The organism is Yersinia rohdei ATCC 43380 (genome assembly GCF_000173775.1).
Classification (GTDB): Bacteria; Pseudomonadota; Gammaproteobacteria; order Enterobacterales; family Enterobacteriaceae; genus Yersinia; species Yersinia rohdei.
Map to the genome: position 1 here is coordinate 57,672 of NZ_ACCD01000013.1, position 57,549 is coordinate 115,220.

Consider the following 57,549-nt stretch of genomic DNA (forward strand, 5'->3'; position numbering starts at 1 on the left):
GATATTTTGGTTGATAAACTGGCACGCCAGTTGAACAAACATAAAGATAAATTGAAACAACATTAAGAATCCTTGTATACCCAAAGGTTCAATACTCGCTACATAACCTGTACCCGCGGTGGAGTGAAAACTCCCTGCGGGTATCGGGTTTAAAACAGCGCTTAAGTGAAAGATGAGATGATCAACGATCCAGCATTGCAATTAAGCTCGGTATTAAATATCGAGTGCACCAAAAGTTCCGTACATTGCTCAAGTAAAAAACGGGCTTTGGAAATTATCAGCGAGTTAGCTGCCAAGCAGCTTAACCTATCCTCACAGATCGTTTTCGATGCTGTTTTAACCCGCGAACGTATGGGCAGCACCGGTATTGGTAGTGGTATCGCGATACCTCATGGCAAGTTGGAAGAAGATACACTGCGCGCTGTCGGCGTGTTTCTCCGCCTGGAACAGCCTATTGCCTTCGATGCCATTGATAATCAACCGGTTGACCTTTTATTTGCCTTGTTGGTTCCAGCAGATCAATGTAAAACTCACTTACACACTTTATCTTTAGTGGCCAAGCGATTAGCTGATAAAACAGTATGTCGTCGTCTACGTGCGGCACAAAGTGATGAAGAGCTTTATCAGATAATGACTGAATTACCGCCTGAAACGGCGTAATCGGGCGAAAGAACGTAGCTAACGCCCCTGCGGCTTCCAGTTACAAGGGCTACCCAAAGTCATTGGAGTTGCAGGTAGGCAGCAAGTGAATGAGTTCCAATGAGCTTACTCAAGTAAGTGATTTGGGCAAAAGAACGTAGCTAACACCCCTGCGGCTTCAAGGACGTAGGGTAAAATACAATAGGGGAGTCACTCACATGGTGCTGATGATTGTCAGCGGCCGTTCCGGTTCAGGGAAGTCTGTTGCTTTGCGCGCATTGGAAGATATGGGCTTTTATTGTGTTGATAACTTGCCTGTAGTTCTGTTGCCACAATTGGCGAGTACACTTGCTGATAGGAATATCTCTGCCGCGGTGAGTATTGACGTGCGCAATATGCCTGAATCTCCTGAGGTATTTGAACATGCCATGACTCAACTGCCGGACAGCTTTTCGCCGCAGTTGCTGTTTTTGGATGCTGATCGCAATACCCTGATTCGACGCTATAGTGATACCCGTCGTCTGCACCCGCTGTCGACCAAGAATCTGTCATTAGAGAGTGCTATTGATGAAGAGAGCATCCTGCTGGAGCCTTTGCGCTCACGGGCTGATCTGATTATCGATACCTCGGAAATGTCAGTGCATGAATTAGCTGAAATGCTGCGTACCCGTCTGTTGGGTAAACGTGAGCGCGAGCTGACAATGGTGTTTGAATCCTTCGGCTTTAAGCACGGCATTCCCATTGATGCAGATTATGTCTTCGACGTACGTTTCTTACCAAACCCACACTGGGATCCGAAATTACGCCCAATGACAGGTTTGGATAAGCCGGTTATCTCCTTCTTGGATCGCCACACTGAAGTACATAACTTTATTTATCAAACACGTAGCTATCTAGAACTGTGGCTGCCAATGCTGGAAACCAATAACCGCAGTTATCTTACTGTTGCCATTGGTTGCACCGGTGGTAAGCATCGTTCCGTCTATGTTGCCGAACAATTGGCCGATTATTTCCGCGCGCGCGGCAAAAATGTCCAATCACGTCATCGCACTCTGGAAAAGCGTAAATAATGACTGTCAAACAGACCGTTGAGATCAAAAACAAGTTGGGGATGCACGCCAGACCCGCCATGAAATTGTTCGAGCTGGTTCAGAGTTTTGATGCTGAAGTCATGTTACGTAATGACAGTGGTACTGAAGCCGAAGCCAGCAGTGTTATTGCACTGCTGATGCTCGATTCTGCCAAAGGCCGTCAAATTGAGGTCGAAGCCACCGGGCCTGATGAGATAAAAGCCCTGGCGGCAGTAATTGAGTTATTTAATTCAGGGTTTGATGAGGACTGAGGTTCACAGTTCATGATTGGATCTGGTAACTGCGAACACCAAAAAACATAACCAAAACTTACCCTAATTAAAGAGATTTAAAATCAAAACACACCAAGTAATCGTTTGCTAATGATAAAAAATGCAGCTTTCCCCCCTTGCAGAGAAATTACACACGCGTATAATTCGCCACAATTTGCCGGGAGAAATGATGAAAAGCCAAGTGCGTTTTGTTGAAAATGACCCTATTTATGGTCGACAAAATAACCTGCCAGTTGGCAGCCGGTTGCCATTCTTTCTCCCGTTGCTAAACCGATCCGGTAAAGCCCCTCATTGAGGGGCTTTTTTTTGTCCGCGGATCGGAGCCAAATTCAACATCATGACAACTGATTAAAAATGAAGGTAACCCGGGACCACGGGCAACCACAGAGGAGAGCGAAAATGGCCAACCCGTTGTATCACAAACATATAATCTCAATTAACGACTTATGTCGCGAAGAGCTGGAACTGGTACTGAGCACCGCCGCCAGTCTAAAAAGTCATCCGCAACCTGAGCTGTTAAAACATAAAGTGATCGCCAGTTGCTTTTTCGAAGCCTCCACCCGCACCCGTTTGTCATTTGAAACCTCGATTCACCGCTTAGGTGCCTCCGTCGTCGGTTTCTCTGACAGTAGCAACACCTCTTTGGGGAAAAAAGGGGAAACGCTGGCCGATACCATGTCAGTCATCAGCACCTATGTTGATGCCATTGTCATGCGCCACCCACAAGAAGGTGCTGCCCGCCTTGCTTCCCAGTTCTCCGGTAATGTACCCGTGGTCAATGCCGGTGACGGCGCAAATCAGCATCCAACCCAAACGCTGCTCGATTTATTCACGATTCAGGAAACACAAGGGCGGCTGGATAACATCAATATCGCCATGGTGGGTGACCTAAAATATGGCCGCACTGTGCATTCCCTGACCCAGGCGCTGGCAAAATTCAGCGGAAACCGCTTCTTCTTTATCGCCCCAGAGGCACTGGCAATGCCGGCGTATATCCTGCAAATGCTGGAAGAAAAAGGCATTGAATACAGCTTGCATGAAAGCATTGAGGAAGTGGTACCGGAGCTAGATATTCTGTATATGACTCGCGTACAAAAAGAGCGCCTTGACCCGTCAGAATATGCCAATGTCAAAGCACAATTTGTCTTACGTGCTGCTGATTTGGAAGGGGCTCGAGATAATCTTAAAGTGCTGCATCCACTGCCGCGTATTGATGAAATTACCACTGATGTCGACAAAACCCCTTACGCCTACTATTTCCAACAAGCAGGTAATGGGATTTTTGCACGTCAGGCGCTGCTGGCACTGGTCTTAAACCAAGAATTGGCTTTTTAAGGGGATTGAACATGACTCAGGATTACAAACTACAGGTTGAAGCGATTAAATGCGGTACCGTGATTGACCATATTCCGGCGCAAATCGGGTTCAAATTGTTATCATTGTTCAAACTGACCGCGACTGACCAACGCATTACTATCGGGCTGAATCTGCCATCGAAGCGCTCTGGCCGTAAAGATTTGATTAAAATAGAAAATACTTTCCTGACAGAGCAGCAGGCTAACCAACTGGCGATGTATGCGCCGGATGCAACCGTCAACCGCATTGATAACTACGAAGTGGTGAAGAAGCTCACCCTTAGCCTGCCAGAACATATCGACGCCGTCCTTACCTGCCCTAACAGCAACTGTATTAGTCATAATGAGCCGGTAGACTCCAGCTTCAAAGTGACCGCTAAACAAGGTGATATCTACCTTAAATGCAAATATTGTGAGAAAGAGTTCGAAAGTCAGGTGGTATTACAAATGGATTAAGTGCCGCTCCCGCCGGGCTAAAGCAAACTTAGTTCGAGCGGGTTGCTGTAATCTCCCCCATCTTTATAATGATGGTGATAATTACAATACTGCTTTCCACCGAACCTAAACCTAAATAAATTGGAGTCAACATGTCACGTATTATCAGCACTGAGCTTGCCCCTGCCGCCATTGGCCCTTATGTTCAAGGTGTTGATCTGGGCAATATGATCATGACTTCCGGCCAGATCCCGGTTGATCCAAAAACAGGTCTGGTTGCTGATGATGTTGCCGCTCAGGCGCGTCAGTCACTGGAAAATGTGAAAGCCATTGTCGAAGCTGCAGGTCTAAAAGTGGGCGATATCGTGAAAACCACGGTATTTGTGAAAGATCTGAATGATTTCAGTACCGTTAATGCCGCCTATGAAGCTTTCTTCACCGAACACAATGCGCCCTTCCCAGCGCGCTCATGTGTTGAAGTTGCCCGTCTGCCAAAAGATGTCAAAATTGAAATTGAAGCTATCGCGGTACGTCGTTAATTCTGATGTGATTGCGCCATACCCTAGCTATCGGTGTTGCAGCCACGCGACAATACCGAGTTAGCTGGGTAACAACGGCTGGTACTTACCAGCCGTCTGCTGCAACACTGAGGGCCAAACCAGTAACTCACTTAATTTCGCACCCAATAAATTCCCTCATATGGCCGTAATACCATCTCTTGTGGCTGGAAAGCGCTTTCGCCATAACTGCTCATCAGCAATTGCCACTGTCCATCTAGCTCAACGCCCTCCGGTAACCATTGCTGTGATTGATGGCTCAGATTGGCGGCCACCAGCAATTGTTTGCCTTGCCAATTGCGAAGATAACACCATAAATCAGGATGTTGTGGACAAAGGTCTTGATAGTCACCCAAAGTGAAGACTTCATGCTGCTTGCGCAGCGCTATCAAATATTGATAGGCATAAAACACTGAATCGGCATCTGCCAGCGCCGCATCGACGTTAATCTCACCATAATTACGGCAAGGCTCAATCCAGGGCGTTCCCTGGCTGAAACCTGCATTGCGGCGACTATCCCATTGCATTGGGGTGCGGCCATTATCACGGGATTTTGTCGCCAAAATCGCCAATAACACCTCAGGATCGCGCCCTTTAGCACTCAATTCAGCAAACATATTCAAACTTTCAACATCACGATATTGTGCAATAGAGCTGAAATTCGGATTGGTCATCCCAATCTCTTCACCTTGATAAATATAAGGCGTGCCCTGCATCCCGTGCAGCACCATCGCCAGCACCTTCGCCGCAGGCAGGCGCAGCTCGCCCTCATCACCAAAACGCGACACAATGCGCGGCTGGTCATGATTACACCAGAACAGCGCATTCCATGCCCGGTTATGCATACCTTGCTGCCACTGATTAAAAATCTGTTTTAATGCAATGCGATCCGGTGGCATCAATGACCATTTTTCACCATTGAGATAATCCACTTTCAGATGATGAAAATTAAACGTCATCGATAACTCATCCCCACCCAATGCAGCATAACGCTGGCAATGCTCAAGGCGGGTGGAAGACATTTCGCCGACCGTCATCAAGCCGCGCGGCTGAAACACATCGCGGCTCATTTCTTGTAAAAATTCATGGATTCGTGGGCCATCGGTATAGAAACGGCGGCCATCACCGTCAGCGTCATCCGGGAAATCCTGCTGTTTGGAGACTAAGTTGATCACATCCAACCGCAATCCATCCACACCTATATCCGCCCAGAACTCACAGACTTTTTTCAGTTCTTCGCGCACCGGCGGATGTTCCCAGTTTAGGTCAGCCTGCTCTGTAGCGAATAAATGCAGATAATACTGGCCACTGGCTGCATGCCATTGCCAGGCATTACCGCCAAATTTTGAGCGCCAATTATTGGGTAAATTATCCCCCTGACCATCACGCCAAATATAAAACTGGCGATAGGGGCTGCTGCGGTCTTGCGATGCTTTAAACCAGGCATGTTCAGTGGATGTATGGTTGAACACCATATCCATCACAATACGAATACCACGCAGATGGGCTTGTGCTACCAGATGTTTAAAATCATCCAATGTGCCATAAGCCGGATCAATGGCGCAGTAATCTGCAACGTCATAGCCGTTATCCACTTGCGGCGAGACATAAACCGGTGTCAGCCAAATTGCATCGACACCCAGTTTTTGCAGATAATCCAAACGTTGCGTCACCCCCGCCAGATCACCATAACCATTGCCGGTGCTGTCTTGAAAACTCTTCGGGTAAATCTGATAAATGACGCCGTTTTGCCACCAAGGGATAGGATTATTCATAACAGACTCTTTTTTGTAGAGAAAACCGAGAGAATTGAAAAATAACTCCGCCAGATAATAGCCACTGGCGGAGGTCGGTGACTCAGACCGGCAATTCGCCGCGACTGTCTTTGCGTTTATACACCAGGATGGTCAGCACCAAGGGCACTACAATAGCCACTAACATGGCCACCGCATAAATCGCCCAAAATTGCGGTTTAATGGACAAAATACCGGGCAAACCGCCGACACCAATGCCATTCGCCATGACGCCGGTTAGCCCGCAAATCAGCCCAGCCAGTGCCGAACCAATCATGGCGCACAGCATCGGGAAGCGGTATTTCAGATTAATACCGTACATCGCCGGCTCCGTCACACCGAGATAAGCTGAAATTGCCGCCGGGACAGAGATTTCGCGCTCATTAACTTTACGGCTGATAATGATAATGCCCAGCACCGCAGAGGCCTGCGCGATATTAGACAACGCAATCAATGGCCACACCGGTGTGCCACCCATGCTCTGAATCATCTGCATATCAATGGCCAACGTGGTCTGATGCACCCCGGTAATCACCAATGGCGCATACAGGAAACCAAACAGTGCGGCCCCAATTGGCGCAAAACTGCCCGTCATCACCGCTTTCACACCCCATGCCACCCCATCACCGACCATCCGGCCGAATGGCCCAATCAGAGTATGGGCCAGGAACACCGCCAGCAGCAGTGAAACCACCGGCACCACCACCAAATAAAGGTAAGCAGGAATAATTTTTTCAGATTGGTTTCAATCCAACCCAAAGCTAAACCGGCCAATATGGAGGGGATAACCTGCGCCTGATAACCCACTTTCTCAATGGTGAACCAACCAAAATTCCATACATCCGGAATTTGCTGCCCCAACAGGTAAGAATTCATTAATTGTGGTGATACCAAGGTAATCCCCAGCACAATCCCCAATACTGGGGTGCCGCCCATTTTCTTCACCGTTGACCAACAGATAGCTACCGGCAGGTAGAAGAAGATGGCTTCGCCCAGTAACCACAGGAAGTCGTAAATGGTTTTCCATGCCGGATACAGCTGCGCCAATGTTTTACCATCAGACATTGGAATATCGCCGATCACATTGCGGAAACCGAGGATCAAGCCCCCGCTGATCAGTGCTGGCAATAAGGGGAAAAAGATCTCGGCAAAGTGTGAAATACCGCGTTCAAACCAGGTCATATTCTGCCGTGCGGCCAATTTGGTTTGCTCTTTATCCACTTCATTCAGACCAATTTTGGCAATCAATGCTTGATAGTAATCATCCACTTCTGGCCCGATAACCACTTGAAATTGCCCGGCATTAGTAAAGCAGCCTTTGACCATCGACAGGTTTTCTATCTCTTTCGGCGAGGCTTTTGACGGGTCATTTAACACGAAACGTAGCCGGGTAATGCAGTGGCTGACGGTGGCAATATTGTCTCTGCCTCCCACCAGTACGATCAATTGATCGATATCTTGTTGTTTTACTTTGCTCATTTCAACGTACCTTTCGTAAAGGTGGAGTGGCGTGCTGAGTAATAAGAGGTTTAAACCGGTTCTATCTTGCTAAATAAAAAAAAGTAAAAACAATAGCCGATTAAATAAGCAGCTAATTAAAGATTAGCTAGGTATTCATTTTTATGAAATGGGAACGTTCCCAACTTGAGTGGAAGATCACAATTTGATAATTTTTTGTTCTTTTGGGTGTGGTTAATAAAGCGCGATAACCAGCATGCAGTGCTACCCGGCGCCCCACCACTCAGGATGGGTTACCATGCATCACCAGAGTGAATAAAGAAGACTTAAACCAGCTGGCCGGGGATAATAATTTGCTGAATTTCTTTATTATTATTAAGTTGTTCAAGCAGTTGCTGCGCAGCTTTAACCCCTGCACTGCCATAACCCAGCTCGACTGACAGGCTATTAGGGAACAAGAAATGCAACAGAGGAGTATTGCCGATACCACACACCTGGATGTGTTGTTGCCCCTGCTGCTGTAAGTACTTACTTACCCCAAGAGCTATGGTATCAGAGGCACAGACCAGCGCCGAGGTGTCTGGTTTTATCACTTGTGCCGCTAATTGGAAGCCACTCTGATAACTCAACTCGCCCAATGCCACTGTGGGGCTCAGGCCGTGCTGTTGGCTGTAATCGAGATAAGATTGGTGACGGCGCAAGCCGGTGGTGGCGTCCGTGGGCTGCACACCGATATAGCTAATATGGCGATGCCCGGCCTGACGGAGTTTGTCCATCAACAGCCGCACCGCCCCTTCATCGTCATAACAAACAGAAGAAAAACCAGTATATTCCCGCGCCATCACCACCATTTTGTCCTGCCACGGCGTGAGCATTTCTGTGGTTAACCCAGTGAAACCAAACAAAATTACACCATCAACATGGCGCTGCCGCAAAATATGCAAGTGCTCACTTACTAACGCCGGGTCAAACTGGCTCTCCATCAAAATAGGGTCATACCCTTGCTGATAGAACAGCGGCAGCATGGTGCGCACCGCCTGATTTTCAGACGGCGAATCCAGTCGCGAAACAATAATCCCCACCACTTTATCACTCTGCCCGCGCATCGCCCGGGCGGATTTTGAGGGGGTAAAGCCCTGCTGGCGAATAACAGCCTCAACCCGCTCACGGGTCTGCGGGCTGACACTGCCTTCATTATTCAATACCCGCGAAACCGTGGATTTTCCAACTCCACTCATGCGGGCAATATCCTTAATGGTCAAACGGTTTTGCATGGTTTACCTAATGTTTAGGTTTGAATATATATAATAAACTGATTATTTATATTTACCGAAGTCGTGGGAAGTCACATTTGCCGAGAACTAGACTCAGCGCATGATATCCCAATGACCTATAACATATTGTTGCCCTAACGGAATCTTTGTCCGTCAGGGGAATTTTTGTCGTGGTCACCCGAGCCAGGCCATTTACTCTTTGTATAGCGACTTGGCCAGCCAGGCAAAGTATTTTTCACTTACCGGAGGTTAATTACCCAGTGGATCCTGTTCCCACAACCTGCACCCTTTGGGTGTACCGGTAAGGTAATCCCCTCTCATTTGGCGGCCTTACCGGATAAATAATCTGGTAGGCAGTCACAGCGCACCTCTCCTGCGCGGTTTTCTGCTGATAATGTTTTTGCCCCCTCTACGGCAAATTTGCCGTGGGCGTAACCTGGCTACCGTCCAATAAACTGTGTCAGGGCATGACAGTAAGGTCTGAACCATGCACGTTAAAAATTTCACCCGGCAATTGTTCAAAGTATTGAGCCGTAACCTGCCGCGCCGCCTGATCCGCCGCGAAACCATGCTCGAAGGGGTTTCTGCGGGAAGTGCGGCTAAAGATATCCCCGCCTCTCTGACCCAACAGCGTTTACAGTGTGCTAATGAAACGCCGCCGCAACTTTACTCACGTTTTCAAAGCCATCCGGAAGGATTGACCGAACAAGAAGCCGAGGTAATCCGTCTCAGCAGTGGCAGTAATGTGATTGAAAATCAGCAAGATATCAGTTGGTGGGTGCACCTATGGCATTGCTACCGCAATCCATTTAACTTACTGCTGACCATTCTGGCCCTGATTTCCTATGCCACGGAAGACCTCACCGCCGCACTGGTGATTGGGGCGATGGTATTTATCTCCACCCTGATGCATTTTATTCAGGAAGCCCGCTCTAACCGCGCCGCCGATGCATTAAAAGCGATGGTCAGTAACACCGCCACAGTGTTGCGCAGCGATCCCCACAGCGGGAAAAGTGAGCATCACGAGTTGCCGATTTCCCAGTTGGTGCCCGGCGATATCATCAAGCTCTCCGCCGGCGACATGATCCCGGCAGATTTACGTATTTTAGCGGCAAAAGACTTGTTTATCAGCCAGGCCGCCTTGACCGGTGAATCACTGCCAGTAGAGAAAGTGGCGCAATGCCGTGAATGTGATGAACAGAACCCACTGGAGCGAGATACCCTGTGTTTTATGGGCACCAATGTGGTGAGTGGTTCGGCACTGGCCATGGTCATTGGCACCGGTAACCAAACCTATTTTGGTCTGCTGGCAGAGCGCGTCACTCATCAAGATGAGCAGCCCAATGCTTTCCAGAGCGGCATCAGTAAAGTCAGCTGGTTATTGATCCGCTTTATGCTGGTAATGACGCCAATTGTTTTGCTTATCAATGGCTTTACTAAAGGCGACTGGTGGGAAGCGGCGCTGTTTGCGCTCTCCGTCGCGGTGGGTTTGACCCCAGAAATGCTGCCAATGATTGTCACCTCGACCTTGGCCAAAGGGGCGGTGAAACTGTCAAAACAGCAAGTCATTGTCAAACGCCTTGATGCTATCCAGAACTTTGGCGCGATGGATATTCTGTGCACCGACAAGACCGGCACTCTGACACAAGACAAAATTGTGCTGGAAAGCCATACCGATGTGTTTGGCGCTAATTGCGAGCGCGTGCTGCGCTATGCCTGGCTCAATAGTTATTACCAAACCGGGCTAAAGAATTTGCTGGATGTGGCAGTGCTGGCGTCGATGACGGATTCCGCCACCGCCGAATCTCAATCTGCCGACACACTGGCGGGCTACCGAAAAATTGATGAAATTCCCTTTGATTTTGAGCGCCGCCGCATGTCTGTGGTGGTTAGCAGTCAATCGGATTATCACGAGCTTATCTGCAAAGGTGCGCTGGAAGAGATGCTCTCTATCTGCCGCCATGTCCGACAAGGGGATGACGTTATCCCAATGACGGATACATTGATGGCACGTATCCGTCGGGTGACGGATGAGCAAAACCAGCAAGGGTTAAGAGTGGTGGCGGTCGCCACGCGAATTTTACCTGCTTATCAGCGAAATTATGCTGTTATCGACGAATATGACCTTATTCTTGAAGGATATATCGCCTTCCTCGACCCACCGAAAGAGAGCACTGCGCCCGCGCTTTTGGCACTCAAAAAGAGCGGTGTGACCGTCAAAATTCTTACCGGTGACAATGAGTTAGTCGCACGAAAAGTCTGTAAAGATGTCGGGTTATCTGTCGAGCGCGTATTGCGTGGCAGTGATATCGAGCAGATGACTGCAGCACAACTGACTGCGGCCACCCGCAGCACCACCTTGTTCGCCAAGTTAACGCCAATGCACAAAGAGCGCATCGTGCAAAACCTGCGGGAAGCGGGCCATGTGGTTGGTTTTATGGGGGATGGCATTAATGATGCTCCAGCACTGCGGGCCGCAGATATTGGCATTTCAGTGGATTCAGCTGTAGATATTGCCAAAGAAGCGGCTGACATCATTTTGCTGGAAAAAAGCCTAATGGTGCTGGAGCAGGGTGTCATTGAAGGCCGCCGCACCTTTGCCAACATGTTGAAATACATAAAAATGACCGCCAGTTCCAACTTTGGTAACGTGTTCAGTGTGCTGATTGCCAGTGCATTTTTGCCCTTCCTACCCATGTTGCCACTGCATCTGTTAATCCAGAACCTGCTGTACGATATTTCACAGATTGCGATCCCATTTGATAATGTCGACGAAGAACAACTGCTGCAACCGCAGCGCTGGAACGCCGGCGATCTTGGGCGATTTATGGTGTACTTTGGCCCGATAAGTTCAATTTTCGACATTCTGACCTTCAGCCTGATGTGGTGGGTATTCCAGGCCAATACCCCAGAGATGCAAACACTGTTCCAGTCTGGCTGGTTCGTCGAAGGGCTACTGTCTCAGACATTAATTGTGCATATGATTCGTACCCGTAAGATTCCATTTATCCAGAGCCGCGCCTCATGGCCACTGTGTTTAATGACATTGGCAGTGGTGGCTATTGGTATCGGGTTGACCTTCTCACCACTGGCTGGATTCCTGCAATTACAAGCACTTCCGCTCTCCTACTTCCCGTGGCTGATTGTGATTCTGATTGGCTATATGGTCACAACTCAATTAGTGAAAGGATGGTTTGTGAAGAGATATGGGTGGCAGTGATTTGAGTTTTATTTCAAATTTAAAGGGGAGAAATCCGGTCTAGTGATTGGCGTTTTAGATAACGTTAAAAATAGATCGGATCAACCGAACCAGATAATGAATATCACAATAAAAGCTAAATTCGACTCAAACAATCAATCGCAATTGCCTTAAAACTATCAAAATTTTCGCTACTCAATAAACGGCTCATCGAGCGCTCGCGCACAAAGGTCACGAACAGATCGTAAATCGCCATGGCTTCTTCATAATCCGTTTTACTGATAGCCAGTAGGAAAATAACATGGGCCACTTCACCCTCACCCCAAGAAATACCATTAGGTGCCAATAAGGTGACCACCACGGTTTTCTTGGCAACCAGGCCCAGTGAATGGGGCAGCGCAATCCCCTCGCCCAGCATGGTGGAAACGATTGCCTCCCGCTCAACGACTGAGGGATAAAAATCAGCGTCGACAAAGCCCTCGTCTTCCAACTGGCTACAGACTTTTTTGAATAACTGCTCTTGGGTCATCGGCTGGTCGATAATCATAAAATGGTGACTATCAAAAAACTTTTCCAGCATGTAAGGCCGAGTACGATCAACTAACACCAACTTACCCAATTGCTCCAGTTGATATTCCGTCGGGAATGGCGACATCACCACCACCGGCTTATTCTTTTCCACTAACCGCGAATTGGAAATAATGAAATCTTCGTCGATATGCTCAAGATTTTCGTAATCACGCAGGGAAATAGTCTGTGTCATGACAATTTGCGGATATTTGCGGGAAATCTGCGCCTGAATCATTCGGGTGGTGGAGTTGCCGGTATCACACACCAGCATCACCTGCGGATGGCGCTGGTAACCAATATTATAATGGCGTTCCAGCCCGACCCCGATATGCAGTACCAGATAGCCGATTTCATTTTCACTCAAGCTGTAAGGGGTATATTTTCCCCAACTGGAAACCGCCGCCAGAGTGACATCATAGGCCATCGGATAATGCTGTTTAATATTGGATAACAGTGGGTTAGGAATAGTAATCTGATATTTTACCCGGGTTATCATGGTCTTGATATGAGTGAGTAAATCAACCCTTAGCTGCTTATCATTCTGCAAATTATAGTTATAGTGAGCATTGATATACGAGAGAATGTAATCCACTAACGTCTCTTCGTCATCGGCATTTATTTCACTCGGCCGATTGGTGCTGGGCTGGCTTTCCTGCACCCGACGGGCGGCAATATTCACCCGCAGATAAGCCTCTTCTGCCGCAGAAATATCTTTACCCGACAAGATGTTAAGCTCTCGCGCCACTCGGGCCGAAGCTAACTTCACCGCCTCATCCACATCTTCGGCATCAAAATCAGAGAGTGGATAACCGTCGGTGATCCGTTTTATCGCCACCGCACAATAGAAAATCAGGTATTGCTCACCTTCATCGGTTAAGCGCACCGCATATTGTGCCAATAATTCATGCAGTAGTCCGGTCAATTCCGGAATGGTTTGAATACTAAGAAACTCGTTTTTTAATAATGGGTTATCGGCATCTTGCAGTTGCAACTGGAACAATAAATCTGTCAGACAAGTGCGGATGGCCAATTCACTACCAAACAATTTCATGCCATAGCGGGGCTTGGTTTCAATCGTCAGATGGTAGCGGTTTAACCTTTCTCTCACCTCAGCCATATCATTTTGCAATGTGCCACGGCTGACAAACCATTCATCGGCTAAATCTTCCAGCTTCAATGAAAAGGCAGAGGTCAGAAAACGGATTAGCAGATAATGCACCCGCTCACTGGCGGTGCGTGGGGTCAGATGCATTTTACGATTTTGTTGCTGGAGGGCACGAAAGCGGTCGGCGTCATCAACTTTTAGCAGATAACCAGAGCCGCGATTATGTACAAAATGAGCACCATAATGCTCGAGGATCTCATTCAACGCCGTAATATCTGCCCGCACAGTTCGAGTCGAGACCGCAAAACGTTTCGCTAACTCCTCTTGGGGTAACGTTTCCGATTGCAGCGCATCGAACATATAGGCCAGACGTTGATAGGGAAATCTCACTGCTCCACTCCATAATCCAGTGCATTATTTTCAGAATATAACCACATCTCCGCCAGCCTGGCCGCAGAGGACGAGTTACCTTACATCATTTTTCTGTCGTAGTGGCGCGAACACATTTTGCTATAGGTCGCCAATATCATCTGCAACCTCTCCTCAGAGCGCCCAATTGGACACCCTGTGGAGGCTGACTTCCTGTCACATTTAAAACTAATAAATAATAATGCTACTGATACATAACAAGACGGCTATTAGAAAACAATATTACTGTACAACTTTCTTCACAATATTTAATAAGGTTTTCACATCATCCGGGCGGGTATTACCTGTTTTGCTATCAATAATCGAGCTATAAATATGTGGGATAACTTTTGTAACGCCAGCATCTAACGCGATTTGCAAAATTTGTTCGAAATTATCCAGATCAATGCCACCGGTAGGCTCAAGCCAGAAGCCGGTAGCCGCGCAAGCCTCGGCAACAAAACGGTATTCTTCGATAGAATCCAACCCATTCATTGGGAAAAATTTCACCGAGCTGCCGCCCATATCTTTCAACAGGGCAATGGCCGTGGTCACAGGAACAATAGCATCTGTCTGTTGCGAACTGAGCGGGCCGGTGGAAATCTTCACATAACCCACTTTACCGGTCGGTGAAATTAGGCCGTTAACCACAGTCTCATGCTGGCCTAGCAAGGCGCGGCTGGCACCCACGCCGGTAAACACCTGATTGACATGCTGCGGCTGCACCTGTTGTGAAATCTGGCTGACCATGACGGATTGCTTCGGATCACCGGCACCCAGCCCGACCGACAGCGCATTATCAATCAGTGCCGCATATTCCCGCATGTCTTTGACTGCGCTGTCGACATCCGGATAGTTTTTCGATAACACGCCCACCAGAACATGACCTTCAGCAGCTTGGTAAATCTCGCGCGCATTGTCTTTTGAACCAGCCAGCACATTCAGGCATACCCGGTCACGGTAAAAATTCGGGGTCAATTTCATGGTTTAGGCTCCCTTAACCAAGCGGTTAATACAGGTATAAATCGTGTCAAGCTGCGGTGGCGTTACACTGCGCACATCCACTTCAATTTTGCCTTCGTTGGCCTTATAGGCGCGGAAGTAAATGGCGATATCGCCATTTTTGAGCGCTTCGACTAAATCAGGGGTCGAACGCCCTATTTTTGCTTCATCAAAACTGATTTCAGTGCGGGCGATATCACGTCCAGCTGCATCCCAAACCACTTTGGCCGAGATACCATCAATAGTATTTAACTGACTGATAAACGGAGTCATTTTCGAAACCATCTGCTGACCGGTTTCTTTCTCCAGTGTCATGTAACTTTCAATGGCACGAGTCAGGCCCAGTATGCCCTCTTTACCCACTTTCATCGCCCGGCCAATACCACTTGATTGCAATTTCACCCACTCAACATAGGTTTTCTTGCCCAGCACCAGTCCGCTGGTTGGCCCTTCAATGGCTTTGGCACCACTGTAAATCACCAAATCGGCACCCATTTGGTAGTAACACTGCAAATCTTCTTCCGCTGCGGCATCAACAATTAATGGCAATTGATGCTTACGTGCAATCACTACCGCCTGTTCAACAGATAAAATGCTTTTTTGGACACAATGATGGGATTTTATATACAAGATCGCCGCAGTATTTGGCGTGATCGCGGCTTCCAGCTGTTCTGGCAAGCATTCATTGGCATAGCCCGCTTCCACCACTTTGCCGCCCCCCAGTGTCACCATTGTATCCACTGGCGCACCAAAGTTAACATTGTGGCCTTTTGGTAACACAATTTCATGCGGCACTGTGCGGGGCGCGGCGTGGAGGTTAACCAACAAATTCGCATTGTCTTTAACAATGACTGCCGCAACAGACTGAGCAATCCCGGCAGAGGCGCAGGAAACCACCACCGCGTCTTCAACATTCAGTAAGCTGGCAATGTAAGCACCGGTTTTATTCACCAAGTCTTTCATTTCAAAGTAATGATTCAGACCCAGCTCTACCGCCTCAACCACATCTTGCCGTGGCGTTGAAACCCCCAGCATCGTCATGCGGCCAGAAGCATTAATGACTTGTTTTAACTGGTATTTTTCATAGACTGAAGACATTTTTCAACTTCCCTTCGTCAGTTAACACTACGTCACCGGCAACAATTGCAGCCAGTGGCACCAGATATTTCTCACCGGTAACCGATTTACCTTCTGAATCATTGAAGACCTGAGGCTGTTGTTTCAGCTCAAATATTGTCAGGTCGGCGTCATAGCCCACATCCAGCACCCCTTTATGAGTGAGACGCAGCGCCTGCGCGGCATTTTCGGTAACACAGCGAATGATTTGCTCAAGACTCAAGCCGATGGTGAAAAACTTGGACATCACGGTCGCCAGGCTATGCACTGGCCCGTTAAGGCGGTTGCGGCAATAAATGTCAGAACTGATGGTGTCCGGGTAAATACCTTGCTTGATGGCAATTTCTGCAACATCAAAACTGAAACTGGCACTACCGTGGCCGACATCCAGCAATACGCCGCGTTTAATCGCCCGCTGGACAGACTCACGCAACGTACCGGCGGGGGTCAAAATTCGGTTCGGTTTGCCATTGTAGCAGTGGGTAATAATATCGCCACTGGTCAATAAATCGGCAATCTCATCCAGATCTGGCGGATTGTTGCCGATGTGCACCATAAGCGGCAATTGATTGTTTTCTTTCTGAATTTCTTTCGCGCGCACCAATGGCTTAATGCCATTTTTGCCCACTACACTGCTGCTCATGCGCGCTTTAATCCCAATGATAAAACCGGGATTGCGGGCAATAGCCTGGCTAACACTTTGCTTATCAATCTGCGCCATATCGGACAATTCGTTTTGCGTCAAAATGCCGGTTTTAGCAATATTCAAGAAAGCATAAACGTGGGTTTTGGCTGCTCGAGTTAAGCGGTAAAAATCATCTACATCATTGGCACCGGTACTGCCAGCATCAACGACCGTGGTGACGCCACTGGCTACGCCAACTAAATCAGCTTCATCATGATAAATAGGTGATGCGGGATAACAGTGAACATGGGAGTCAATCCAGCCCGCACTGAGGTAATATTTTCCGGCCAAATCCAACACCTTTTTGGCCGAATAAACCGGAGATTTTGTTTGATTTTCTATATCCGCAGAAATAGCTGCATTTACTGCTACTATTTTTCCGTCATTAATTGCGATATCAACCTGACGACCGTCAACTAATACTGCCCCTGTGATAATAAAGTCATACATTATCTTATACCTTCTTACTTAACGTCGCGTCGGGGTAAATATCCAGTTAGTTGAATATTCACCCCGTAGTTCAAGAGATAGCGACCGGAAAAATAGAGCCTAAAATCATGGCGCCCAAGATTGCACCGCCGGTAATAGGTTTGTTCCAGAGATAAAATAATAATGCGCCAGCTAAAGAACCAATCCCAATAGGAATTGAGGCCGTAATGGCTGACAAAATGATCAATGGCCCCAAGAAACGGCCAGAGGAATTACCTGCGCCCATCATTACGTCGGCACCGTAAGTTGAGTCACTCTGGTTAATCGTGAATTTTCGCGCCAAAATAATCAGGTAGCCGATGGCCACACCAATAATCAGGCCCGTGGCCAAAGCCGCACCAAAATTAGCGACTGGGTACACAAAGCCAGCACCTAGTAATAATGCGGGCACGCCCAGACCAACGCCAGTTTGAATTGCACCGCCGATATCTAAAATACCAACTAGTGAGCCTTCAATAATACGTGCAAATAAGAAGCTGGCACCAAATGCGGCTACTGCGCCATAAACACCCGTATCCATTCCTGCACGTAGCATTGAAACAAATGCTACTTCGTTAAATGCGCCGATCCCATAAAGATAATACATATGAGTACCAGCAAATACGCCGGAGGATAATAATCCTACAAAGATCGGAAATGACCAGTCGGCATACCAGAAATTATTCTTGGTTTGTTCATCCATCATCAAGCTCCTCTCGCTGTGTTATTTTCCGCTCAATGCGTTATGAATATTTTCGAGCCATATCGGCGCGCCCATACTGAATGACTCCAAGAATTTCATGTCGAATCCGCGGAAGAAACCACTGAGTACGAATAACAAGACAATGACGGTCATCATGACTTTAGTGACTCTATTCCAGCCACTTTCTTCAACACCTTTACCGATTAAAATACCTAAAACCAGACCAGGTACTGCGTTACCCATAATTAACTGCGCCAAACCACCGAAAATAGTGGCCCAGAAACCAGAGCGACGCCCTGCATCAATTGCAGCTAACCAGAAAATAACGGGCATCACGGTATTAACCAGAATATTAGCCGCTGGGACTAATACTTTAATTGCCGTGACCTGTAATGCCGCCGGAACAGCTGATGCGGTGGTGTTTAAGAAGCTGACAACAATTACCCCAATAATCCCGCAGGCAATTGCCATCTTTTTCGGGTTATGCATGGTTTCCGCAACATTACGATTTTTAATCATCAATGCTGCAGCACCCCAGTTAGGAATAATGCGGTGGTCGACATCTTGAGTAAATGCACCTGCGGCAACAGAGGAAGCCCAGGCGTTGAAGAAAAATCCTAACCCAAAGGAGAAATGCGAAGCCGGATCGCCCTCACACGAGTTCAACTCGCCCAAGGTACGAAACGCCCCCATTCCCTGTATGGTGGGTGCATGGAACATACGGGCGGCCCCAACACCGACCCCCACACCAACCAGACCGCCGATAATAATCGACTTAAAAAGAATGATTAGAAACATCAGTATATCCTTTTCGCTAATCGCAATAGCCAAAGGTATTGGAATTGCGGCTTCAAGAATGAAGATTGTTATGGTTTTATTTAGAAACGAAAACAACCTTATCGGTATTAATAATTGTTACGTTCACAGTAATATCTAATTCAACACTGTACGTTTTTCGTTCCCTGGCTAAAAAAAAGAATAAAAATTTTTCATTTTTTACTGATAACTCTGCTTTTAATACTTTTACGTCTTGTGGTTCGATTCGCAGTAAAATATTTTGTGTCGACTTCAACACGGTATTCTGAACATTACCAAGTGCATTAGCGAAAGCTTTAGCTTTAGTGTCGCCTTTGCCTTTTACCTGCACTTGGGTGGTATATTGCTCTTTCATTATGGCTGGCCATATTTCTTGATATAGGCTTCCACTAACTTCTGCCCTAATTCTTCTTTATCCATAAATCCGAAGCCTAATACTTTGCAGCCTTCATTTATTGCCGTCACGCCTTCTTCTACTGAACGCATGCCATACTTTGCTTTGTAGCCATATTTATTTTGTGCCGTAATAGCACCTGCGCCGCCACTGCCACAAAATGAAATACCGAAATCTGCTTTTTCGCTATTCATCACGTCGCCAAGTTTCATATCTGCGGCAACACCTGGAATAACAACTACTCGGCCACCCGCCAATTCAACACCTTGTCCAACTTTCTGACCTTTCCCTAAACGGTCACCAATCACAACGGTAATTTGACTCATAGTTTTCTCTCCAGAAAATATTTTATGGGTTATTATCTTTTGCTACTTCAAAATGCACTGACAACAGATAAGCTTCTTCAATAGGTAAATTGGCAAATTTATCCACCACCCGTTGAGACATTTCCATTGAATGTTCTGAAATCTCATCAAATAATGATTTATCTACTTCAGGTAATGGCTCGCCAGTGATTGAACGCAATACCATTGCCCGAATATGTGAAGTCAACATTTGCTGCTGAACAGCATTGGTAAAAATATTCTCAGCATTTAACATCGCGGTAATTTCAGTTAATACTCGCTCGGTGACGATAATTGCCTCTTCCATTCCAGGATCCTCGGCTGCATTCAATGCGGCTACATCATTCACGCTGGCAATCCTCTATTCCTTGTTACTACCATTTGCTGATTGCAAAGATAAATTCAGTTATTTTCTCTCTGCGCGATAACTTCACCCTACCTGCAAGCGGAATAGGTGTGTAGCGGCATTTTTTCCAGTTCAAAGTGGAAATGTAATGTACCGGGGGGATCACTTTCGCAAAATACACCGGTTAGAGAGCTAACCTAGTCATTAACAACAAAATAACTTTTATATAAATACGCCGTGAAAGCCCGCAGCGGAAAAAAGTTCGTGATCTGGATCTCTTTCTTTTCTCGTCGGAAGCGCCTAATATCAGATTAATATTAAGCTTTTTTCTAACACCCCCTCTCCTATGGCGTGGGGGTGTTGTTTTTATGTTTTGCTGAAATTGAATTGGAGAGTGGTATGACCAAGCCAACCATCACGATTAACGAGCTAGATGCTGAACGTTTGGATGCGTTACTGGCGCAACCGGCCTTTGCCGGTTCTGTGGTCGCAACAGCGCTCAATGAAGAACTGGATCGCGCAGAAATCTTGCCACCTCACGCCATTCCGGCGGATGTGGTGACCATGAACAGCCGTGTGCGTTTTCGCGATTTGAAAAGCCAGGAAGAACATATTCGCACATTGGTTTACCCAGCGTCGCTGAAAGACAGCAATGAGCAACTCTCCGTAATGGCCCCATTAGGCGCGGCATTACTGGGATTGCACATCAATGACGAAATCAATTGGACATTACCGAGTGGGGATGAAGCCCGCATTATCGTGCTGGAATTACTGTATCAGCCGGAAGCCGCTGGTGAGTATCACCGCTAAGAATTTGTGCAGATAGGTGCCGATTGAAAATCGACTCCAAATGCAATAAGGGTAACAGCCCAAGGCCATTACCCTGTTTCCTGGCGATATGCTCAAATAATTCGAGTGTAGATAGGCGGTAGGAAAGTGCGCCCCCAGTGACAAGCAAAGTCACTGGGATGAGAGAGAATTGCTAATGCCCTCCAGCTTGAAAAATCGCGCGTATAAGGGAATTAACGGTACTTCTTATGATAAGCATCGCGCGTTGGTTTAAAGTCTTGCGCGGCCTTTTTGGCTTCATCTAGCTTGCCTTGGTTCGCAAATTCCAGTGCGCCATCAATTTTTCCAATCAATATATCCAAGCCGTGGCGGAAATCTTTCACCTCCGGGCTGTCTTCACCCAACTTCTTCAACTTGGTAGGAATACCCTTTTGCGCATCTTTTGCCGCCACTCGCATGGCCTGTAAGCTTTGTTTCATCACATCGGTGGAATCTGCTTTCAACACTTTGCCATAATTATCAGCAATGGTGTCCATGTCATCGGCCACATTGGCCGCCATCGCTAAACTGCTGGCGCTGAGTAACGCCGCAGCAATCAATGCCATCATTGTCTTGCCCATTATCATTCCTTCTGTCCCTTTCTTATCTGGCATTAGGGCTGACAAGCTGCCCACGACGCTCTGATTTTGGGGGGTTATTGTTATCGGATTATTAGTACATTGCTCATACTTAACATAGGCAATAGAGCGCCAAACTGACAATGATTTTTTATCAAAATATCGGAAACCGGCGGAAGTTGGGTATTGTGAGGGCAAAAAAAGCTGACACCAAGGCCAGCTTTATTCTTCAAGAATCAAATAATTATTCGCCAGCAATCTTCATGGCAGGTAATAAAACTGAACCGCACTGAATGTTACTGCGGGTTTCAATATCACTGCCAACACTGACAATATTGCGCAGCATGTCTTTCAGGTTACCGGCGATGGTTATCTCACTGACCGGATACTGAATTTCGCCATTTTCAACCCAGAAGCCTGCCGCACCACGGGAATAATCACCCGTGACGGTACTGACACCCTGCCCCATTAGCTCGGTCACTACCAAGCCTTTATCGAGTTGCTTAAGCATCCCCGCGAAATCCTGCCCTTGACCAGCAATGCGCCAGTTATGGATGCCACCCGCATGCCCGGTAGTTTGTAGCCCTAATTTACGGGCAGAATAACTGGTCAACAGATAGGTTTGCAGCACCCCATCTTTGACAATTTCCCGTTGCAGAGTTCTCACACCTTCACTGTCAAATGGCGTCGAAGCCAAACCACGCAGTAAATGTGGATGTTCTTCGATAGTTAACCACTCAGGTAAGATTTGCTTACCCAGGTGGTCGAGCAGGAAAGTGGATTTGCGGTAGATATTGCCGCCGCTGATAGCCGAGACCAAGTGACCAAACAGGCCAGTTGCGACTTCGGCAGCAAACAGCACCGGCGATTGCATGGTAGGCAGCTTGCGCGGAGATAAACGGGATAAAGTGCGGCGGGCGCACTCTTCACCGACCCATTCCGGGCTGGCTAAGTCCTCCATGCGCCGACCAATGGTATAGGCGTAATCTCGCTCCATATCACCATTGTGCTCTGCTATGACACTGCTAGAGAGCGAATGACGGCTCGAGCAATAGCTTTGCAGCATGCCGTGGCTATTACCAAAGACTTTAATGCCATAGTGGCTGTTGAAACTGCCGCCTTCAGTATTGGTGATCCGCTTATCGGCCTGCAATGCGGCCTGCTCTGCTCGAGCCGCCAGCAAGATACCTTGTTCCGCATCCAAATCACTCGGATGGAACAAATCTAAATCTGGCGCTTCAAAGGCCAGCAAAGATTTTTCAGCCGGGCCGGCGTAAGGGTCAGGTGAGGTATAGCGGGCAATATCCAAGGCCGCCTGAACCGTGCGCGCAACGGCATCCGGATTTAAATCAGTGGTGGACGCGCTGCCTTTACGCTGTTGATGATAAACGGTAATCCCCAGCGCGCCATCGCTGTTGAATTCCACATTTTCTACTTCACCAAAGCGTGTGCTAACACTGATCCCGGTGGTTTTGCTCACGGCAACTTCGGCCGCATCAGAACCCGCGCGGGCCAATTCCAAAGCCTGTGCAACTGCTTGTTCCAGCGTTTTACGCTGTTGTGCAACTTGAGTGACTACTTTCATCAGTCTGCCATAATTAATGAGATAATCGTTCAGGAAAGTGTCGTAATACGACGACTTACACGGATAAAATAGAGAACTTCATGCTTCTGAGTCTATCAGAGATCTCGGTACAATTTCGCAGAAAGCCAACAACCTGCTAGGATTAACCTCTTTTTAAGGAATTTGACCATGAACAAACAGCCCGAAGACTGGCTAGATGAAACCCCAGAAGATAAAAACGACGAAGACAATGAGATTATCTGGGTCAGTAAAAGTGAAATTAAACGTGATGCCGAAGCGCTGAAAGACCTCGGTACCGAGCTCGTTGAGCTGGGTAAAAATGCGCTAGAAAAGATCCCATTGGATGAGGATCTGCTGGCCGCCATTGAGCTGGCACAAAAAATCAAGAAAGAAGGCCGCCGCCGCCAAATTCAGTTAATTGGTAAAATGTTGCGCGCCCGCGATGTTGAACCCATTCAAACCGCATTGGATAAACTGAAAAACCGCCATAACCAACAAGTTTCGCTGTTCCATAAACTGGAAACACTGCGCGACCGCTTGGTTGCAGAAGGTGACGAAGCCATTCCCACTGTATTGGAATTGTATCCAGATGCTGACCGCCAGCAACTGCGCAGCTTGGTGCGTAATGCTCAGAAAGAGCAAGCCGCGAACAAGCCGCCGAAATCATTCCGTCAAATCTTCCAGTATCTGCGCGAGTTAGCAGAGAAAAAGCAGTAATCGGGCGGGGCCGGGTCTAACTCGGCTCCCGACTCATACCGGTTATCATTTAAACTATATTGAAGCGCAAACTCCCGGCGAGCTCCTCTTCGGCCTCTTCAAATAACAACACGATGGCCCCAAAACGGCGTTTCCGGCGGTGATTGAAATGAATAAATTCAATCTCTACCGGTAAAGCTATCTCGCCGGTGACCACATCCCACAGGGCATCCAGATTGGCACCAAAACCCTCATTTAGCGCGAATTTTTGCGAAAACTCACGATAAAATGCAGGGAAATCAGGTATATGGTCAAAATCGAATACCACTTTCACCATCTTCTCACTCCATCCGAATGAAATGCTTGTAGTGATCCTGAGTTAGGTAAATCAGGCCATCATTGGAGTAAAGCAGGCGATCAGACCCACGATGCCCGCAACGATAATTCACATCGGCCTCATGCCAATTGCGGCCCTTGGCATCTGGCAGTTGGCGCTCACGGTTAGAGAAACGATCACCGCCAATAGCTTTTCCCGGCAGAACTTTGCATAAATTACCGTCTTTTGGGTTCCAGCCCTGCTCACGTGCCTGCTGCTTGGTTATGTAAAAATCAGGTAGCCGATGATGAGCTTGCAAGTATTTGATAACCTGCTGATGCTGGGTGAGCTGCTCAATAGAAACGGACGCCGATGACCTTGGGCTCTCCACATCTGGCGACTGACCTACATCACGCGCCGTGACACCGTCCATTTTTTGAAACACGGCAAAAACCAACAGCAATACAGCGCCCAAAATAGCAATTAGTCTTTTATTCATGGTTCTCCTTAACCCACAGGCGGCGGCTCATTACCCATAATCTACACCCAGCCATCTGGTTTATAAATTGCCCAAATGCAGCGTTTTAACTTCCATAAACTCATCCAGCCCCAGCACTGAGCCTTCGCGGCCAAGTCCTGATTCTTTCACCCCACCGAAAGGCGCTAATTCAGTGGAAACCGAGCTCTCATTGACACCAATCATTCCGCTTTCCAGCGCCTCTGACACCCGGAATACCCGCTGCAAGTTTTGAGTATAGAAGTAAGCCGCCAACCCGAATGGGGTATTATTCGCCCGCTGAATGACTTCTTCTTCCGTTTTGAAGCGGAAACAGGCCGCCAGTGGGCCAAAGGTTTCTTCAGCAGCCACTTTCATTTGTTCATTGGCATCTGCAATTACCGTCGGCTGAAAGAAATTGCCGCCCAGCTCATGGCGATGACCACCGGCTAACAACCGGCCCCCTTTCTCAAGGGCATCTTTCACGTGGTCTTCGACTTTCTCAAGGCCGGCAAGGTTAATCAACGGCCCCATATTGACGTCTTTGTCCATGCCATTACCGACTTTCAGCTTTTTAACCTCGGCGGCCAGGCGAGTAACAAACTCGTCGTAAATACCTTCCTGAATATAGAAACGATTAACGCAAACGCACACTTGCCCGGCATTGCGGAATTTACAGGCCATAGCACCGGCCAGTGCGGCATCCAAATCAGCATCATCAAACACGATATAAGGTGCATTTCCGCCCAGTTCCATAGAGATTTTCTTCATGGTGGCGGCGGCATTGCGCATCAGGGTTTTGCCCACTTCGGTGGAACCGGTAAAGGAGATTTTGCGCACGTCAGGGCTGGCCATAATCGCGTCACTGATTGCATGGGTATCTCCGGCCACCCCATTGAGAACCCCCGCAGGGACGCCCGCCTGCTCTGCCAGTGCCAGTAAAGCAAAAGCGGATAATGGCGTATTATTGGCCGGTTTTATCAGCCCGGTACAGCCCGCAGCCAGTGCTGGCCCTAATTTGCGGGTGAGCATCGCCAATGGGAAGTTCCACGGAGTAATGGCGGCGACGACACCCACAGGTTCGCGCGTGGCCAGAATTCTTGCCCCTTCTTTGGCCGGCGGAATGATTTCACCATTGGCACGTTTAGCCTGCTCACTAAACCATTGAATAAAGCTGGCGGCATAAGCAACCTCGCCCAGTGCTTCTTTCAATGGTTTACCTTGCTCTGAAACCATCAACTCTGCCAATGCTTGCTGGTGTTCCATTATCAACAGATACCAGCGCTGTAGGATTTCGGCGCGTTGCTTGGCGGGGGTTTTTCGCCAGGCCGGAAATGCCTCGCTGGCGGCTTTAATCGCGGCTTCGGTTTCTGCTTTACCCGATTTTGCGACTTTGGCCACCAGCGCGCCGGTGGCAGGATTACGGACGTCGAAAGTATCTTGCGCCTGATGCCAGGCTCCGCCGACAAAATAGCCAATATGGTATAGGCCGTCGCTATGCTGTTGATTTTTTAATGGAGTGTGTAATGGGTTTTGTGCTGACATCTGGTCGACCTCCTGAGGGAAATAATGCCCCCATCATTGAGGGCGAGGAAGGATGGTTCCCTATTGAGTATATACCCAAAGAACTTAGAGTTGCATGATCCGGGTAAGTGCGCGAACTTATCCCGCTGAGCTTACTCAGGTAAGTGATTCGGGTAAGTGAACGCCGCTGACACCCCTGCGGCTTCAAGGGCGAAGGGATTACCCAAAGAATTTGGAGTTGCAGGTAGGAAGCCAGCGAACTTATCCCGCTGAGCTTACTCAGGTAAGTGATTCGGGTAAGTGAACGCCGCTGACACCCCTGCAGCTTCAAGGGCGAAGGGTAAAATTATATCAGAGCACTCTGATAGCGATGCAACATCTCCGCCAACCGCTTTACCGGCCGAGTGACTGAATCAGGCGACTGATAATCAACTAGTTTTTGTTGATATTGATCTAATTCTTGTAGCAGTCGGGCGAAATAATAGCGCCGCTTCTCGGCATTTTTAGCATTGATGACTCTGTCGGCGGTGTCGCGGATTTGTTTATGAAAGGCACTTAATTCCGCATTAACTGGGATTTCGGTGCTATTGAGCCGTTGATGGGCAATTATCAAGCTTAGTGCCAGCCGGTATTTGTCGATATCACCGGGGAACATCATCAATAACTGATTCAATTGCTGGTATAAAGCCGGTAAATGGTTTTCACTGCGCCGAGCTTTATTGGTGGTTAGCGCAGATACCGCACTGTAAACAAAGCGGTTTAATAATGTTCTGCCAGTTTTGTCTTTAGCATTATCACGCACCAACAGCAACACCATCAGAGAAACAAAGCAGCCCACAATCTGGCCTAATGCACTGTCGAGAAACAAACTGACATTAAATTGCATTGGGTTACTCAACACCATGATGTTGATGGTGCTGGCCAATGTTCCCAGCGAACCCAATCGCCGTTTTTGCACTTCAATACCAATAATAAACGCCAGCAGCCCCAGGCTAATACACAGCAGCAGCATGCTCTGCTGAGTGGCGGGGATGATAAACATAAAGTACAGCGCCCCAATGGGCAGCGCAATTATCACCCCCAGCAGGAAATCAATCGCCACCATTTTGGGATTAGGGGTGCGCATCGCCAGCGACGTCACCACCGCAATCATGACCATACAACCGGCTCCAGATGTCCAGCCCGTCCATAACCAGAACAAGCCCCCGATGGCGGTAGCAATGCCGGTTCGCAGCCCATTAATCATGGCGTGATGGCCTTCAGCAGAGGCATGTTTTACCGGAACATCACCGGCCAGGATCTCTTCCTCCACCCGGCTAATGCTGCTATTGGTGTGAATGCCTTTCGCCAGCAATAAATAGCGCGTCGCCGCCCCGACCCAACTACTGATGGTGTGGGGAATCGCCTCACTGTGGCTGGCACCAATAAACTGGCGCAGTTTTTTCATCTGCTGATGAATTTCTGCTGGTGTCTGTGCTGGCTCACTCAGTAACTCTTTTAATTCACCCGTTAAGGTTTCTGGGTGGTTGGCTAGCACTAAATAGGTTTCACAGGCTTGGGTTATCAAGGTTAGCGACTCGGTATGCAATACCCGTAACCGCTGATTACAACGCTGCCAGCGGGAGGATTCCAGCATCAGATAGCTGCGCATCCCATTGAGGGCCGTTGTGCTTTTGACTAAATCATTCCAGGCACGATCAATATCGGTTTTATCTGCCGGGCGAATGCACATTTGCAATAATCGGTATTGATCCACCAGCACGTTATCGACTTGCCGATCAATATCTTGCTTGATGGATCGCGGAGAAAACAGCAGATCCGCAATGACGGCACAGGCGATCCCCAGCACTATCTCACTACAGCGCTCAACCGCAAACTGAGGGGTCAGCAGCGGCGTTTCACCGGTAGTGACAATGATGATAAGTGCGGTATACCCTGCCAGACCAAATGCATAAGAGTTTTCGACCCGCACCAATGAGGAAATCCAGGTACAAACCCCCGCCCATAAGCAGCAAAGCATCAGAGTCAAAACCGGCGCTCTTATGGTCAAAACAATGATAACTAAGCCACCAATACAGCCGATAAATGTGCCGATAATGCGCAACCAACCACGGTGGCGGATGGCCCCGGAGAAAGGTTCGCCACCCGCAGCAAAAGCCGGGCCTGCGGCAACAATCGCGGCGGTTAATACCGACCAGCGCGGGGTTTCCAGTTGCAAGTGAAAACCCAAAAACAGCGCGGCGACAATGGCAAAGCTGAGCTTGAAAGCAAAGCGCAGGCGGATAAATGTCGGGCTGGTCATCTTAGCCAAACTCGCGCAGGCGGTGCATCAACTTAACAATCGGTGAGGCTTTATTTGGGTCGCGATCATTCGCTCCAGTGATAACCACCGTCGCGGTTGTTCCTGCCGGATAAGGATGTTGTTGATCTTCAGCATCCAGACGGATCTTAACCGGCACACGTTGTGCCAAACGCACCCATTCCAGATTATTATCAATGGTTGCCAGCCCTTTGCTGTCAACACTGCTGCTGCTATTGGTAACCCCCGCAGAGACGCTGTCGACGGTGCCATGCAGAATGCGATTGCTGCCAAGTGGGGTAATTTCTGCCCGATAACCCGGTTTAACGCCATCCAGCTTGGTTTCTTCCAGATAAGCTAAAATATAAAACGAGTCTTTTTTCACCAAGGCAACCGCAGTGGCACCGCGGTTAATAAACTCTCCGGCATGGACATTAAGGTTGGTCACCCAGCCCTCTGCCGGTGCACGCACGGTGGTTCGCTCCAGATCAAGCTTGGCTAAATCACGTATCGCAATAGCTTTTGCCAGTTGATGACGGACGGTTTGCAGCACGTTGTTGGATTGGTCAATTTCTTCCTGTGACATAGCCTGAATCCCCAAGCGCTGGCGTCTGCCAGACTCTCGCTGCTTCTCAGCGGCCAATGTCTGGTAGTAGGCCACATCCGCCTCTGCTTCAGCCAGAGCTTGCTGATAGCGCGGTTGGTCAATCACAAACAGAATTTGGCCTTTTTCCACCAATTGATTGTCTTTAACAGGGACATCCGTCAGCAATCCGCTGACATCCGGCGCAATAGCAATCACATCTGCGGTAAATTTAGCATCACGAGTCCAGGGGGATTCAGTGTAGAAAGCCCAAATTTTGAAAACAGCAATAATACCCAGTAAGACCACTAACAAGGTGATGCCGATACGGATTATTTTTAATGAAAAAGTATTCACGGCCACCTCAAGAAGCAAGCAAGGAAACTAAATAGAAAAGGCAACCATATAGCGCGGTATTAAAGAGCGCTGGATGCCAGACAAACTCATAGATACCGGTAGGTTGCAACACACGACGCAGGACAAAAAAAAGTGCCAGCGAAATAAGCAGCTCAAGAAATATCGGTGGAAAAGACAGACCGAAAATCACCATCACCGGAAGCAAATTCATCCTTTAAATCCTTTCTGTTATACGCTTAGGTGAATAATCCGATAGTTAACTGAAACACGTCCAATGAAAAAGCCACAACTAACAGTACCAGCTATAAGGCTGACTGATAGGGTACACTGGATTATTCAGTATGGCTGCAATTTGGACGAGGCGAGGCAGTACTATGGCTACGCGGCTTTCAAACTTTGGACTCTTCCTCCAACCGCAGTATATTAGCCTGCTTACTATCAAGTTATCTACGATGTGTGATCTAAATCACTTTTAAGCCAGAGTTAACAATCCACCTAGAGAATGCAATGGAAAGACTAAAACGCATGTCAATCTTTGCCAAAGTTGTTGAATGCGGTTCCTTTACCGGCGCAGCGCGGCAGCTGGCAATGAGTGTTTCATCAATCAGCCAAACCGTGTCAAAACTGGAAACAGAGCTGAATATTAAGCTACTTAACCGGAGTACCCGGCGGATTGGCCTGACCGAAGCAGGGCGAATTTACTATCAGGGCTGCCGGCGAATGTTGCAGGAAGTGCAGGAAGTCCATGAGCAGCTGTATGCATTTAACAATACGCCAACCGGAACACTGCGGATCGGCTGTTCATCCACTATGGCACAAAATGTCCTGGCCAGCATGACAGCAGAGATGCTGAAAGAATATCCTGGGCTTTCGGTTAATTTGGTTACCGGTATGCCAGCACCTGATCTGATTGCCGATGGCTTGGACATCGTTATCCGTGTCGGGGCGTTACAGGATTCAGGGTTATTTTCCCGCCGCCTCGGCTCGATGCCAATGGTGGTCTGTGCCGCCAAAAGCTATCTGGCGCAATATGGCACACCCGAAAAACCATCGGATATGGCTAACTTTTCTTGGCTGGAATACAGCGTGCGCCCGGACAGTAATTTTGAGCTGATCGCGCCAGAAGGCATCACCACCCAGATTTCGCCACAAGGTCGGTTTGTGACCAATGATTCGCAAACCATGATCCGCTGGCTAAACGCAGGGGCGGGAATTGCTTATGTCCCGCTGATGTGGGTGATTGACGAAATTAAACGCGGAGAGGTAGAAATTTTATTTAAACGTTATCACTCAGATCCTCGTCCGATATATGCCCTCTATACCGAAAAAGATAAAATGCCACTGAAAGTCCAGGTGTGTATTGATTACCTAACCGCCTATTTCACACGGATAGCGGACATATATAAAGGTTACCGGTGAAAAAGTGATATTTATTGGTGTTCAATTCAAGACCAAACTGAACACCAATAATATCAAAGACATATCTTACTTAGTGACAGTTTATGCCGTGCCACCTACAGTTAAGTTATCCAGCTTCAGGGTGGGTTGACCCACACCAACTGGCAGACTTTGGCCTTCTTTACCGCAAACACCGACGCCTTTATCCAGCGCCAAATCGTTGCCAACCATCGAAATCTGCTGCATAGCTTCAATACCCGAGCCAATCAAAGTTGCACCTTTCACCGCATGGGTGATTTTGCCTTTTTCGATTAAGTAAGCTTCGGAGGTTGAGAAGACAAACTTGCCGGAGGTAATATCCACCTGACCGCCACCAAAATTAGGCGCGTAGAGGCCATATTCCACACTGGCAATGATTTCTTCCGGTGTTGATTTACCCGCTAACATATAGGTATTCGTCATACGTGGCATTGGCAAATGCGCATAGGATTCACGGCGACCATTACCCGTCGGCGCAACCCCCATCAGACGAGCATTAAGCTTATCCTGCATGTATCCTTTCAGAATGCCATTTTCAATCAATACGTTATATTGACCCGGCACCCCTTCATCGTCGATAGCTAATGAGCCACGGCGACCGGCCATAGTGCCATCGTCCACGACTGTGCATAACTCTGAAGCAACCAGTTTACCCATTTGCCCACTGAATACGGAACTGCCACGACGGTTGAAATCACCTTCCAATCCATGCCCCACGGCTTCGTGCAGTAACACACCCGGCCAGCCCGCACCTAATACCACAGGCATAGCACCCGCAGGGGCGGCAACGGCGGATAAATTAACCAATGCCATTCTGACGGCTTCGGTCGCAAAATTATCGGCCCGCACTTCGCCATCAACAGTTTCCAGGAAGTAGTCATAACCGAAACGACCGCCGCCACCGCTGGCACCGCGCTCACGTTTGCCATTATCTTCGACCAAGACACTGACAGACAAGCGCACCAGTGGGCGCACATCTGCCGCTAAAGTTCCGTCAGTGGCGGCCACCAAAATTTGCTCATATACACCGGTCAAACTGGCGCTAACTTCTTGCACGCGCTTATCCGCGGCCCGAGCCACTTTATCTACTCGATGCAGCAAGGCAATTTTGTCTTCGCGTGAGAGACTTTGCAGCGGATCAAGCAGAGGATACAGCGCCTGATGGGCAATCTCACCCAAGGTATGCACTTTGCCATTACCGGTCTCACGCACAATACTGCGCGCGGCATGGGCGCTTTGCTGTAACGCATTCAGAGTGATTTGGTCTGCATAAGCAAAACCGGTTTTTTCACCACTGACCGCACGGACACCGACGCCCTGATCAATATTGTAAGAGCCATCTTTGATGATGCTATCTTCCAATATCCAGGCCTCGTGGTAGCTGGACTGGAAATACAGGTCAGCATAATCAAGGCGGCGTTCAGCCAACTGCCCCAATACTGAGAACAAGTCCTGATGGTTCAGCTTGTTAGCAGCGAGTAACTGCTCACTGACAAACGAGAGGCTCATAGTTTTCACTCTTTAATTTGATAATGGTTTATCTGGTGACGCCGCCAGCGACGATACAAAGCGATTATGCTGCAATACCGGCATCTGGCTACGAATAGTTTTCAAACCCGTGGTTTCAATTTTGACTTTTAAAGCAGAAACCGCATCTGGGTTCTGCCCAATGATTTTGCCCCAAGCATCAACCGCCATACTGTGGCCCCACGTCCGGCGAGTGGCACCGTGCCGCCCCACCTGTGCTGCGGCCAGTATTACGCACTGGTTTTCAATTGCCCGGGCGCGCAATAAAATTTCCCAGTGTGCTTCGCCGGTGACTTTGGTAAATGCTGCCGGTACTGAAATAATTTCAGCCCCTTGCGCACGCAACGCCTGGAATAAACCGGGGAATCGCAGGTCATAACAAATCGTCATACCCAACCGACCTACCGGTGTATCAACCACGGTCAGCTGCTGACCTGCTTGATAAGTATCTGACTCACGATAACGACCATGAATATCTTTAAGATCGACATCGAACATATGGATTTTGTCGTAGCGAGCTTTAAGTTCGCCTTGGTTATCAAAAAGTAAACTACTGGTGGTGATAAGATCCGGTGACTCACGGCTTATCATTGGCATTGAACCCACCTGGATCCAAACACCATATTTACGGGCCATATCACGGACTTCTTGTTGCAATGGCCCATTATCATGCTGCTCAGCATGCTGACGATAAGACTTGGCATCGGCGAATAACAAGGCGTTCTCCGGCGTCATAACCAGTTGAATGCCTGAATTTAACTGTTTGATCTGCTGCTCAATTTGAGCCAGATTGTCACGGATATTATCACCACTACATAACTGTAATAATGCAACATTGGCATTTTTCATGGCGCCTTACTCTCCTTTAGCTGGCGTAACACTTCATGGATGGCCGGTTGATCCAAATTACCGGTTATCTGGTAACGGATCAGTGAGACCTTGCTCCATAACGGCCCTAAAATCTTAGAGGCAGCAAATACCGCCGCCCCCACCACCGGGTTAATCGCGAAAGCTGTTGCGACACCGACAGTAGCAGAAATCTCTGGGGTAATGACCGCTTCCATTGCTATCTGGCGTTTTACCAAATCCACATTTCCGCTCATGGCAATATCGGCCGCCAACCCATCAATCACTAAATCATTAGTATGCATCACGCCATTTTTGATATTGGCGGTGCCACGAATAGAATCAAACGCGAAGTCACGACTAAACGTATCACTAAAGTCGAGCTGGAGCTTACGTAATAATGCGTCAAAACTCACCAACCGCAATAACTGGCCAGCTCGCCCGCCACCAAGATTGGTCAAGACCCCTCTGCCCAGCCGACTTTTTAACGTCCCATTGAGGGTATCAATCTGTGGTTGCCACGGCACACCGCGCCAGTTTAGGTCAGCACTGATATCAAATGGCGCATTTTTTATTGGAGTCATCAGGCCAAAGAATGAGTTGGTTTCATCTATTTTTGGCCCACTCAGTGCAATAATAAGGGATGTTTTGTTATCCAAACCCTCTTGTTGCCACTGGCCAGAAACCTTGGCTCGCCCATTACCGGCCTCAATCAGCCCATTAGACAGGGTCAGAACACTGCCTTTCGGTGTCAAATCTGCATTCACCCGCCCGACACTCTGCCCTAAAATCCAGCACGCTTTGCAGCGCAGTTGCAGAGCAGGCCAGTTATGGAATGAGACAGTGTTCGTGCTGGTTGGCTCCTGCAAGGCGGCTTTTGCCAGCGGATCTTTAGCTTCGCTCGCTGTCCATTGCGGGTTGTAATAAAGATAATCAATATCGGCATGCCAAGGCCCACTTTCTGCCATTAACACACTGCCATCCACTTCCTGACCTTTTGCTGTGACTTTGGTTCCTACCAGTAAAGGCTCTACTTGCAATGTCAGGTTGTGCCAGGCTTGCCCCCCCATTAACAGCTGCGGTGTTTGCAATGTCAGCCGGTGCGGCAAAATAACATCGGTGCCATTCCCTGGTATTTTGGGTTGTGCGGAAGAGGTAACCGAGGCACTCATGGCGGTAAATTCAGGCGTCAGCAAGGTTAGCCAGCGCTCGCCATCCAGCTTAGGTAGCTTGAGAACCAGGCCTTTATCATCCGGTAATGGCGGCGTTTGTTTGCTGTCGGTTTGCCAAATAGCACGCGCCAGCTCCACCTGTTGCTTTTGCAGCAGCCATTGGCTATTAAAACCATTGTTGCCACCAACACTGCCGGAGAGAGTAAAACCTTCCAGCCCGCCGGCTGCGGTTATCTGTAGCGGCAATGCCTGGCCACTGGCTTTATCCAGCGGCGGGGGTAAGTAACTGCTCACTTTCTTCAAGTCGGCTGTCACGTCAATCTTGTAATCCGGCTGGCCATTTTTAGGTAATTGCACCGCCACTTTACCTTGCCAATTGGCGCTGCCACTGAGCAATTTTGCCGCATCTTCTGGTATGCCGGGTAATTTGGCTGGCAACCAGTTGCCGTGCAGCCCGACATTCACTAAAAAGTTTTTAGGTTGCTCTTGCGTGGTGAAATCGACCGTCAGCGGTTGTCCGAACCAGTTGGCTGATAAAGTATCGCTATCAAGATTGCCATTATTGAAACGAAACTTGCCGCTGATATTTTCCAACTGACTTTGCAGAGGCTTAACCAGCAAGCTGTTATTCTTCAATGTCACTTCACCGCTGGCATGAGTGATACGATTTTCTTCCAGCGGAATATCTAGGTGTAAGCGCCCACTAACTTTACCACCCACCTGTAGCTCATCAAGTGTTTCAGCCACTGAGTCATTGAGCGGCGTATGGGTAAAGTAGTCGTGGATATCACGCCCTTCACCGGCGACTTGTGCCTCGACATACAGTTTTTCTTTCAGATAATCCGGAATAATAGCGCTGATATTGCTGCCGGTCACTTTACCCAACATGGCATGAGGCGCATCCATCCACAAACCTTCATTAAGAAAATCGAGGTCGATAGCTAGGTTTTCTAACGCGGGCCAATCTGGCTGGAATGCAAAAGTCGCATTACGCAGCGGGACATAAACCTGGAACTGGCCTTCTTTATGTTTATAAGGAAAATCATGCGGATTACCGTTATAAATCAAGGTGGCATTATCCACCTGCCCACCTTGTAAGGCCTCCGTCAAATAATCGGCCAGTTTTTTACCCATTAATGGCACCGGGAAATAGCGCCAGGCATCAGTGGCATCATACAGGCGAATCCCCGTCAGGATCTTAAGCCACGGCTGCCCTTGCGCCGGTTGCGTATAGCGGAAACTGCCGTTGGCCCACAGCGATTTGGCTCTGACATCCAACTTATCGCTCCAAAGCTCCCAGCCACTCTCATCGGCTTGCCAGTTCAGCACCCCCGTGGCCTGACTGACCTCTAATGGCGCACGGAACATCTCGCCATAAGGTAATGTGCTGCTTTTAAGGTTGACATCCAAACGCCCAAGCTCGGCTGAACCACTCAGAACACCGGCAAAATTGTTCACCCCCGGCAACAAATCCCAATGCTGCCAACTGATATTGTGCCATTTGGCCAGAAAACGTGTTTTTTGGGGTTGGTTGATGGGAATATCCAGCGCCAATGCATCCACCACGCCCTGTGGCTGCAAATCAGCCCAACGTTTTATTAGCTCGGGGGAAAAAAGCGATAAGGTCGGTAATAGCGGCCCCACCCGCTCCAACTGAATATTGGTGGCCCGAATGCGTAATTCTTGAGATTGCTCCGGCCCAATAAATTGAGAGTTTTCTGGCAGCCATAAAGCTGACAAATGCCCTTTCGGCCAAGATTGCCCATCAGTTTTGAGACGTAATTCTGGTGCGTCAATTTGCCAGCCAGTGCCCTGACGGTGGCCTTCCAGCACAAAATTATCCACCGCTAACTGGTGGGGTTGGTCACCTACCGTCCAATTGGCTTGCCCCTGACTGAGCAGCATATTGCCGCTGTAAACTTCGCCGCCTTTGATACTCAGCCAAGCTTCCAGACTGAATTCCGCACTGTCCAACCCGGTATTATTATGCAACCAGCGGCTAATCCAAGGTTTAACATCGATATTATCGGCCTGCATATACACAGTGCCATAATTTAAAATACCTTGATTATCATGCAGATCCATCCGCACCATCACCACGCCATGTTGGCCGTTAATGGTTGAAAGACTGATTTGCCCTTCAGCACGATGCCGGCTAAGGGAGTTAAGCCAGGTAAGTTGTGGAATTTCTAACTCAGCCCGCGGGCCGGAGGGGGTTAAAAACGAGATACGGCTATTGCGCAGATCAAAATGGTCTAACTGGCGCAGAAAAATATCTGTGATCTGGCTGGTTTCAAGACTGCTGTCGCTGCCCGGCTGCCTTGCCAAGGTGGTGTTCAGATCCAACTGCAACTGATAGAAAGTCATATCACGGAACTGCCAGCGCCAATGTAGCAAAGATTGCCATACATCAAGCGCCAGAGTGACCCGCTGCACCTGCAAATCAGCCTGCGGCAATTGAGCACCAATATCACGCAATTCTAACGTCGGGCCAAAGGTTTCCCACGTCCCCTGCATGAATCCCACTTCCAGTGGAATACCGCTGAGGGACTGAACCTTGGCCACAATTTGCGGACGGTAGTCATTGATGAGAGGCAGCATCATGCGTAGCCCACTGACCAATAGGGCCACCACTACAATTATCGTGGCGCCTGTCACAAACATTATCCTGGGCAGTCGCCTCACACTTATCTCCTTGCAATCCACCGCACAAATGGCCGTGGATCTCGATATAGCCTATACCCAATAGATTGCAACAGGCAGGAAGCGAGTGACAAAGCGGCCGGAACCGATTTGAACAGCGCTCTCGCTAGCCCGTAGGGTGAGCTCATAAGTCCCGATGAGCTTACAACACGTCAGTGATTCGGGTGATTAAACGCAGCTAACCTACCTGTAACCTGACGGAGATATTCTTGTCAGGCCAAAAAATACTTACATCATCACCACATCAAACTGTTCTTGGTTATACAGGGGCTCAATCTGAACTTTGACCTGCTTGCCGACGAAAATTTCTACTTCAGCCAGCGCATGTGATTCTTCACCTTTGAGTGCTTCTCCTACTGCTGGAGAGGCATAGACCAGGAAGCGGTCAGAATCATAAGCATGGTGAACCCGGACAATTTCGCGCAGAATCTCATAACACACGGTTTCTACTGATTTTACCGTGCCGCGACCACGGCAAGTTGGGCATTCATTGCAGAGCACATGTTCGATACTTTCGCGCGTGCGCTTGCGTGTCATTTCGACCAAGCCTAGTTGAGAGAAACCGTTAATACTGGTTTTTACTCGATCCTTACTCAGTGCTTGTTCCAGTGAATGCAATACACGCCGACGATGTTCCTCATTACTCATATCAATGAAATCAATAATGATTATGCCCCCCAGATTTCGCATCCGCAGTTGGCGGGCGATAGCTTGGGTCGCTTCAATATTAGTATTGAAAATAGTCTCGTCAAGATTACGGTGGCCGACAAAAGCACCCGTATTGATATCCACGGTGGTCATGGCTTCGGTCTGGTCAATAATCAGATAACCGCCTGATTTTAACTCAACTTTGCGTTCTAATGAGCGCTGTATTTCATTTTCGACATCAAAGAGATCAAAAATGGGCTGTTTGCCCGCATACAGTTCCAGCTTCTCTGTCATTTCCGGAATATATTCACTGGTAAATTCCACCAGCAAATCAAAGGTGAGCTTGGAGTCCACCCGAATTTTGTCCAGCGCCGCGCCAGCAAAATCACGCAATACGCGTTGAGCCAGAGCCATTTCGCCATACAATTTATATTTAGTGATATTGCGCTTTTTGCGCTCCTGCACCTTGGTCCACAACCGTTTTAGGAAGGCAGCATCAGCGGCAAGTTCTTCTTCGCCAATCCCTTCCGCAGCGGTGCGGATGATAAAACCGCCCTGCTCATCGCAATATTCTGCCACGGTTTTTTTCAGGCGATCACGTTCTGCTTCACTTTCAATTCGTTGGGAAACACCCACATGGGCGGCCCCTGGCATCAAGACCAGGTAGCGGGAAGGCAAGGTAATATCTGTGGTCAAACGTGCGCCTTTGGTACCGAGTGGGTCTTTCACCACCTGCACCATCAAATCCTGCCCCTGGCGAACCAGTTCAGCGATATCGCGCACATTAAAATTTTTCTGCTCATCCCCAGCCACGCATTCGGTGTGGGGCATGATATCGGAAGCATGGAGGAAAGCGGCCTTATCCAGACCAATATCAACAAAAGCCGCTTGCATCCCCGGTAAAACACGGCTGACACGGCCCTTATAGATATTGCCAACAATCCCTCTTTTGGCTTCACGTTCGATGTGTATTTCTTGCAAGATGCCACCATCAATGTAGGCAACTCGCGTTTCAGACGGTGTAATATTGACCAGTAATTCAGCTGTCATGTATTCCTCTCACATTACGTAGCGCAATAAAATTGCTTAGTAATTCATGGGTTTCTACTAACGGCAGCCCCACCACGGCATGATAACTGCCGGTAATTGACCTGACGAAACAACCGCCTTTCCCCTGAATACCGTACGCGCCCGCTTTGTCCATGGGTTCACCGGTAGCAATATAGTCACTGATTTCCAACTGGGATAACACGCGAAATGTCACAGATGTAACAACCATGACAGATAAGGCATCCTGCCGGTCAGCCAATGATACCGCCGTCATCACTTGATGTTCTTGACCAGATAACGCGCTCAATATTTGCTGCGCATGGGCTTTATCTCGTGGTTTTTCCAATACTTGCCCATTTAACACCACAATAGTATCTGCACCTAATACCGGTAAATCCTGTGGTGCGATCATCACTCCTGCCCGTGCTTTATCCTCTGCCAGACGCCGAACATATTCTGCGGCGCTTTCTTCCGGCTGGCGTTGCTCTTCAACCACTGTTTTTAGCACCTCAAAAGGCACATCAAGCAAGGCCAATAATTCGCGGCGACGCGGAGATCCAGAGGCAAGGTACAGGCTGGTCATGAGTCTCAAATCCTTATTGCACCGCAAATTGGCGGCGAATTTTACGCATTAACAAAAATAGCCAAGGCCACAAAATACCGTTGACGACACTACTCCAGAAGACTTCTGGGCGGAATGAGACATTACTGACTAAAAACTCAGACCAAAACACCACCACATCCATTGTCAGCGACAGCAACATGACAATGAGCGCCTGCTGCCACAATGCCATATTACGAAATAGCTGAAACTTAAATGCCACCAGATAAGCAATAATACTGAACGCCAGTGCCCGAACCCCGAGAGTTGAACCCAAAATCAGATCCATAATTAGCCCGAGAACAAAGCCAGTGCCAACATTCACACGGTGCGGTAATGCCATTACCCAATAAATTAAGACTAATGCTAGCCATGAAGGCCGGAACATATAAATCTGCTCAGGCCACGGCATAATTTGCAGCACCATAGCAATCAGGAAGGATAACCAGATAACCCAACGGCCATTGCTGCTGTAGCGGTTCATGGTGAAACTCCTGGTGCTGTCGGTGCTGCCACAGCAGGCGGTGCCGGAGGCCCCACAGCATCTGCGGCGGGCAATACTTGCGACATCATGGGAGCCAAGCGTTCATTTGCAACTCGGCGCACTTCGTCTGGTGGCATAGGAATATCACCATGGCTATCAGCGCCCCACAATAACAACAGGTAACGTAAGCGCTGCAAATCAGCAGTCGGGCGCGCCTGAATCACAGTATAAGCACGTTGGTTATCCACTTTGACCGACGACACCACAGCAACTGGATACCCTTCTGGGAAGCGACCGCCCAAGCCAGATGTCACTAATACATCACCAACACGAATATCTGTATTGCTAGGTAAGTGCTCGAGTAATAAGTCATCGGTGCAACCACTGCCGGCAGCAATCACCCGAATATCATTTCGCAGAACCTGAATAGGTAGCGCGTGGGAAGTATCACAAATCAATAATACGCGGCTGGTTAGTTTACTTACCGCAACAACCTGGCCTACGACGCCCCGGTCACTGATAACCGGCTGGCCTTCGTACACACCATTATTAGAGCCTTTGTCGATAACGACTTGATCACTGTAAGGATCTGTCCCACTGGACATGACCTGCGTAACCATTTTTTGTTCATCCTGACGCAGCGGGGATCCGAGCAATTCACGTAAGCGGTTATTCTCCTGCTTAAATTGCCCAAGTAGCTGTAGATCAGTATTTTTCAGCAGTAATTCCTGACGCAATGCACGATTTTCCAGCTCCAGTTGTTGGCGGGAAGCTAGAGTTTCTGAAACATTGTCGAGAACTTTGCGTGGCCCATTGGCCAGAAAATAGAAAGGGCTAACGGCGGTGTCCATATAGGTACGTATTGTCACAAATGTACCTAATCGGCTATCCGCTATAACCAAAATAATGGCTGCAAGTACGGCAAAGAACAACCGCAGTTGCAAGGATGGGCCCCGGCTAAAAATCGGCTTCATAAATTATGGTTATTCCTTGACGGCATGAAGGTGGAAGCGCCAAGCTGAATCACCCTTTAGTACTTGACGTTACAGCAGTTTTTATGGCCTTGATTCATCCGAATAGTTAACTTACGTCAGCGTATTCGAATTGACTCTTTTGCCTGGCTGCAACGCCAATTACATTTTATCTGGGTATATACCCTGCTTTCTTGAGGTTGTAGCAATGTTAGAAGCCCCGGCTCACCCGCATCACTAACCTAAGTCAGTTCCTCGGGATTTGCTCAATGGCTATCTGGCTGCAACACCAATGACCTTGGGTATAGATTTATTCGGCTGGTCTTCCCCTTTGGGCTGACTATTCTTCGCTGAACAAATCGCCGCCATGCATGTCGATCATTTCCAACGCTTTACCACCGCCGCGAGCGACGCAGGTCAATGGATCTTCTGCCACCACAACCGGGATGCCAGTTTCTTCCATCAGCAGGCGATCCAGGTTACGTAGCAATGCGCCACCACCGGTCAACACCATGCCGCGCTCAGAGATGTCAGACGCCAGCTCTGGTGGACACTGCTCTAGCGCAACCATGACCGCACTGACAATACCGGTCAGTGGCTCTTGCAGCGCTTCAAGGATCTCGTTGGAATTCAGAGTAAAGCCACGTGGTACACCTTCAGCAAGGTTACGTCCACGCACTTCAATTTCCAGAACTTCATCACCCGGGTAAGCAGAACCAATACTGTGTTTGATGCGCTCGGCAGTGGCTTCACCAATCAATGAACCGTAGTTACGGCGCACATAATTAATGATTGCTTCATCAAAGCGGTCACCACCAATACGAACGGATGAAGAATAAACCACACCATTCAAAGAGATAACGGCGACTTCTGTCGTACCGCCACCAATATCCACAACCATTGAACCCGTTGCTTCAGAAACCGGTAAGCCAGCGCCAATTGCCGCCGCCATAGGTTCTTCAATCAGAAACACTTCACGAGCGCCAGCGCCCTGAGCAGATTCACGGATCGCACGGCGCTCAACCTGAGTTGCCCCGACCGGTACGCACACCAATACACGCGGACTTGGGCGCATAAAGCTGTTGCTGTGAACTTGCTTGATAAAGTGTTGCAACATTTTTTCAGTGACAAAGAAATCGGCGATAACGCCGTCTTTCATCGGACGAATAGCTGCGATATTGCCGGGGGTTCGCCCAAGCATCTGTTTGGCATCATGGCCCACAGCGGCAACGCTCTTCGGTGAACCGGCACGATCCTGACGAATAGCAACCACTGAAGGTTCATTCAGTACAATGCCTTGTCCTTTAACATATATAAGGGTATTGGCGGTACCCAAGTCGATGGACAAGTCGTTGGAAAACATGCCACGAAATTTCTTAAACATAACGAAAGGATAATCCTGCAAGCTGGGGGCGAAAAATAAAATCCGCCTACTTTACCAACCACACGAAGCAGCGACAAGGCGCAAAAACGTCCTGATTCGGTGAAAAAGTAGCTGCGTTATTGACGTCTCGTTCGCATCAGAAGCCATGTTGTATGAAAAGGTTGAATAAATCCTCAACACAACAGTGATTCTGCGCAACGACCGGCGTAACACAGCACATAAAATCTAACATTTAACCTGATTCTCGTCGGAAGTAAGTACCCACCAACGATTTACGGAAATGACCGACACATTCTACGTTAATTTTTGCTCAACGATCAGGCTAAACATGACCCTAATACGAATATTTTTTCTTTCCGGGGTTTAAAAGTGTCGGCGGGGCAAAAAAATTACCTTGTCCACCATAAACACCTTTCTCCTTCAGCGTTTGCCATTCCTCACGGGTCAGAACTTCTGCGGCAAAAACTTTCGCATGTGTTCCAGCACAAGCCCCGGTCAGGCTGTCGACAAACAACTGATTTTCGTAACGCAAATTAATATTTCTTACTAACCCCGGATGAAGCTTGATCATTTCAACCCGTAGAGACTTAATATATGAGGTACTGACAACCGTTAATCCGGCCTGTGACACCATTACCTTACAGCCTACGCCGAGTAGCAAACGCATCATCGGGCGAATTTGGCTGATATATTGACACACATCTGCCTCTGCAAGTTCAAAGATAATTCGTTCTCTATCTAATTTTCTGCACTGTAGCAGTGTATCTCGCAGCCAGCGCTGGAAAGGACGTTGTAATAATGAAGCAACGCTGATAGAAAATGCCAGAGTTTCATCCGGCCATAAAGCTAATAAAGGAATTATCCTATCAATCTTTTGGCGATCATAATGCTCGCCTAAACCGAACAGTTGCACTAACGGTGTAAATTCAGCGGCCCGTAGTTCTTGCTCACCATCATATATGCGACTGATGATTTCTCGATGATGGATTTTGCCATCAACTGTAACAACCGGTCTCTGATACAGCCTTGGGCCACCGTTAGCCAGTGTTTGTTCCAATAATGTCCGCCACTTAACACTGCCGCGCCCTTTTTCTGACACCTGCATATCGTAGACATACCAGCTATTCCCCCCATACATCGCCGCATTTTTGGTCGCTTGTCCAGCATTATCCATAATCTGCTCTGCAGAATCGCCACTGCGATACGCCACGATGCCAATATGCAGCAATGACTCTCGATCAATAATATGCGCCGTGGGTAATGCCCCTACAGCATGAACAAGTTGGGCAGCCATGACATCGGCATCTTTTAAGGTCTTATGCGGCAGCAATATCGCAATATCACTTTGATGGTAACGCGCCAATAGCGCCGAGGGGTGCCGAGCGACAAAAGTCGAAAGCAGATTAATCAGCGCATACATTAATTCTTGCACCTGCTGACCATCACCCGTCTCAATTAAAGTATCAAAGTCGGGTAACTGCACCATCATAACCACCCCGTGGGCACCAGATTCTTCCATTTGGGTTGTCAGTTGGTTATCAAAAAATTGCCGGTTACTTAAGCCCGTTTTGGCATCCTGCGCGGCAAAGGTACGAATTAAGGTATCAACGCGATTACGCTCTTCTCTCACTTCTATTAATTCTGCCAATAGATGATCAATGGCGCGGCTGGCACACGGCGGCCATTCATGGCCTTCGCTACGAATGGCGTGCTCACGTTCGCCATTAAGAATGCGTTTCGCGCGCCACTCAAGTTGCTCCTGGCCTGCGGTCTGTTCACGCAGCCAGCGAAAACTAAGCAATAAGGTCATCGCGATAATAATGACGGCCAATGACAAAATAGCTGCCGCATAAAAAGAGCGGGCATAACTGCTGAGGGGGTCAATATAGGTGAAATGCATCGAGGCCCCCGGCTGGTGCAACATTGGAATAACTAAGCTGCGGTAGCGGCTTTGACTATTCCACGGAGCATAAATAGCTGGGAGTTTAAGATGGTACAAGGTGCTGTTTTCATTCTGGATACTGACTTCCAGAACACCCAGAGTCCGCATCATGATAGGCAACCATTCGCGTTCTTTATCCGCAGGTTGGCTCAGCAATGACTGATCGTAAACAGTCACGATGCCTTGAAGGCGATGCTCCATTTTTTTTTGACACAAATAGAAGAAACTTGCCGTGCTACCGAGCAACACCAGACACATGGACAGCACCACCAGCAGCGTCATAAAAACAGATAGTTTGGTTGTAAATCGCATCCCTTAACCTTGCGAAGCGCAATTAGATGAAAAAAAGGCCTCAGTTCCCTCGCGTGAATACTCTATGGCAAAAACGGGTCTTAGCACTGACTTTTACTTCATAATGCTAGCAGAACACAAGCATTAGGGCTTTTTTCTTGGATCTTAGTAAATCCTTCTTCAAGAATAGTCAGAGACAATATCAACAGCCCGACTTTTGTTCTTGATCAGGCCAAAAAGTTGATGTTATCGCTATATTGGCTCACTCTTAACTCATCTTTTTTGAATTTTTGGAGTGCCATATGCGAGCGCTTGTTCTTGAGCAAACGGAAGGCCGAACTACCGCAGAAGTGCGCGACATAGACCCTTCAGCACTGCCTGCGGGTAATGTTACCGTTGATGTCAATTGGTCTAGCCTGAATTATAAAGATGCACTAGCAATCACGGGCAAAGGCAAAATTATCCGTGAGTTCCCTATGGTTCCCGGCATTGATTTTGCCGGTACAGTCCACAGCAGCGAAGATCCGCGTTTTCATATTGGCCAATCAGTATTGCTGACCGGCTGGGGGGTGGGCGAAAACCATTGGGGTGGTTTGGCGGAACAAGCGCGTGTCAATGGTGACTGGCTCGTCCCTATGCCTAAAGGGCTGGAACCGCGTAAAGCCATGATAATTGGCACTGCCGGTTTCACCGCAATGCTATGTGTCATGGCGCTGGAAGAAGGTGGCGTAACACCTGAGAGCGGCGAGGTGGTCGTCACTGGGGCCAGCGGTGGTGTTGGGAGCACGGCAATCGCCTTGCTTGCAGCTTTGGGTTATAAAATTGCCGCCATTTCTGGTCGTGACAGCAATAATGAATATCTGAAAAGTCTGGGTGCTCACCGCATACTCTCCCGCAATGATTATCTTGATGCTTCACGCCCCTTGGAGAAACAACTCTGGGCTGGCGCTATTGATACTGTAGGCGACAAATTGCTGGCAAAAGTCTTGGCGCAAATGAATTACAACAGCACCGTGGCAGCTTGTGGCCTGGCTGGCGGCTATACCCTCCCAACCACAGTAATGCCCTTTATCCTGCGTAATGTGCGGTTACAAGGTGTCGATTCGGTGATGACGCCGCAACAGCGACGCCTGCAAGCCTGGCAGCGATTACAGCAAATTTTACCTGAAAGCTATTATCAACAAGCTTCACAATCCATCACGCTGGCAGATGCACCGGCGATTGCTGAGCGCTTACTGGCAAATGAAGTCACTGGCAGAACCTTAGTTAAAGTTCGCTGATTCCGTGCCTCCGGGGGCTTATCCCCCCGGACATCGCAGTCCTATTGTAATTATTTTCAAATTTCCTGCCTGCCGCTAGCACTTACCCCTATAAACCGCCATGATTAATATCAATAAGGTCAATAGTCCCCCTCGGTCTTACGGAGTCATCTTATGCGCAAATTTTTATTCAATACCAAGAGCAACACTTCCCTAACACATAATATGCCGCGCAAATTGACTGAAGCCGATGTGACGCCTGAAAGTATTTTTTATCAGCGCCGTAAGGTATTGCAGGCATTGGGAATAACCGCCGCCACACTGGCGTTACCCACCACTGCGCAAGCCGATCTGCTGGCATGGTTTAAAGGCAATGACCGCCCCAAAGCGCCCTCTGGCAAGCCGCTGGATTTCACCAAGTCAACGGTTTACCACCCAGACTTGGCTATGACGCCAGAAGATAAAGTCACCGGTTACAATAATTTCTATGAATTCGGCCTGGATAAAGCTGACCCAGCAGCCAATGCCGGAACACTAAAAACGGAAGGCTGGCTGATAAAAATCGACGGCGACGTCGCCAAGCCAATGACCCTCGATATAGATGACCTGATGAAACGCTTCCCGCTGGAAGAACGTATTTATCGCATGCGCTGCGTAGAGGCCTGGTCAATGGTGGTGCCGTGGATTGGGTTTGAGTTGGGGAAATTGCTAAAACTGGCTGAGCCCACCAGCAATGCCCGCTACGTGGCATTCCAAACACTTTATGCACCAGATCAAATGCCGGGGCAGGAAGATCGTTTTATTGGCGGTGGCCTGAAATATCCCTATGTCGAGGGATTACGGCTGGATGAGGCCATGCACCCGCTGGCCTTTATGACCTTGGGGGTTTATGGCAAAGCGCTGCCACCGCAAAATGGTGCTCCGCTACGGCTCATTACCCCGTGGAAATACGGCTTTAAAGGGATAAAATCCATTGTTCATATTCGCCTGACCAATGAACAGCCGCCGACCACCTGGAACCTGAGCGCCCCCAACGAATATGGCTTTTATGCCAATGTGAACCCGCATGTGGATCACCCGCGCTGGTCACAGGCGACCGAACGCTTTATCGGCTCCGGCGGTATCCTTGATGTGCAGCGCCAACCCACGCAGTTGTTTAATGGCTATGCTGATCAAGTTGCCTCCTTGTATCGTGGTTTAGATCTACGGAAGAATTTCTGATGCGGCTCAGTTTACGACAAATTAAATGGCTAAAAGTGGCTATTTGGCTGGCAGCAGCGCTGCCTTTTCTATGGCTGGTTTTATCAGTGGATCAAGGCTGGTTCAGTGCTGACCCCGCTAAAGATATTCAGCATTTTACTGGCCGCATGACATTAAAACTGTTATTGGCCACCTTGCTGGTAACCCCGCTGGCACGTTATGGCAAACAGCCGCTGCTGATCCGCTGTCGCCGGCTCTTAGGGTTATGGTGCTTTGCCTGGGGCACATTACATTTGGTTAGCTATTCAGTTTTAGAGCTGGGGCTGAGCAATATTGGCCTGTTGGGACGCGAATTAGTCACCCGCCCCTACCTGACGTTGGGCATCATTAGTTGGTTATTGTTGCTATCACTCGCTGTAACCTCCAATTTATGGGCACAACGAAAAATGGGAGCTAACTGGCAAAAACTACATAATCTGGTGTATGTTGTCGCCATTCTGGCCCCTATCCATTATCTTTGGTCAGTAAAAACATTGTCACCATCGCCCATGATTTATGCCCTTATTGCTGCTATCTTGCTGGCTCTTCGTTATAAAAAGTTTCGCCAATGGTGGCGATAACTCTCTGAACTTTTATGTGTTCAAACCGTCAAATTCTGCAACCTGATAATCTTTTATGTTGAATATCTTCGCTGATAAGACCAGTATTTAGCTGCTAATTGCTACGATATCATTATAATGCCCGACCTTAGTGACGATCGCAGTGTCAGATTCGTCGTAAAAAGGTGACAAATCGGTGACATCAGGTTATTTTTTACGATGATGTACTAATTGCCGGAGATACCAGCACAATGTCGGATAAGTTTCACATTTTGCTTCTGAATGGCCCTAACTTGAATCTGCTTGGAACACGTGAACCGGAAAAGTACGGTCACACGACCTTGGCTGAGATTGTCAGCCAATTAGAGACTCAAGCTCAGGGAATGGATGTGGTGCTGTCCCATTTGCAGTCAAATGCAGAACATGTGCTGCTTGATAGAATTCACCAGGCACGGGGTAATATCGACTTTATCCTGATCAACCCAGCAGCATTTACGCACACCAGTGTCGCACTGCGTGATGCGTTGTTAGGTGTACAGATCCCGTTTATCGAGATCCACTTATCTAACGTGCATGCTCGGGAGCCATTCCGTCATCATTCATATCTCTCTGATATCGCAGTTGGCGTGATCTGTGGACTTGGCGCAGATGGCTACAACTTTGCTTTACAGGCAGCGGTAAATCGCTTGTCAAAATCCAACTAGACCCGAAATAATTCGAGTTGCAGGTAGGCGGCAACTGAGCGAATCCCCATCAGCTTACATAAGTAAGTGACTGGGGTGAACGAAGGCTGCCAACACACATGCAACCTGAAGGATGATGGGTATAATTGCAACACACAAAGAGTACGGAATCACACTCATGGATATTCGTAAGATTAAGAAACTGATCGAACTGGTTGAAGAGTCCGGCATTTCAGAGCTGGAAATCTCAGAAGGCGAAGAGTCAGTACGTATCAGTCGTGCTCCCGCCGCACCAAACTACCCAATGATGCAACAGCCATATGCTTTTGCTGCGCCACAGCAACCTGCTCTGGCAGCCGCCGTTGCTCCAGCTCCTGCTGAAGCCGCTGCACCAGTCATCAGTGGCCATATCGTGCGCTCCCCAATGGTCGGCACTTTCTACCGCACCCCGAGCCCAGATGCCAAATCCTTCATTGAAGTAGGTCAGAAAGTTTCTGTTGGTGACACTCTTTGCATCGTTGAAGCGATGAAAATGATGAACCAAATCGAGGCAGATAAATCCGGTACTGTAAAAGCCATTCTGGTTGAAAACGGTCAACCGGTTGAATTCGACGAGCCTCTTGTCGTCATCGAGTAACGAGGCGTTCCATGCTTGATAAAATCGTAATCGCTAACCGCGGCGAGATTGCGCTACGTATCCTGCGAGCTTGTAAAGAGCTGGGGATCAAAACTGTGGCAGTTCACTCTGTTGCAGACCGTGATCTTAAACACGTGTTATTGGCCGACGAGACTGTCTGTATTGGTCCCGCGCCATCTGTTAAAAGCTATTTGAACATCCCGGCAATCATTTCTGCTGCTGAGATCACCGGCGCGGTGGCTATTCACCCCGGCTATGGTTTCCTGTCTGAAAATGCTGATTTTGCCGAACAAGTAGAACGGTCAGGTTTCATCTTTATCGGGCCACGTGCCGAAACCATTCGCCTGATGGGTGATAAAGTTTCTGCTATCAGCGCGATGAAGAAAGCCGGTGTACCTTGCGTACCTGGCTCTGATGGCCCACTGAGCGACGATACCACCAAAAACAAAGCCTTTGCCAAACGAATCGGTTATCCGGTCATTATCAAGGCATCTGGCGGTGGTGGTGGTCGTGGTATGCGTGTGGTTCGTCACGACAAAGATCTTGAGCAGTCCATTAACATGACCCGTGCTGAAGCCAAAGCGGCCTTCAATAACGACATGGTTTATATGGAAAAATACCTTGAAAACCCTCGCCATATCGAAATTCAGATATTGGCTGACGGTCAGGGTAATGCAATCTATCTGGCTGAGCGCGACTGTTCTATGCAGCGCCGTCACCAGAAAGTGGTTGAAGAGGCTCCAGCACCAGGTATTACCAGCGAAACACGCCGTTATATCGGTGAGCGCTGTGCCAAAGCCTGTGTGGAAATCGGTTATCGTGGCGCTGGGACTTTCGAGTTCCTGTATGAAAACGGCGAGTTCTATTTCATCGAAATGAACACCCGTATTCAGGTTGAGCACCCGGTTACCGAAATGATTACCGGTGTCGATTTGATCAAAGAACAACTGCGTATCGCAGCAGGCCAACCTCTCTCCATCAAGCAAGATGAAGTGAAAGTTCATGGCCACGCAGTTGAATGCCGTATCAACGCCGAAGACCCAAATACCTTCCTGCCGAGTCCGGGTAAAATTACCCGTTTCCATGCGCCGGGCGGTTTTGGTGTGCGTTGGGAGTCTCATATTTACGCCGGGTATACTGTGCCGCCGTATTATGACTCGATGATCGGCAAACTGATCACTTACGGTGAAAACCGTGATGTTGCTATTGCCCGCATGAAAAATGCGCTGGCAGAACTTATTATCGATGGCATCAAAACCAACGTTGAGTTGCAGCAACGCATCATGAACGATGAAAACTTCCAGCATGGTGGCAGCAATATCCACTATCTGGAGAAAAAGCTCGGGTTACAAGAAACCTGATATTTCGTCTTTCATGCAAAGGCCGGTTAATTCCGGCCTTTTTCTTTTATAAGTTAAACTTTCTTTTGTTTGATATAGCTGACGTTTATATGTTGCGCGTGACTGTAGCTATCCAACCAGGCAGCAAATGCGGGTGAATAAATGCAGCTAACAACGCCGCAAGGTCAAGTAAGAAGGGAATTCCCAAATTAATTGGCTTTGCAGCTAGGCAGCAAATGAATGAATCCCGATGAGCTGACTCAAGTCAGTGATTCAGGTGAATAAATGCAGCTAACAACGCTGCAAGGTCAAGTAAGAAGGGAAAAGATGGACACAAGGTTCCTACAGGCGAATAAAGAAGCGCGCTGGGCCTTCGGCTTAACGCTGGCGTATCTGGTCGGTTGGATTATTACTGCTTATTTACCGGGTAATATGACAGGTTTCAGCGGTCTGCCCGCTTGGTTTGAAGCCGCCTGTATTGCGTTGCCGTTGGTATTTATTGTGCTGTGTTACTTGATGGTGCGAGTGATATTTCGTGATATCTCGCTGGAGGACGACAATGCAAACTGATGTCATCCTGCCATTAGTGGGTTACCTGGTCATGGTGTTTGGCCTCTCGGTGTATGCTTATACTCGCCGCCAAACCGGTAGTTTCCTCAACGAATACTTCATCGGCAACCGCTCGATGGGGGGGTTCGTGCTGGCAATGACCCTGACCGCCACTTATATCAGCGCCAGTTCATTTATTGGTGGGCCGGGTGCGGCCTATAAATATGGGTTGGGCTGGGTATTGTTGGCAATGATTCAGTTGCCGGCAGTATGGTTGTCACTTGGCGTATTGGGTAAGAAATTTGCCATTCTGGCGCGCCGTTATAATGCCGTCACTCTCAATGATATGTTGTATGCCCGCTATCAAAGCCGCTTATTGGTGTGGTTGGCCAGCCTCAGCTTATTGGTGGCATTTATCGGTGCCATGACGGTGCAGTTTATCGGCGGCGCTCGTTTGCTGGAAACGGCGGCTGGGATCCCTTACGACACCGGCTTATTGATCTTCGGCATCAGTATCGCGCTGTATACCTCTTTTGGTGGTTTCCGAGCCAGTGTGCTCAACGATGCCCTGCAAGGGCTGGTGATGTTAGTCGGTACCATCTTGCTGTTAGTGGCAGTTATCCATGCCGCAGGTGGGCTACATAATGCCGTCGAAACTCTACAACATATTGATCCGGCACTAGTTTCCCCTCAAGGTGGCGATCAGATCCTCGATCTGCCCTTTATGACATCTTTTTGGATCCTGGTCTGTTTTGGGGTTATTGGCCTGCCACATACTGCTGTGCGCTGTATTTCGTATCGTGATAGCAAAGCGGTGCATCGCGGCATTATCATTGGCACCATTGTGGTGGCAATCCTGATGTTCGGTATGCACTTGGCCGGCGCGCTAGGTCGGGCTGTGTTGCCGGATCTGAAGATCCCGGACCAAGTGATCCCCACCTTGATGATTACCGTGCTCCCGCCCTTTGCTGCTGGGATCTTTCTGGCGGCACCTATGGCGGCGATTATGTCGACTATCAATGCCCAGCTGCTGCAATCCTCGGCAACCATTGTGAAAGATTTATACCTCAATCTGAGGCCGGAAGAGCTGAAGAATGAAACCAAGCTAAAGCGCATTTCCAGTTTGTCGACCCTGATACTCGGGCTGTTACTGATGCTTGCCGCCTGGCGACCACCAGAGATGATTATCTGGCTGAATTTATTGGCTTTTGGGGGGTTGGAGGCCGTATTCCTTTGGCCGCTGGTATTGGGATTATATTGGGAACGAGCCAATGCCCACGGAGCCCTTAGCTCAATGATTGTCGGTGCGGTATGCTATACCCTACTGGCCAGCTTCAACATCAAGATAGCCGGCCTGCACCCGATAGTGCCTTCGCTGGTGCTGAATTTGTTGGCGTTTTATATCGGTAATCAGTTTGGTGACCGAGCGCGAGCGCGGCAACCCGTCGTGGCTAGCGCTGATTAAAAACTAATTTAAACGATCCCCTTTATCGCCTTGAGCTAAACGGGGTCTTGAGAGAATGACTATGCCTTGGATCCAACTTAAATTAAACACCAGCGGCAAGCAGGCCGAATCCCTTGGCGATGCGCTGGTAGAAAGCGGTGCTGTTTCAGTAACTTTCCAGGATACTCACGATAATCCGGTATTTGAACCCCTGCCAGGGGAAACCCGTCTGTGGGGCGATACTGATGTTATTGGCCTGTATGATGCCGAAACTGACATGGCGGCAGTGATAGCCATGCTGGAATACAATCCGCAACTCGGTAAAGGTTTTGTCCATAAAATCGAGCAGTTAGAAGATAAAGACTGGGAGCGTGAATGGATGGATAACTTCCATCCGATGCGCTTTGGTGAGCGTCTGTGGATCTGCCCAAGCTGGCGTGATGTGCCCGACCCAACTGCCGTTAACGTGATGCTAGACCCCGGTTTAGCCTTTGGCACCGGCACCCACCCAACCACGGCATTATGTTTGCAATGGCTCGACGGCCTCGATTTAGTGGGTAAAACCATTATCGACTTCGGTTGTGGTTCTGGCATCTTGGCAATTGCGGCACTGAAACTCGGTGCAGCGCGTGCTATTGGCATAGATATCGATCCACAGGCTATCCAAGCCAGTCGCGATAACGCACAGCGTAACGGCGTTTCAGAGCGTTTGGAGCTGTATCTGTCCAAAGACCAACCGGCAGATTTATCTGCTGACGTCGTGGTGGCGAATATTCTGGCCGGCCCGCTGCGAGAATTAGCCCCATTGATTAGTGTTTTGCCCGTTACTGGCGGCCATCTTGGTCTGTCAGGCGTGCTGGCAACCCAAGCTGCGGGTGTCGCACAGGCCTATGAGGATAAATTTACCTTAGACCCTGTGGCGGAGAAAGAAGAGTGGTGCCGGATTACAGGTGTGCGTAAGTAATATTTCACCTATAAATACCTCGCCCTAATATCCTTGGCGTTGCAGCGCTCAACACTGCAGCGCCAATTTGAAAAGCTGCGTTAGCATTTCCCCACACCAAGTTGCAATCCACCCAACCCTCTTTTTAGCCGAAATGGGATGCCTAACACATTTAAATCTGCTCTTTATCTTTGATTTGACTAATAAATAAGCACTCATAATCACTTTTATGCTGCGACAAGAGCCGATTATGAACTTGTTTACTAGAAAATACTTAAGAGCACAAATTAACCAATTTAAACTAACCTAATGTTATATATGAATAAATAATTAATTAGCCAAGATTAGCCAATAATTAATCGCTCTTTTTTCATCAATTGGTCAAAGTTTGGCCTTTCATCTGGGCGCAAAAATGCGTAATATACGCGCCCTTACGGACACAGTGTGGTCATTCTTTGTCTATGCGTATTGGACACATCCAGCTTACAAATTGCCTGATTGCGCCCCGATGGCTGGTATAACAGATCGCCCCTTCAGAGCGCTATGTCATGGCATGGGGGCTGGGATGGCTGTATCTGAAATGCTCTCCTCAAATCCAGAGGTATGGCGGACGGATAAGTCGCGTTTGCGCATGGTTCATAGCGATGAGCCTGGAATTCGTACCGTGCAAATTGCCGGTAACGACCCGGATGAAATGGCAGCAGCCGCCAGAATCAATGTGGCGAATGGTGCTCAAATCATCGACATCAATATGGGATGTCCAGCCAAGAAAGTGAACCGCAAACTGGCAGGATCCGCATTATTGCAGCATCCTGATCTGGTCAAACAGATCCTCTCCGCAGTGGTTAATGCGGTAGATGTGCCGGTAACGTTGAAGATCCGAACTGGTTGGTCGGCCGAACACCGTAACTGTATAGAAATTGCCCAACTGGCTGAAAGCTGTGGTATACAAGCCCTGACAATTCATGGCCGAACCCGTTCTTGCCTGTTTAATGGTGAGGCGGAATACGACAGCATTCGGGCAGTTAAGCAGATTGTTTCCATTCCCGTTATCGCGAATGGTGACATCACTGACCCGCATAAAGCCAGAGCGGTGCTCGACTACACTGGAGCTGATGCTCTGATGATAGGACGTGCCGCTCAGGGAAGACCTTGGATCTTCCGGGAAATCCAGCATTATCTGGACACTGGGGAGTTGCTGCCACCGATGCCACTTGGCGAAGTACAGCGCTTGTTAGACGGGCATATACGGGAATTGCACGACTTTTATGGTCCAGGCAAGGGATTTCGTATTGCACGTAAGCACGTCTCTTGGTATCTCCAGGAGCACGCCCCTAACGACCAGTTTCGGCGCACATTCAACGCCATTGAGGATGCCAGCGAACAGCTGGAGGCGTTGGAGGCATATTTCGAAAATCTTGCGTAAACAGAAAAAAGAGCTGACAGAACTATGTTCGAACAACGCGTAAATTCTGACGTACTGACCGTTGCAACCGTAAACTCACAAGATCAGGTGACTCAAAAGCCTTTGCGTGACTCGGTAAAACAAGCACTGAAGAACTATTTTGCTCAACTGAATGGTCAGGATGTGAGTGACCTGTATGAGTTGGTACTGGCTGAAGTTGAACAGCCATTGTTGGACATGGTGATGCAATACACCCGTGGCAACCAAACCCGTGCGGCCCTGATGATGGGCATCAACCGTGGTACATTGCGTAAGAAATTGAAAAAATACGGCATGAACTGATACTAGTCAGTTAAGGTGTTGTTTAAAAAGGCGTACTCCACACGGAGCGCGCCTTTTTTATTAGATTTATTAGGCAATTTCTACCCGATTACGGCCATTTTCTTTCGCGCGATATAATGCTTCATCAGCCCGTTTCAATGCCTCTTCCGGCATCGATTCCCCATTCCAATACGCCACGCCCAATGAGATAGTAATAGGATGAATACCCGGTATCTCCATGGTTTCTACCTTGTTACGCAGCCGGTTAGCGACTTGTATCGCCACATTAGGTCTGGTGCCGGGTAACAGCATCAGGAACTCCTCCCCACCGCTACGGCACAAGATATCGGAATCTCGAGAACTATCACGGATTTGGATTGCAAGCTGCTTGATAACTTCATCACCAACATCATGACCATAAGAGTCATTAATCGATTTAAACAGGTCAATATCCAAAGCAATAACAGCAAAATCCTCTCCGAGTTGTGAAAGGGACTCAAGCCGGGTGGCCAATCCGCGCCGGTTATACAGGCCCGTCATTGGATCGGTCTGGGCTTCAAACTTCAGTTTGCCAATTTTCTTTTGCAGCAGATTAATACCTATCAACAGCGCCCGTTTAAGTTGCGTCGATTCAAAATACCATGAAGGTATTTCCTTGATACTATTGGCAATATCCGGTTTATCCATATCATTAGCGCTGCCCGCAAGTAACCATAATGGGCGCGCAATCATCCGGGAGAGCAACCAAACACTTAGCAACGTCAGTAATGCCAGCGGCGTGATATGGCCTAATCCCTTCCACATTAATCCGTCCAGCGGTTTTAACGTTGAGGCCTCTGGCCGCAAGGTAATGATTTGCCAGCCGGAAGGTTCCACTACGGCATAACCCGCTAACATTGACTCACCATCGCTGTTGGTTATTACCAAACTGCCATTAGTGGCTGTTTTCACCGCCTGCATTAATGAGTTCGGCTCAAGCACTTCCCCGATACGGCTTGCATCTCGGTGGTACAAAATATTCCCGTCGCTGTCCAGCACCGTAATATAGGAACCATCACGATAATAATGTTCACCGAGTAACTCATTTAAAATACTTTGCTTACGCAAATAAATGGTGCCGCCGATATAACCAAGATAGTGGCCATCCGGCATGACAATAGGGGTCGAAATATTGATAACCAGATTTTTGGCCGCTGACTCATAGGGCTTACTGATTAACGGACGACGCAGGGTTAGCGCTTCTTTTGCCCCCTCTGATGACAGAGAATGACCGGATAAATTGAGGCTTTCTGGTGAGGTTGCGCGGACGATGCCATCGGCACCAATCACGGCGACGGAGTTGAAACTCCCCGTCTGGTATTTTAAACGTGCCGTTTCTGCATCCAGAACCGCCTTATCGTCAAAATTCTTTGCTGCCATCACGCTACTGTAATGAAGCTGATCTTGCGCATTTCTCAGAAAAATTTCGGTGCTGGACGCCAACTTGGTGGCATAGACCCGATTCGCTTCTAAGGTGTTATCAATCAGTAACTGTCGCTGCACTCGATAACTGGCATAAAAGCTGTTGGCCAGCGTCACAAAAGCACTCATCACCGCTAAAATAAGGATTAAGCGACCGAGGTCGAGGCGGAAAAACTTGGTAGAAAACATTGAACGTAACAAGACAACATTCCTGAAGCGAGATAGCGCCATATTTGGTACTGACGTTAACACGAAAAGAAAGCAGGAACTCGCCTATATATCTACATTTGTTCAATATTATTTCATCAACCGAATCATTATCACGCTATAGTCATTATTAACAGCTATCTATACCCAAGATAGTTGGCGTATAAGTAAAAACAGCGCACACCACTGCAACATTAAGTATGAAGGGTGCGGCTGAAATCTCACTCACGTCTGACTTGGCCTGAACATAGGGGTTAATTATGAATAAACTGATCATTGCCGTAGCACTCGCAGCTACTGTATTAAGTGGATGCGCCAACAATAGAACAGCATCTGGTGATACTTTTACAGCCTCTCAAGCACGACAAGTACAGACGGTAACCTATGGCACCATCGTCTCCGCTCGTCCGGTCACCATTCAGGGTGGCAGTGAAAATAATGTCGCGGGTGCTATTGGCGGTGCGGTGGTCGGTGGGTTCTTGGGGAATACTATCGGCGGGGGCCGTGGTAATAGTTTGGCAACAGCTGGCGGTGCAGTTGCTGGCGGTATGGCGGGCCAAGGCGTACAGAGCGCAATGAACCGCAGTGAAGGTGTGCAACTGGAAATTCGCCGAGATGACGGCAGCAGTATTGTGGTTGTTCAAGCTCAGGGCCCAACCCGTTTCAGCGCAGGTCAACGCGTGATTATTGCCAGCGATCGTAGCGGCACCGTAACGGTTTCTCCTCGTTAAATTCAAATGCCGGGGGAGCCGCCTCCGGCATTTAATCATCTCACAGCTAAAAAAATTAAATTTATCACCGCAGTTTATGGCCGTAATTGGCTGTTTAGTAACATTAAATCTGTCATTATTTATCCGTTTTCAGATGAATAAACCATCGATATTCACTATGATAGGCAAATATTAGGTTGCCACAGTGAATGTGTTGTGGTTAAATAGCGTCATCGGTTTGGAACACAGACCTTATGAAAGCAGTTTTAGTAAAGCAGTCCTCAGTTCAAGCGCTATCCAAAGATATCCCTTCTCCGTGAGTCTCCTCCTAAGTGCCTAAATAAGTAATCCTCTGAAAGACAGACCACGTTCGCTACACTATTGTGGCAAAAATAATTGAAGGAAATATCTCTATGTCTACTAAAATGACTGGTTTAGTAAAA

Annotated in this window: 52 protein-coding genes and 2 pseudogenes (1 of these 54 cut by a window edge); 24 read left to right on the plus strand and 30 right to left on the minus strand. The window is 48.5% G+C overall.

Annotated elements, in window-relative coordinates:
• From hpf to ridA, 8 genes are all read left to right on the plus strand, one after another.
• A protein-coding gene (hpf, locus tag YROHD0001_RS07855; protein ID WP_004714955.1) for a ribosome hibernation promoting factor crosses the window boundary here: on the plus strand, positions 1 to 66 show its 3' portion. The gene continues 222 nt to the left of window position 1, outside the view; the window shows 66 of its 288 coding nt (coding positions 223-288); its start codon lies off the left edge, out of view; its stop codon occupies positions 64 to 66.
• A gap of 111 nt (positions 67 to 177) precedes the next feature.
• Positions 178 to 660: a PTS IIA-like nitrogen regulatory protein PtsN gene (ptsN, locus tag YROHD0001_RS07850; RefSeq protein ID WP_032817009.1), complete on the plus strand. Its 483-nt coding sequence runs from the start codon at positions 178 to 180 to the stop codon at positions 658 to 660.
• 197 nt (positions 661 to 857) lie between these two features.
• Positions 858 to 1,709 carry an RNase adapter RapZ gene (gene rapZ / locus YROHD0001_RS07845; RefSeq protein ID WP_004714959.1) on the plus strand — a complete coding sequence of 284 codons (852 nt, stop codon included), beginning with the start codon at positions 858 to 860 and terminating at the stop codon, positions 1,707 to 1,709.
• Positions 1,709 to 1,981: a PTS phosphocarrier protein NPr gene (gene npr, locus YROHD0001_RS0117960; protein ID WP_032817011.1), complete on the plus strand. Its 273-nt coding sequence runs from the start codon at positions 1,709 to 1,711 to the stop codon at positions 1,979 to 1,981. Before rapZ ends, npr begins: the two co-directional genes overlap by 1 nt.
• 187 nt (positions 1,982 to 2,168) lie before the next feature.
• Positions 2,169 to 2,297, plus strand: a complete 129-nt coding sequence (locus YROHD0001_RS20830) for a hypothetical protein (RefSeq protein WP_268747533.1) — start codon at positions 2,169 to 2,171, stop codon at positions 2,295 to 2,297.
• Positions 2,298 to 2,401: 104 nt separating this feature from the next.
• Entirely contained in the window at positions 2,402 to 3,337 is a 936-nt protein-coding gene (gene pyrB, locus YROHD0001_RS07840) for an aspartate carbamoyltransferase (protein ID WP_004714963.1), read from the plus strand.
• An 11-nt stretch (positions 3,338 to 3,348) separates the two neighbouring features.
• On the plus strand, positions 3,349 to 3,813 hold the full coding sequence (gene pyrI / locus YROHD0001_RS07835; protein ID WP_004714966.1) for an aspartate carbamoyltransferase regulatory subunit: 465 nt from the start codon (positions 3,349 to 3,351) through the stop codon (positions 3,811 to 3,813).
• A 131-nt stretch (positions 3,814 to 3,944) separates the two neighbouring features.
• Complete coding sequence (gene ridA / locus YROHD0001_RS07830; RefSeq protein ID WP_004714968.1) at positions 3,945 to 4,331, plus strand: 2-iminobutanoate/2-iminopropanoate deaminase; 387 nt, start codon at positions 3,945 to 3,947, stop codon at positions 4,329 to 4,331.
• A 131-nt stretch (positions 4,332 to 4,462) separates the two neighbouring features.
• Here the strand turns inward: ridA and treC are convergent, their stop codons facing one another.
• The 3 genes and pseudogenes from treC to treR all read right to left on the minus strand — a co-directional run bounded on the left by treC (position 4,463) and on the right by treR (position 8,874).
• Complete coding sequence (gene treC, locus YROHD0001_RS07825; protein ID WP_004714969.1) at positions 4,463 to 6,124, minus strand: alpha,alpha-phosphotrehalase; 1,662 nt, start codon at positions 6,122 to 6,124, stop codon at positions 4,463 to 4,465.
• Between the two features lie 82 nt (positions 6,125 to 6,206).
• Positions 6,207 to 7,621, minus strand: a pseudogene (treB, locus tag YROHD0001_RS19320) (PTS trehalose transporter subunit IIBC).
• A 305-nt stretch (positions 7,622 to 7,926) separates the two neighbouring features.
• On the minus strand, positions 7,927 to 8,874 hold the full coding sequence (gene treR, locus YROHD0001_RS07820) for a trehalose operon repressor TreR (protein WP_004714974.1): 948 nt from the start codon (positions 8,872 to 8,874) through the stop codon (positions 7,927 to 7,929).
• Positions 8,875 to 9,361: 487 nt separating this feature from the next.
• Here treR and mgtA point away from each other — a divergent pair, with 487 nt between their 5' ends.
• Complete coding sequence (gene mgtA, locus YROHD0001_RS07815) at positions 9,362 to 12,094, plus strand: magnesium-translocating P-type ATPase (protein WP_004714976.1); 2,733 nt, start codon at positions 9,362 to 9,364, stop codon at positions 12,092 to 12,094.
• A gap of 115 nt (positions 12,095 to 12,209) precedes the next feature.
• Here the strand turns inward: mgtA and YROHD0001_RS07810 are convergent, their stop codons facing one another.
• The 9 genes from YROHD0001_RS07810 to YROHD0001_RS07775 all read right to left on the minus strand — a co-directional run bounded on the left by YROHD0001_RS07810 (position 12,210) and on the right by YROHD0001_RS07775 (position 20,033).
• On the minus strand, positions 12,210 to 14,138 hold the full coding sequence (locus YROHD0001_RS07810; protein WP_072086855.1) for a BglG family transcription antiterminator: 1,929 nt from the start codon (positions 14,136 to 14,138) through the stop codon (positions 12,210 to 12,212).
• A gap of 261 nt (positions 14,139 to 14,399) precedes the next feature.
• A complete protein-coding gene (gene dagF, locus YROHD0001_RS07805; protein WP_004714978.1) occupies positions 14,400 to 15,140 on the minus strand; it encodes a 2-dehydro-3-deoxy-phosphogluconate aldolase in 741 nt (246 codons plus the stop codon).
• A gap of 3 nt (positions 15,141 to 15,143) precedes the next feature.
• Positions 15,144 to 16,256 (minus strand): DgaE family pyridoxal phosphate-dependent ammonia lyase, encoded by a 1,113-nt coding sequence (locus YROHD0001_RS07800; protein WP_032817013.1) that lies wholly within the window; start codon positions 16,254 to 16,256, stop codon positions 15,144 to 15,146.
• On the minus strand, positions 16,240 to 17,409 hold the full coding sequence (locus YROHD0001_RS07795) for an amidohydrolase/deacetylase family metallohydrolase (RefSeq protein WP_004714980.1): 1,170 nt from the start codon (positions 17,407 to 17,409) through the stop codon (positions 16,240 to 16,242). The genes YROHD0001_RS07800 and YROHD0001_RS07795 overlap by 17 nt, the downstream gene beginning before the upstream one ends.
• Before the next feature lie 70 nt (positions 17,410 to 17,479).
• Complete coding sequence (locus YROHD0001_RS07790) at positions 17,480 to 18,130, minus strand: DUF4310 family protein (RefSeq protein ID WP_032817015.1); 651 nt, start codon at positions 18,128 to 18,130, stop codon at positions 17,480 to 17,482.
• A gap of 21 nt (positions 18,131 to 18,151) precedes the next feature.
• On the minus strand, positions 18,152 to 18,928 hold the full coding sequence (locus tag YROHD0001_RS07785; RefSeq protein WP_004714982.1) for a DUF4311 domain-containing protein: 777 nt from the start codon (positions 18,926 to 18,928) through the stop codon (positions 18,152 to 18,154).
• A 76-nt stretch (positions 18,929 to 19,004) separates the two neighbouring features.
• The gene (locus YROHD0001_RS0117970) at positions 19,005 to 19,301 is read right to left on the minus strand and encodes a DUF4312 family protein (protein ID WP_032817016.1); all 297 of its coding nucleotides are present in this window, start codon (positions 19,299 to 19,301) and stop codon (positions 19,005 to 19,007) included.
• Positions 19,301 to 19,666, minus strand: a complete 366-nt coding sequence (locus YROHD0001_RS07780; protein ID WP_004392359.1) for a glycine-rich SFCGS family protein — start codon at positions 19,664 to 19,666, stop codon at positions 19,301 to 19,303. Before YROHD0001_RS07780 ends, YROHD0001_RS0117970 begins: the two co-directional genes overlap by 1 nt.
• Positions 19,667 to 19,688: 22 nt before the next feature.
• Entirely contained in the window at positions 19,689 to 20,033 is a 345-nt protein-coding gene (locus YROHD0001_RS07775) for a glycine dehydrogenase (RefSeq protein WP_032817018.1), read from the minus strand.
• Between the two features lie 396 nt (positions 20,034 to 20,429).
• Between YROHD0001_RS07775 and rnk the strand changes: the two genes are divergently transcribed.
• Positions 20,430 to 20,840, plus strand: coding sequence for a nucleoside diphosphate kinase regulator (rnk, locus tag YROHD0001_RS07770; protein WP_032817020.1), 411 nt, complete (start codon positions 20,430 to 20,432; stop codon positions 20,838 to 20,840).
• Between the two features lie 212 nt (positions 20,841 to 21,052).
• Here rnk and cybC read toward each other — a convergent pair whose 3' ends face one another.
• Both cybC and pmbA read right to left on the minus strand, forming a co-directional pair.
• Positions 21,053 to 21,439: a cytochrome b562 gene (gene cybC, locus YROHD0001_RS07765; protein WP_032817021.1), complete on the minus strand. Its 387-nt coding sequence runs from the start codon at positions 21,437 to 21,439 to the stop codon at positions 21,053 to 21,055.
• Between the two features lie 241 nt (positions 21,440 to 21,680).
• Positions 21,681 to 23,021: a metalloprotease PmbA gene (pmbA, locus tag YROHD0001_RS07760; RefSeq protein WP_004714987.1), complete on the minus strand. Its 1,341-nt coding sequence runs from the start codon at positions 23,019 to 23,021 to the stop codon at positions 21,681 to 21,683.
• A 168-nt stretch (positions 23,022 to 23,189) separates the two neighbouring features.
• On the opposite strand from pmbA, the gene yjgA reads away from it, so the two are divergent.
• Positions 23,190 to 23,738 (plus strand): ribosome biogenesis factor YjgA, encoded by a 549-nt coding sequence (gene yjgA / locus YROHD0001_RS07755; RefSeq protein ID WP_032817022.1) that lies wholly within the window; start codon positions 23,190 to 23,192, stop codon positions 23,736 to 23,738.
• Positions 23,739 to 23,787: 49 nt separating this feature from the next.
• On the opposite strand, the gene YROHD0001_RS07750 is transcribed toward yjgA, so the two are convergent.
• The 6 genes from YROHD0001_RS07750 to aaeX all read right to left on the minus strand — a co-directional run bounded on the left by YROHD0001_RS07750 (position 23,788) and on the right by aaeX (position 29,503).
• The gene (locus tag YROHD0001_RS07750) at positions 23,788 to 24,054 is read right to left on the minus strand and encodes a barstar family protein (protein WP_004714989.1); all 267 of its coding nucleotides are present in this window, start codon (positions 24,052 to 24,054) and stop codon (positions 23,788 to 23,790) included.
• Between the two features lie 4 nt (positions 24,055 to 24,058).
• Entirely contained in the window at positions 24,059 to 24,532 is a 474-nt protein-coding gene (locus YROHD0001_RS07745; RefSeq protein ID WP_004714990.1) for a ribonuclease, read from the minus strand.
• A 60-nt stretch (positions 24,533 to 24,592) separates the two neighbouring features.
• On the minus strand, positions 24,593 to 26,074 hold the full coding sequence (locus YROHD0001_RS07740; protein WP_004714991.1) for an NAD-dependent succinate-semialdehyde dehydrogenase: 1,482 nt from the start codon (positions 26,072 to 26,074) through the stop codon (positions 24,593 to 24,595).
• 325 nt (positions 26,075 to 26,399) lie between these two features.
• Positions 26,400 to 28,355 (minus strand): p-hydroxybenzoic acid efflux pump subunit AaeB, encoded by a 1,956-nt coding sequence (gene aaeB / locus YROHD0001_RS07735; RefSeq protein WP_004714992.1) that lies wholly within the window; start codon positions 28,353 to 28,355, stop codon positions 26,400 to 26,402.
• 1 nt (position 28,356) lies between these two features.
• Positions 28,357 to 29,292: a p-hydroxybenzoic acid efflux pump subunit AaeA gene (aaeA, locus tag YROHD0001_RS07730; protein ID WP_032817023.1), complete on the minus strand. Its 936-nt coding sequence runs from the start codon at positions 29,290 to 29,292 to the stop codon at positions 28,357 to 28,359.
• 7 nt (positions 29,293 to 29,299) lie between these two features.
• Positions 29,300 to 29,503, minus strand: coding sequence for a p-hydroxybenzoic acid efflux pump operon protein AaeX (gene aaeX, locus YROHD0001_RS07725; protein ID WP_004714994.1), 204 nt, complete (start codon positions 29,501 to 29,503; stop codon positions 29,300 to 29,302).
• A 296-nt stretch (positions 29,504 to 29,799) separates the two neighbouring features.
• Here aaeX and aaeR point away from each other — a divergent pair, with 296 nt between their 5' ends.
• Positions 29,800 to 30,711: an HTH-type transcriptional activator AaeR gene (gene aaeR / locus YROHD0001_RS07720; protein WP_004714995.1), complete on the plus strand. Its 912-nt coding sequence runs from the start codon at positions 29,800 to 29,802 to the stop codon at positions 30,709 to 30,711.
• Between the two features lie 81 nt (positions 30,712 to 30,792).
• Here the strand turns inward: aaeR and tldD are convergent, their stop codons facing one another.
• From tldD to csrD, 9 genes are all read right to left on the minus strand, one after another.
• Positions 30,793 to 32,238, minus strand: a complete 1,446-nt coding sequence (tldD, locus tag YROHD0001_RS07715) for a metalloprotease TldD (protein ID WP_004714996.1) — start codon at positions 32,236 to 32,238, stop codon at positions 30,793 to 30,795.
• 12 nt (positions 32,239 to 32,250) lie between these two features.
• Positions 32,251 to 33,105: a deaminated glutathione amidase gene (gene nit1 / locus YROHD0001_RS07710; protein WP_032817024.1), complete on the minus strand. Its 855-nt coding sequence runs from the start codon at positions 33,103 to 33,105 to the stop codon at positions 32,251 to 32,253.
• Positions 33,102 to 36,959, minus strand: coding sequence for an AsmA2 domain-containing protein YhdP (gene yhdP / locus YROHD0001_RS07705; RefSeq protein WP_071817889.1), 3,858 nt, complete (start codon positions 36,957 to 36,959; stop codon positions 33,102 to 33,104). Before yhdP ends, nit1 begins: the two co-directional genes overlap by 4 nt.
• Positions 36,960 to 37,205: 246 nt before the next feature.
• Positions 37,206 to 38,675, minus strand: a complete 1,470-nt coding sequence (rng, locus tag YROHD0001_RS07700) for a ribonuclease G (protein ID WP_032817027.1) — start codon at positions 38,673 to 38,675, stop codon at positions 37,206 to 37,208.
• Positions 38,665 to 39,258, minus strand: a complete 594-nt coding sequence (locus YROHD0001_RS07695) for a Maf family protein (protein WP_004715000.1) — start codon at positions 39,256 to 39,258, stop codon at positions 38,665 to 38,667. Before YROHD0001_RS07695 ends, rng begins: the two co-directional genes overlap by 11 nt.
• A 13-nt stretch (positions 39,259 to 39,271) precedes the next feature.
• Positions 39,272 to 39,760: a rod shape-determining protein MreD gene (gene mreD, locus YROHD0001_RS07690; RefSeq protein ID WP_032817029.1), complete on the minus strand. Its 489-nt coding sequence runs from the start codon at positions 39,758 to 39,760 to the stop codon at positions 39,272 to 39,274.
• Positions 39,757 to 40,734, minus strand: a complete 978-nt coding sequence (mreC, locus tag YROHD0001_RS07685; RefSeq protein ID WP_004715002.1) for a rod shape-determining protein MreC — start codon at positions 40,732 to 40,734, stop codon at positions 39,757 to 39,759. The genes mreD and mreC overlap by 4 nt, the downstream gene beginning before the upstream one ends.
• Before the next feature lie 337 nt (positions 40,735 to 41,071).
• Positions 41,072 to 42,115, minus strand: coding sequence for a rod shape-determining protein MreB (gene mreB, locus YROHD0001_RS07680; RefSeq protein WP_002228205.1), 1,044 nt, complete (start codon positions 42,113 to 42,115; stop codon positions 41,072 to 41,074).
• Between the two features lie 334 nt (positions 42,116 to 42,449).
• The gene (csrD, locus tag YROHD0001_RS07675) at positions 42,450 to 44,369 is read right to left on the minus strand and encodes an RNase E specificity factor CsrD (protein ID WP_032817030.1); all 1,920 of its coding nucleotides are present in this window, start codon (positions 44,367 to 44,369) and stop codon (positions 42,450 to 42,452) included.
• Between the two features lie 281 nt (positions 44,370 to 44,650).
• On the opposite strand from csrD, the gene acuI reads away from it, so the two are divergent.
• The 11 genes and pseudogenes from acuI (at position 44,651) to fis (ending at position 54,749) form a co-directional block, all read left to right on the plus strand.
• Positions 44,651 to 45,628: an acrylyl-CoA reductase (NADPH) gene (gene acuI / locus YROHD0001_RS07670; RefSeq protein ID WP_004715004.1), complete on the plus strand. Its 978-nt coding sequence runs from the start codon at positions 44,651 to 44,653 to the stop codon at positions 45,626 to 45,628.
• A gap of 153 nt (positions 45,629 to 45,781) precedes the next feature.
• The gene (msrP, locus tag YROHD0001_RS07665) at positions 45,782 to 46,828 is read left to right on the plus strand and encodes a protein-methionine-sulfoxide reductase catalytic subunit MsrP (RefSeq protein ID WP_032817031.1); all 1,047 of its coding nucleotides are present in this window, start codon (positions 45,782 to 45,784) and stop codon (positions 46,826 to 46,828) included.
• On the plus strand, positions 46,828 to 47,427 hold the full coding sequence (msrQ, locus tag YROHD0001_RS0117975) for a protein-methionine-sulfoxide reductase heme-binding subunit MsrQ (protein WP_032817032.1): 600 nt from the start codon (positions 46,828 to 46,830) through the stop codon (positions 47,425 to 47,427). Before msrP ends, msrQ begins: the two co-directional genes overlap by 1 nt.
• Before the next feature lie 230 nt (positions 47,428 to 47,657).
• Positions 47,658 to 48,110 carry a type II 3-dehydroquinate dehydratase gene (aroQ, locus tag YROHD0001_RS0117980; RefSeq protein WP_032817033.1) on the plus strand — a complete coding sequence of 151 codons (453 nt, stop codon included), beginning with the start codon at positions 47,658 to 47,660 and terminating at the stop codon, positions 48,108 to 48,110.
• A gap of 157 nt (positions 48,111 to 48,267) precedes the next feature.
• Positions 48,268 to 48,726, plus strand: coding sequence for an acetyl-CoA carboxylase biotin carboxyl carrier protein (gene accB, locus YROHD0001_RS07660; protein ID WP_004715007.1), 459 nt, complete (start codon positions 48,268 to 48,270; stop codon positions 48,724 to 48,726).
• An 11-nt stretch (positions 48,727 to 48,737) separates the two neighbouring features.
• A complete protein-coding gene (gene accC, locus YROHD0001_RS07655; protein ID WP_004715008.1) occupies positions 48,738 to 50,087 on the plus strand; it encodes an acetyl-CoA carboxylase biotin carboxylase subunit in 1,350 nt (449 codons plus the stop codon).
• 306 nt (positions 50,088 to 50,393) lie between these two features.
• Positions 50,394 to 50,636, plus strand: coding sequence for a YhdT family protein (locus tag YROHD0001_RS07650; protein ID WP_004715010.1), 243 nt, complete (start codon positions 50,394 to 50,396; stop codon positions 50,634 to 50,636).
• Entirely contained in the window at positions 50,626 to 52,080 is a 1,455-nt protein-coding gene (panF, locus tag YROHD0001_RS07645; RefSeq protein WP_032817034.1) for a sodium/pantothenate symporter, read from the plus strand. The genes YROHD0001_RS07650 and panF overlap by 11 nt, the downstream gene beginning before the upstream one ends.
• Before the next feature lie 61 nt (positions 52,081 to 52,141).
• On the plus strand, positions 52,142 to 53,023 hold the full coding sequence (gene prmA, locus YROHD0001_RS07640; protein WP_004715012.1) for a 50S ribosomal protein L11 methyltransferase: 882 nt from the start codon (positions 52,142 to 52,144) through the stop codon (positions 53,021 to 53,023).
• 440 nt (positions 53,024 to 53,463) lie between these two features.
• Positions 53,464 to 54,428: pseudogene (dusB, locus tag YROHD0001_RS07635) on the plus strand (tRNA dihydrouridine synthase DusB).
• A gap of 24 nt (positions 54,429 to 54,452) precedes the next feature.
• On the plus strand, positions 54,453 to 54,749 hold the full coding sequence (gene fis, locus YROHD0001_RS0117985; RefSeq protein WP_002210061.1) for a DNA-binding transcriptional regulator Fis: 297 nt from the start codon (positions 54,453 to 54,455) through the stop codon (positions 54,747 to 54,749).
• 69 nt (positions 54,750 to 54,818) lie between these two features.
• On the opposite strand, the gene YROHD0001_RS07630 is transcribed toward fis, so the two are convergent.
• Positions 54,819 to 56,378, minus strand: a complete 1,560-nt coding sequence (locus YROHD0001_RS07630; protein ID WP_004715015.1) for a sensor domain-containing diguanylate cyclase — start codon at positions 56,376 to 56,378, stop codon at positions 54,819 to 54,821.
• A 278-nt stretch (positions 56,379 to 56,656) separates the two neighbouring features.
• Between YROHD0001_RS07630 and YROHD0001_RS07625 the strand changes: the two genes are divergently transcribed.
• The gene (locus tag YROHD0001_RS07625; RefSeq protein ID WP_004711037.1) at positions 56,657 to 57,127 is read left to right on the plus strand and encodes an outer membrane lipoprotein; all 471 of its coding nucleotides are present in this window, start codon (positions 56,657 to 56,659) and stop codon (positions 57,125 to 57,127) included.
• Positions 57,128 to 57,549: the final 422 nt, after the last annotated feature.

Excerpts from the sequence above, each read along its gene's own strand:
- ptsN (WP_032817009.1), top strand. The coding sequence starts at position 178 with ATGATCAACGATCCAGCATTGCAATTAAGCTCGGTATTAAATATCGAG.
- rapZ (WP_004714959.1), top strand. The coding sequence starts at position 858 with ATGGTGCTGATGATTGTCAGCGGCCGTTCCGGTTCAGGGAAGTCTGTT.
- npr (WP_032817011.1), top strand. The coding sequence starts at position 1,709 with ATGACTGTCAAACAGACCGTTGAGATCAAAAACAAGTTGGGGATGCAC.
- YROHD0001_RS20830 (WP_268747533.1), top strand. The coding sequence starts at position 2,169 with ATGATGAAAAGCCAAGTGCGTTTTGTTGAAAATGACCCTATTTATGGT.
- pyrB (WP_004714963.1), top strand. The coding sequence starts at position 2,402 with ATGGCCAACCCGTTGTATCACAAACATATAATCTCAATTAACGACTTA.
- pyrI (WP_004714966.1), top strand. The coding sequence starts at position 3,349 with ATGACTCAGGATTACAAACTACAGGTTGAAGCGATTAAATGCGGTACC.
- ridA (WP_004714968.1), top strand. The coding sequence starts at position 3,945 with ATGTCACGTATTATCAGCACTGAGCTTGCCCCTGCCGCCATTGGCCCT.
- treC (WP_004714969.1), bottom strand. The coding sequence starts at position 6,124 with ATGAATAATCCTATCCCTTGGTGGCAAAACGGCGTCATTTATCAGATT.
- treR (WP_004714974.1), bottom strand. The coding sequence starts at position 8,874 with ATGCAAAACCGTTTGACCATTAAGGATATTGCCCGCATGAGTGGAGTT.
- mgtA (WP_004714976.1), top strand. The coding sequence starts at position 9,362 with ATGCACGTTAAAAATTTCACCCGGCAATTGTTCAAAGTATTGAGCCGT.
- dagF (WP_004714978.1), bottom strand. The coding sequence starts at position 15,140 with ATGAAATTGACCCCGAATTTTTACCGTGACCGGGTATGCCTGAATGTG.
- YROHD0001_RS07800 (WP_032817013.1), bottom strand. The coding sequence starts at position 16,256 with ATGTCTTCAGTCTATGAAAAATACCAGTTAAAACAAGTCATTAATGCT.
- YROHD0001_RS07795 (WP_004714980.1), bottom strand. The coding sequence starts at position 17,409 with ATGTATGACTTTATTATCACAGGGGCAGTATTAGTTGACGGTCGTCAG.
- YROHD0001_RS07790 (WP_032817015.1), bottom strand. The coding sequence starts at position 18,130 with ATGGATGAACAAACCAAGAATAATTTCTGGTATGCCGACTGGTCATTT.
- YROHD0001_RS07785 (WP_004714982.1), bottom strand. The coding sequence starts at position 18,928 with ATGTTTCTAATCATTCTTTTTAAGTCGATTATTATCGGCGGTCTGGTT.
- YROHD0001_RS0117970 (WP_032817016.1), bottom strand. The coding sequence starts at position 19,301 with ATGAAAGAGCAATATACCACCCAAGTGCAGGTAAAAGGCAAAGGCGAC.
- YROHD0001_RS07780 (WP_004392359.1), bottom strand. The coding sequence starts at position 19,666 with ATGAGTCAAATTACCGTTGTGATTGGTGACCGTTTAGGGAAAGGTCAG.
- rnk (WP_032817020.1), top strand. The coding sequence starts at position 20,430 with ATGACCAAGCCAACCATCACGATTAACGAGCTAGATGCTGAACGTTTG.
- cybC (WP_032817021.1), bottom strand. The coding sequence starts at position 21,439 with ATGGGCAAGACAATGATGGCATTGATTGCTGCGGCGTTACTCAGCGCC.
- pmbA (WP_004714987.1), bottom strand. The coding sequence starts at position 23,021 with ATGAAAGTAGTCACTCAAGTTGCACAACAGCGTAAAACGCTGGAACAA.
- yjgA (WP_032817022.1), top strand. The coding sequence starts at position 23,190 with ATGAACAAACAGCCCGAAGACTGGCTAGATGAAACCCCAGAAGATAAA.
- YROHD0001_RS07750 (WP_004714989.1), bottom strand. The coding sequence starts at position 24,054 with ATGGTGAAAGTGGTATTCGATTTTGACCATATACCTGATTTCCCTGCA.
- YROHD0001_RS07745 (WP_004714990.1), bottom strand. The coding sequence starts at position 24,532 with ATGAATAAAAGACTAATTGCTATTTTGGGCGCTGTATTGCTGTTGGTT.
- YROHD0001_RS07740 (WP_004714991.1), bottom strand. The coding sequence starts at position 26,074 with ATGTCAGCACAAAACCCATTACACACTCCATTAAAAAATCAACAGCAT.
- aaeB (WP_004714992.1), bottom strand. The coding sequence starts at position 28,355 with ATGACCAGCCCGACATTTATCCGCCTGCGCTTTGCTTTCAAGCTCAGC.
- aaeX (WP_004714994.1), bottom strand. The coding sequence starts at position 29,503 with ATGAATTTGCTTCCGGTGATGGTGATTTTCGGTCTGTCTTTTCCACCG.
- aaeR (WP_004714995.1), top strand. The coding sequence starts at position 29,800 with ATGGAAAGACTAAAACGCATGTCAATCTTTGCCAAAGTTGTTGAATGC.
- tldD (WP_004714996.1), bottom strand. The coding sequence starts at position 32,238 with ATGAGCCTCTCGTTTGTCAGTGAGCAGTTACTCGCTGCTAACAAGCTG.
- nit1 (WP_032817024.1), bottom strand. The coding sequence starts at position 33,105 with ATGAAAAATGCCAATGTTGCATTATTACAGTTATGTAGTGGTGATAAT.
- rng (WP_032817027.1), bottom strand. The coding sequence starts at position 38,675 with ATGACAGCTGAATTACTGGTCAATATTACACCGTCTGAAACGCGAGTT.
- YROHD0001_RS07695 (WP_004715000.1), bottom strand. The coding sequence starts at position 39,258 with ATGACCAGCCTGTACCTTGCCTCTGGATCTCCGCGTCGCCGCGAATTA.
- mreD (WP_032817029.1), bottom strand. The coding sequence starts at position 39,760 with ATGAACCGCTACAGCAGCAATGGCCGTTGGGTTATCTGGTTATCCTTC.
- mreC (WP_004715002.1), bottom strand. The coding sequence starts at position 40,734 with ATGAAGCCGATTTTTAGCCGGGGCCCATCCTTGCAACTGCGGTTGTTC.
- mreB (WP_002228205.1), bottom strand. The coding sequence starts at position 42,115 with ATGTTTAAGAAATTTCGTGGCATGTTTTCCAACGACTTGTCCATCGAC.
- csrD (WP_032817030.1), bottom strand. The coding sequence starts at position 44,369 with ATGCGATTTACAACCAAACTATCTGTTTTTATGACGCTGCTGGTGGTG.
- acuI (WP_004715004.1), top strand. The coding sequence starts at position 44,651 with ATGCGAGCGCTTGTTCTTGAGCAAACGGAAGGCCGAACTACCGCAGAA.
- msrP (WP_032817031.1), top strand. The coding sequence starts at position 45,782 with ATGCGCAAATTTTTATTCAATACCAAGAGCAACACTTCCCTAACACAT.
- msrQ (WP_032817032.1), top strand. The coding sequence starts at position 46,828 with ATGCGGCTCAGTTTACGACAAATTAAATGGCTAAAAGTGGCTATTTGG.
- aroQ (WP_032817033.1), top strand. The coding sequence starts at position 47,658 with ATGTCGGATAAGTTTCACATTTTGCTTCTGAATGGCCCTAACTTGAAT.
- accB (WP_004715007.1), top strand. The coding sequence starts at position 48,268 with ATGGATATTCGTAAGATTAAGAAACTGATCGAACTGGTTGAAGAGTCC.
- accC (WP_004715008.1), top strand. The coding sequence starts at position 48,738 with ATGCTTGATAAAATCGTAATCGCTAACCGCGGCGAGATTGCGCTACGT.
- YROHD0001_RS07650 (WP_004715010.1), top strand. The coding sequence starts at position 50,394 with ATGGACACAAGGTTCCTACAGGCGAATAAAGAAGCGCGCTGGGCCTTC.
- panF (WP_032817034.1), top strand. The coding sequence starts at position 50,626 with ATGCAAACTGATGTCATCCTGCCATTAGTGGGTTACCTGGTCATGGTG.
- prmA (WP_004715012.1), top strand. The coding sequence starts at position 52,142 with ATGCCTTGGATCCAACTTAAATTAAACACCAGCGGCAAGCAGGCCGAA.
- fis (WP_002210061.1), top strand. The coding sequence starts at position 54,453 with ATGTTCGAACAACGCGTAAATTCTGACGTACTGACCGTTGCAACCGTA.
- YROHD0001_RS07630 (WP_004715015.1), bottom strand. The coding sequence starts at position 56,378 with ATGTTTTCTACCAAGTTTTTCCGCCTCGACCTCGGTCGCTTAATCCTT.
- YROHD0001_RS07625 (WP_004711037.1), top strand. The coding sequence starts at position 56,657 with ATGAATAAACTGATCATTGCCGTAGCACTCGCAGCTACTGTATTAAGT.